Source organism: Parasphingomonas frigoris (assembly GCF_036663815.1).
In the GTDB taxonomy this organism is placed as follows: domain Bacteria; phylum Pseudomonadota; class Alphaproteobacteria; order Sphingomonadales; family Sphingomonadaceae; genus Sphingomonas.
In genome coordinates this window covers 785,096-842,053 of the sequence record NZ_JAXOJQ010000002.1, presented here as the reverse complement: position 1 = coordinate 842,053, position 56,958 = coordinate 785,096, and the positions used below count along the sequence as shown (strand labels likewise).

Sequence of the window (56,958 nt, the reverse complement as noted above, 5' to 3'; positions counted from 1 at the left end):
CGACATCGCAGGCTGGCCGGAAGTCGATATCTTTGCGCACATGTGACGCCCGATCCGCCGCCGGGAGCCATCCCGATGTCTGACGCACGCGCGATCCGCAACGCGCGCCATGTCTGGGCTGCGCCCGGCAGCAGCCATGATCGCGTGGTCGCGCTGCTGCGCGTCGTGCTGCCGGTGCTGATCGGCGTGCTCGCCGCGTTCGTCGTGGTGCTGCCACTCTATGCCGGCGGCGACGTCAGCTTCCTGCTCGACAAGAAGAAGGTCGAAGTCGCCAAGGAGCGGCTGCGCGTCCAGTCGGCGAGCTACAAGGGCGAGGACGACAAGGGCCAGCCGTTCGCGCTGACCGCGGGCTCCGCCGTCCAGAAGAGTTCGGCCGAACCGATCGTCAAGCTCGAGAAGCTGACCGCCGAGATCGGCCTCAAGGATGGCCCGGCAAACATCGTCGCGCAGCACGGCCATTACGACATGGACAAGCAGCAGGTCACCGTCGACGGCCCGGTGCGCGTCGACAGCAGTGGCGGCTATCATCTCGTAACGCAGGATTCGACGCTCGACCTCAAGACCAAGACGCTCAAGAGCGGCGGCGCGGTGACCGGGAGCGTGCCGCAGGGCACTTTCAGCGGAAACCAGCTCAACGCCGATCTGGAAAATCATATCGTGCGGCTCGACGGCAATGCGCGCTTGCGGATCGTTCCGCGAAAGACGAGATAAGCGGCATGCAGCGCCTTCCCGCCTTTCTCGCCCTCTCCTTGGCCTTTTCGGGGCCGGCGGTCGCGCAGACCGCGCACAATTCGACCGCGCCGATCAACTTCAGCGCCGATCACATCGAATTGCAGGACAAGGCCAACCGCGCCTTGCTGTCGGGCAGCGTGGTGGTGAAGCAGACCGAGATGACGCTCAACGCCGCGCGGATGACGGTCGCTTATACCGGCCAGGTCGTCGACGGCAGCCCGCAGGTCTCGCGGCTCGACGCCTCGGGCGGCGTCACCGTGACGCGGCCGGACCAGACCGCGCGCAGCAACTTCGCGGTCTACGATCTCAACAAGCGCGTCGTGACGATGCTCGGCGCGGTGACGCTGATCCAGGCGGGCAATACCGTCAATGGCGGGCGCCTGACGATCAACCTCGACACCGGGCGCGCCGTGATCGACGGGTCGTCGGTCGGCGGCGGTGGCGGCAAGGCGGGCACGACCACGAGCAGCGGCGGACGCGTCAGCGGCACCTTCTCGGTTCCCAAGCGCAACTGACCGGCGGGCGGGGCAGTTGGACGCCCGCGGCTTTCACGACTCGGTCGTTTCGCGTATGGCATGCACAAAGCCTGCCAGATGCCGTGCGGTAACGTTTCGGTAACCCCAAACTGCGAGCACGGACCCGTATGAGCGACACCCTCACCCTCGACAGCGCGCCGCCGATCGCCGAGGCGCCGGTGACCGATGGCCTGTCGGTCATCTCGATCGCCAAGTCGTACGACAAGCGCAGCGTGCTGACCGACGTTTCGGTCTCGGTCGCCAAGGGCGAGGTGGTCGGGCTGCTCGGCCCCAACGGCGCGGGCAAGACGACCTGCTTCTATTCGGTGATGGGGCTGGTGAAGCCCGATTCGGGTCGCATCATGCTCGACGGCGCCGACATTACCGGCCTGCCCATGTATCGCCGCGCGATCCTTGGCCTCGGCTATCTGCCGCAGGAAACCTCGATCTTCCGCGGCATGACGATCGAGCAGAACATCCTCAGCGTGCTCGAACTCGCCGTGCCCGACAAGGCGCAGCGCAAGATCCGGCTCGACACGCTGCTCGAGGAATTCGGCCTGACGCGTCTGCGCGATTCGCCGGCGATGGCGCTGTCGGGCGGCGAGCGTCGCCGCGCCGAGATCGCGCGCGCGCTCGCCGCCGATCCGTCGATCATGCTGCTCGACGAGCCCTTTGCCGGGATCGACCCGCTGTCGATCGCCGACATTCGCGACCTGATCTGCGAGCTCAAGAAGCGCGGCATCGGCGTGCTGATCACCGATCACAACGTCCGCGAGACGCTCGAGATCGTCGACCGTGCGTACATCATCTACGACGGTCGCGTGCTGTTCACCGGCTCGCCCGAGGAACTGGTCGCCGATGCCAATGTGCGGCGGCTGTATCTCGGCGAGGGCTTCTCGCTCTGATCATGGCGGATGCCACCCCCTTCGTCGCCCCGGCGCAGGCCGGGGCCGCTGGATTGTCTGGCGGAGCGGGAGCGTCAAACGTAGCGGCCCCGGCCTGCGCCGGGGCGACGTATTCGTGAGCCTCGCCCCGCGCCTCGACCTGCGCCAGTCGCAATCGCTGGTGATGACCCCGCAGCTCCAGCAGGCGATTCGCTTGCTGGCGCTGTCGAACCTCGAGGTCGAGGGCTTCCTCGCCGAGGAGATCGAGCGCAACCCGCTCCTCGAGGCGAGCGCCGCCGACGATGACGGCCCGACGCAGGAGCGCGAGGCCGACACGCCGATCCGCGACGAGCCCGCGACCGCCGACGAACTGCTCGTCAGCGGCGGCGACGGCGGCGAGGCGTCGCTCGACGTCGATTTCACCGCGGAGAGCTTCCACCACGACAGCCCGGCCGATCAGAGCGGGGCGGTGGGGATGGACGGCTCGCTCGGCCTCAACGGCACCGCGAGCGGCGGTGGCCTCGGCGAGGACGGCCCCGACTTCGATTCGTTCGCCGACACCGCCACCAGCCTGTCGGATCATCTGCTCGCGCAGGCTGGCACCGCGGTCGACGGCGCGGACCTGTTCATCGCCGCGCACCTGATCGATCAGATCGACGAATGCGGCTATCTCACCGCCTCCTTGCTCGACATCGCGACGCGGCTCGGCGTGCCGCTGGTGCGCGTCGAGCAGGTGCTGGCGATCATCCAGACCTTCGAGCCGACCGGCGTCGGCGCACGCGATCTGGCCGAATGCCTCGCGCTGCAGGCGAAGGAGGCCGATCGCTACGATCCGTGCATGGCGCGGCTGATCGACAATCTCGATCTCGTCGCGCGCGGCGACCTGTCGCGGCTGCGTCGGCTATGCGACGTCGACGACGAGGATCTGGCCGACATGATCCGTGAGCTGCGCAATTACGATCCCAAGCCCGGCTGCCGTTTCGGCGGCGAGCCGGCGCAGGCGGTGGTGCCCGATCTGTTCGTCGCGCAACGCAAGGATGGCTGGGGCATCGAGATCAACGCCGCCACGCTGCCGCGCGTGCTGGTCAACCGGAGCTACTATACCGAGCTGTCGAGTGCGCGCGGCGACAAGGCGAGCAAGGCGTGGCTCGGCGAGATGCTCGCCAGCGCGAACTGGCTGGTCAAGGCGCTCGACCAGCGGCAGCGCACGATCATCAAGGTCGCCGCCGAGATCGTGAAGCAGCAGGAAGGCTTCTTCCTCCATGGCGTCGCGCAGCTGAAGCCGATGACGCTGCGCCAGGTCGCCGACGCGATCGAGATGCACGAATCGACGGTGTCGCGTGTCACCAGCAACAAATATCTGTCGTGCGCCCGCGGGCTCTACGAGCTCAAATATTTCTTCACCTCGGCGATCCAGTCGTCCGAAGGCGGCGAGGCGGTGTCGGCACAGGCTGTGAAATCGGCGATCAAGGCGCTGATCGCGGGCGAGGGCGACAAGATCCTGTCGGACGACACGTTGGTCGAACTGCTCAACGCCAAGGGGTTCGACATCGCGCGGCGCACAGTCGCGAAATATCGCGAGGCGCTCGGCATCGGATCGTCGGTGCAGCGCCGGCGGGCGCGGGCGCTCGAGGGCGCCTGAGAGCGTGAACCGGCCCGACCGAAGTCGGGCCGGCACGGGGTCAGCGCGAAGTCAGCGTCACCGTTCCGGCGAGCGCGCGCTTGGCGACCTGGTGCGACCAGACGGCATCGCCGGTCGGCGTTTCGAGCATCGCATTGTCGAGCGTGAGCGCGCGACGCAGTGCGGTATTGGCATCGGCGATGCGGCCCGTGCGCTGATAGGCGCCGGCGAGCTCGATCGCGACGCCGCCATCACGCGGCGAAATCATCGATTCGGTTTCGAGCGAACGCACCGCGGCAGCGGGATCGCGTGCCGGCGTTGCAGCGGCCGGGGCAACGGCCGCAGCCGCGACAAGGATGGTGATAGCGAATTTCAGGGTCATAATCTGTCTCCTAGTTGGTCTGTTACAGAATGATGACACATTTGCGGCATATCTGTGAAGCAATAATTTCACTTACGTGACGACACGGAGGCGCAGCCTGCTCGACTACGAAAATTAGCCTATTCCTAAGGACCTTGGGCGAGGCCGCCGGCAGAGCTTCGCAGGCCGATTTCCTACTGGCACGAGCAAATCGAGAAGGCACAAGGCCATCACTCCGGCGCGTAAGCAACGTTGCAGCTGAGGCCGGCGCTGCCCGCGACCGCGCAGGCCGATCGCGCTATCACGCACCAGGCGCATGACAGCCAGCGCGGGCGGACGCCTGAAGCTCTGATTGTTCACGCGCCGCAGGGTCTTCGCGAGCTCGGCATCGCCCAGAGTCATCACCTTGGGATGTGCCGCTACCCCCCACCACCGTTCGTGCTGAGCTTGTCGAAGCACTGTTCTTCTTGCCACCGTTGCCGAGAAGAGCAGCCCTTCGACGGGCTCAGGGCGAACGGAGGGGGGGATGGACCGGCAGCAACAGTCGTCAGTCGTCCTCATCCTCATAGCCCGACAGCGCGAGCGCGCGGGCCTTGATCTGGCGGGTCTGGCACCAATGGACGAGCGCATCCTCGCGGCCATGCGTCACCCACACTTCCTTGGGCGCGATCTCGGTCAGCGTGTCGGTCAGCTCGTCCCAATCGGCATGGTCGGACAGGATCAGCGGCAGCTCGATCCCGCGCTGCACCGCGCGCTGGCGCACCCGCATCCAGCCCGATGCCATGGCGGTGATCGGATCGGGCAGGCGGCGCGACCAGCGATCGGCCATCGCGCCGGGTGGCGCGATCACGACATGCCCCATCATCTCGGCCTTGTTCGCAACGGTCGCGGGGCGCAATTCGCCGAGATCGACGCCGTGCGCCTGGTACAAGGCGCACAGTTTCTCGAGCGCACCGTGGATATAGATCGGCGCATCATGCCCGCGCGCGCGCAATTCGGCGATCACGCGCTGCGCCTTGCCGAGCGCATAGGCGCCAACGAGGACGCAGCGCTCCGGGTTGGCGTGGAGCGCGGCTGTCAATTTGTCGATCTCGTCGCCGGTTTCAGGATGGCGGAAGACGGGCAGGCCGAAGGTCGCCTCGGTGATGAACACGTCGCATTTGATCGGCTCGAAGCGGGCGCAGGTCGGGTCGGCGCGGCGCTTGTAGTCGCCCGACACGACGACGCGCTCGCCGCGATATTCGAGCAGGATCTGCGCCGAGCCGAGCACATGGCCGGCGGGAACGAAGGTCGCCTTGACGTCGCCGAAGGTGTGGCTGTCGCCATACGCGACGGCGTTGCCGGGTTGCGGCCCATAGCGCGCGTCCATGATTGCGAGCGTCTCGGGCGTCGCCCAAACGGCTTCATGGCCGCCACGCGCATGGTCGGCATGGCCGTGCGTGACGAGCGCGACGGGGGAGGGGCGCGACGGATCGATCCACACGTCGGCGGGCTTCACGTAGATCCCGTGCGGGTGGGGATCGATCCAGTCGCCGAGCTTTGCCATCAGTGACTATATGGGTGGGACGCGTTTGAGTTCCAAATCTCCCTCTCCCACAGGCTGAGGGATTTGGGTGCGCCTTGGATTGGCCCCATTGCTGTAAGAACGATGCAGCATGACCTGCGCATCCTCACCCTCCGCCCCGCCGACCCGCCACGGCAGGATGTTCGGCCTCGCGCTGATCGCGCTGGCGATCGCCGCACCGGGCTCGGCCGCCCATGCCGACGCGCTACAAACCAAGATTGTCACGAGCGCCCGCGCCACGCCGACCGCGCGCCATGCCTTTCGTCGCACGCTGGCGTTCGAGCGGACCGGCGCCCCGCGCACGACCTATGTCGAGCAGTTCGACCCCAGCCGCGCGCCTACCGAGCGCTGGTCCTTGATCAGCATCGACGGCCGCGCGCCTACACCCAAGGAAATCGCCAAGTCGCGCAAGGCCAATCACGGGCCGATCCCGTCCTACGCGGAACTGGCGGAGTGGTTCGGCAGTCCGGCGACCCGCACCGACGCTGGCGGCGGCGTGCTGTACCGCTTTGCCCGGCTGCCCGCGGGCACGTTCAAGATCGGCTCGCACGATGCGTCGGCCGATACGCAGGTCGAGGCTTTGGTGAACACCAGCGGCGCGGTGCCGTTCGTCGAGCGCGTACGGATGACGTCGAACAAGAGCTTCAGCGTCATGCTGGTCGCCTCGCTGCGCAGCATCGTGGCCGACCAGCGCTATCGTCTGCTCGGCGACGGCATCGCCGTGCCGTCGGATGCGACCAGCGCGCTTACAGGCGCGATGATGGGCAAGGCCGGCACGATGCAAACCAGCACGAGCTACAGCGAGTATCGCGCAATTCGCTAAGGTGCGGACGCGAAGGGGTGGTCATTGCCGCTTTGCGCACCCCATATCGGGGGGGTGAGCGTATCCGACCTTCCCGCCCCGATCACCGACTGGTTCGCTGCCAAGGGCTGGGCGCCGCGTGCGCACCAGCTCGATATGCTCGACGTCGCGCGCGCCGGGCATCACGGCCTGCTCGTCGCGAGCACCGGCGCGGGCAAGACGCTGGCGGGGTTTCTCCCGACACTCAGCGAACTGATCGAGCGTCCGACACAAGGCCTTCACACGCTCTACGTCTCGCCGCTCAAGGCGCTCGCGGTCGACGTCCAGCGTAACCTGCTCACCCCGATCGCCGAGATGGGCCTCGACATCCGCGTCGAGACGCGCACCGGTGACACGCCGTCGGACCGCAAGGCGCGCCAGCGGATCAAGCCGCCGCAGATCCTGCTCACCACCCCCGAATCGCTCAGCCTGCTGCTCAGCTACCCCGACAGCGGGCTGATCTTCGAAAACCTCAGGACGATCGTCGTCGACGAAGTCCACGCCTTTGCCACCGGCAAGCGCGGCGACCTGCTGTCCTTGTGCATGGGGCGCCTGCAACGCCTCGCCCCTGATCTGCGCCGCGTTGCACTCTCGGCGACGGTGGCGGACGCCGACGGCTATCGCGCCTGGCTCGCGCCCGATGGCGACATCGACACGGTCGATCTCGTCCAGGGGGAACCCGGCGTTCCCGCCAATATCGCGATCCTGCTGCCGCAGGGCCGCGTCCCCTGGTCGGGCCATTCGGGCCGCTACGCCGCCGAGCAGGTGATGGCCGAGATCGAGACGCACAAGACCTCGATCGTCTTCTGCAACACGCGCAGCCTCGCCGAGCTGATCTTCCAGGATCTGTGGAAGGTCAACGCGATGAGCCTGCCGATCGGCATCCACCACGGCTCGCTCAGTCTCGAAGCGCGGCGAAAAGTCGAAGGCGCGATGGCCGACGGCAAATTGCGCGGGCTCGTCGCCACCGCCAGCCTCGATCTTGGGGTCGACTGGGGCGACGTCGACTGCGTCATCCAGATGGGCGCGCCCAAGGGATCGTCGCGTTTGCTGCAGCGGATCGGCCGCAGCAATCACCGCATGGACGAGGCGTCGGAAGCGGTGCTCGTCCCCGGCAACCGCTTCGAATATCTCGAGGCGCGCGCCGCGCTCGACGCGGTCGAGGCGGGCGAGCTCGACCCCGACATCTTCCGCCAGGGCGGACTCGACGTGCTCGCGCAGCATATCATGGCGTGCGCCTGCGCCGCGCCGTTCGACGAAGCCGAATTGCTTAGCGAAATCCGCTCTGCCTTGCCCTATTCCGCGCTGACTGACACGACCTTCAGCCGCGTGCTCGGCTTCATTCGCGACGGCGGCTACGCGTTGAAAGCCTATGACAAGTTCAAGCGGCTGACGCAGGATGCCGACGGAATGTGGCGCGTCAGCCACCCCAAATTTGTTGCGCAGCATCGCCTCAACGCCGGGATCATCGTCGAGGCGACGATGCTCACCGTCCGCTTCAAGAACGGCCGCAGTCTCGGCAAGGTCGAGGAAGGGTTCGCCGCGACGCTCAGCCCAGGCGATACCTTCTTCTTCGCCGGCATGAGCCTCGAGGTGATGCACCTCGACACCGAGGATCTGCTCGTCCGCGCCACCGCCCGTCCGGCGCGGATCCCGACCTATGGCGGCGCCCGCATGGCGATGTCGACCAACCTCGCACAGCGTGTCCGCGGCTTCCTCGCCACGCCTGCCGAATGGCCGCGCTTCCCCGCCGACGTGCGCGACTGGCTGGAAATGCAGGCGCTCCGCTCGCGGCTGCCCAGCCCCGGGCAGTTGCTCGTGGAGACGTTCCCGCGAGAAGGCCGCCACTATATGGTCGCCTACAGCTTCGAAGGCTGGAATGCGCACCAGTCGCTCGGCATGCTCGTCACGCGCCGGATGGAGACGCTCGGGCTCAAGCCGCTCGGCTTCGTCTCGAACGACTATGCGCTCGCCTGCTACGGGCTCGAACCGATCACCGATCCGCAAGCGCTCTTCTCGCCCGATATCCTCGAAGACGAATTCGTCGACTGGGTGCAGAGCTCGGCGCTGCTCAAGCGTGCCTTCCGCGAAGTCGCGGTGATCGGCGGCCTCGTCGAGCGCCAGCACCCTGGCAAGCGCAAGACCGGCAAGCAGGTCACTTTCTCGACCGACCTGATCTACGACGTGCTGCGCAAGTACGAACCGGGCCATCTGCTGCTCGAGGCGGCGTGGGAAGATGCGCGCGCGCGGATGACCGATGTCGGCCGTCTCGCCGACCTGCTCGATCGCGCGGTCGACACGATGCTGCACGTCACGCTCGACCGGATTTCCCCACTCGCGGTGCCGGTGCTGACGCTGATCGGGCGCGAGCGCGTCGCCACCGGCGGGTCCGACGACGCGCTGCTGGTCGAGGCTGAAGTGCTCGCGGCAGAGGCTATGCGGCTCGATGGCGCACCGCTTGTGGAAAGTCCGCAACGGGCGTAATTTGTACAGATGACCTCGGCGCTTTTCCTGCTCGTGCCGTTCCTCGGGCTGGCGACGCCTGTACAAGCAGGGCCCGTGCCGGGGCCGATCGCAACTCCCGATGTTGCGCAGCATGATCCGCAGCAAACACCGCTCGACCAGCTCGCTTTCACCGACGACGGCACGCGCATGACGGTGCCGGTGACGATCGGTCCGGCCGGTCCCTATCGCTTCGTCGTCGACACCGGCGCCGAGCGCACCGTTATCTCGCACGAACTGGCGACCACGCTTGGTCTCGCGGTCGGCTCGCGCGTCCGCGTGACCGCGATGTCGGGGTCGAGCAATGTCGGCACCTATGTCGTCCCCGAGATCATCGTCGGCTCGCCGCGCGCCGGCGCGCGGCTGACCGGCAGCCGGATCGAGGCGCCCGCGCTGCAGGCCGGCAACCTCGGCGCCGCCGGGCTCGTCGGGATCGACACGTTGCAGGGCCATGCCGTGACGATCGACTTCGCGACCCGCACGATGACCGTCACCCCCTCGGTCAAGCGCACCCGCACCGAGCGCTTCGGCCCCGACGATATCGTGATCCGTGCGCGCAACCTGTTCGGCCAGCTCGTCGTGACCGACGCCGACTATCGCGGGCGCAAGATCCGCGTGGTGATCGACACCGGCGCGGTGATCAGCATGGGCAATCTCGCCTTGTTGCGCCTGGTCCGCAGCGATGCGCAGCAGATGCAGCCGATCAGCCTGCTCAGCGTCACCGGCGGCGTGCTGCAGGCCGATTTCCGGCTGGTCGACCAGATCCACGTCGCCGCGATCGGCTTCAAGGACCTCCCCGTCGCTTTCTCGGACGCGCCGCCCTTCGCCCGGCTCGGGCTGCACGATCGCCCCGCGCTGCTGCTCGGGATGGACGCGATGCGGCTGTTCGGGCGCGTGCGCATCGATTTCGCCAATCGCGAACTGCGACTCGCTCAGCCCACGCCCGACCCGCGCTGACCTCTGTGCGCCCCTCCCCTGCAGGGGAGGGGATGGGGGTGGGGCAGTGTCTCGCAGTGAGCGGCGTCGATGCCGTCCCCACCGCAACCCAGAAGGGGAGGGGCTTGTGGACTGGTTCCCCCGTTGCGTTCCCCCAATACGGCGCTAGCCTCGTGCCAACCACAGGGGGCTGTCCATGTTCGCACGCGTCACAAAGATCCTCGCCACCACCTTGCTCGCCACCACCGCGCTCGCCGGCACCGCCGCCGCGCAGGACCGCCCCGACCAGAAGGCCTATTTCGGCCTCTACAAGGAACTGGTCGAGACCAACACGACGCTGTCTGCGGGCAGCTGCACCATCGCCGCCGCGCAGATCGGCGCACGGCTCAAGGCGGCGGGCTTCGCCGATGCCGATCTCACCGCTTTCGCGGTCCCCGATCGTCCCAAGGAAGGCGGCCTCGTCGCGATCCTCAAAGGAAGCGACGCCGGGCTCAAGCCGATGCTGCTGCTCGCGCATCTCGACGTGGTCGAGGCCAAGCGCGAGGATTGGACGCGCGACCCGTTCACGCTGATCGAGGAGGGCGGTTATTATTACGCGCGCGGCACCACCGACGACAAGGCGATGGCGGCGATCTGGGCCGACAGCCTGATCCGCTTCAAACAAGAGGGGTACAAGCCCAAGCGCACGATCAAGCTCGCGCTCACTTGCGGCGAAGAAACCACCTTCGCCTTCAACGGCGCGCAGTGGCTCGCCAAGAACAAGCCCGAGCTGATCGCCGCCGAATTCGGCCTCAACGAAGGCGGCGGCGGCTTCATGGACGAGCAGGGCAAGCGGCTCGCTCTGTTCATGCAGGTCGGCGAGAAGGCGTCGCAAAACTTCACGCTGCTCGCCACCAACCCGGGCGGCCACAGCTCGCAACCCGTCCCCGACAATGCGATCTACCAGCTCGCCGACGCGGTCGAGGCGATCCGTGCTTACGAATTCCCGATCCGCTTCACCGACACGACGCGCGCTTTCTTCAAGGGCAGCGCGGCGACGCAACCCGCGCCGATGCGCGCCGCGATCACCAAGCTGCTCGCCAACCCGACCGACGCCGCCGCCGACAAGATCGTCAGCACCGACAAGACCTTCCACTCGACGCTGCGCACGACCTGCGTCGCGACCTTGCTGGCCGCCGGCCACGCCGAGAACGCGCTGCCACAGCGCGCGACCGCCAACATCAACTGCCGCATCTTCCCGGGCGAGAGCGTCGACGGCACGCTCGCCAAGCTCCAGGCGCTCGCCGGGCCTGCGGTGAAGGTCAGCGCCAACGCGCCGATCCGCCCGGTCGCGGTCCCGCCGACGCTCGACCCCAAGGTGATGGGCCCGGCGCAGGCGGTGGCTAACAAGCATTTCCCCGGCATGACGATCCTGCCCTTGATGTCGACCGGCGCGACCGACGGCATCTTCCTCGAAAGCATCGGCATCCCGGTCTACGGCGTGCCCGGCATCTTCATGACGAGCGACCTCAACCACGCGCACGGGCTCAACGAGCGGATCAACGTGAAGGCGCTGTACGACGGGCGGGATTATCTGTTCGACCTGGTCAAGGCCTATGCGGGGTAGCGCGGCGGGGACCCGCCGGCGCGCGCCAATCGGCAAGCGCTAGTCGTCCCGCTACAAAACCGCTGTCCTACACGCCGCGCGTTTGCGAGGCTCGCGTGGCCGTGTCGACCGCGTCGCGTTCGCCGGAGGGGATGATGCATATGAGGCTTATTGGTCGTCCACGCGGCAGCGCCCGACCCGCCGATGGTGTGACTTTCGTGTGACCTTCCGCGCCCCGGCGCAGCGCTCGCGCGCTTAAACCGTGACCTGTTCGCCAAGCTCCAGCACCTTGCCCGGCGGGATCTTCAGGAAGTCGGTCGGGTCGCTCGCATTGCGCTGCAGGAACATGAAGATCCGGTCCTGCCACATCGGCATGCCCTGGTCGGCGGCGGGCTTGATCGTGTTGCGCCCGATGAAATAGCTCGTCTTGGCGGGGTTGAGCGTCTTCTTGTGGCTGACCGCCTCGAGCCCGAGGTCGCGCGGCACGTCGGGCGATTCCATGAAGCCATAGGTCAGCACGATGATCGTGAAATTGGCGTCGACCGGGCGGATCTCGGCGCGCTCGTCCTGCTCGACCGAGGGGCGGTCGGCGGTGCGGATGCTGCAGATCAGGTTCTTCTCGTGCAGCACCTTGTTGTGCTTGAGGTTGTGGAGCAGCGCGCCCGGCGCGCTGTCGGGGTTGGCGGTGAGGAACACCGCGGTCCCCTCGACCCGCTCGGGCGGGCGCTTGGCGAGCGCTGCGGCGAGGTCGGCGAGCGGGACGCTCTGGCGCAGCTCGAATGCGCGGACGATCCCGCGCCCTCGGTTCCAGGTGTAGATGACGAGCCCGATCACCGCGGCGACGACCAGCGGCACCCAGCCGCCCTCGATCACCCGGAGAATGTTCGCGCCGAAGAAGATCAGGTCGAGCGTCAGGAACGGCAGGATGACGGCGAGCGCAAGCGGCCGCCCCCAGTTCCAGCGATGCCGCACGACGATGTAGGCGAGCAGCGTCGTTACCACCATCGTCCCCGTCACCGCGATGCCGTACGCCGCGGCCATGGCGGAGGACGTGCGGAACTGGATCACCAGCACCAGCACGCCGACCAGCAGCAGCCAGTTGATCGAGGGGAGGTAGATCTGCCCGGCCTGCGTCGCCGAGGTCTGGCGGATGCGCAGGCGCGGGAGCAGGCCGAGCTGGATCGCCTGCTGCGTCAGCGAGTACGCCCCGGTGATCACCGCCTGGCTGGCGATGACGGTGGCCATCATCGCGAGGCCGATCAGCCATGGGCGGACGCCCTCGGGCGCCATCAGGAAGAACCAGTCCTGGTTGACAAACGGCTTGCCCGCCGCGGCGGCAGCCTCGAGCGCGCTCAGCGCATAGGCGCCTTGCCCCAGATAGTTGAGGATCAGGCACGGGAAGACGAGCACGAACCAGCCGATGCGGATCGGCAGGATCCCGAAATGCCCCATGTCGGCGGTCAGCGCCTCGGCGCCGGTGACGGTCAGGAACACCGCGCCGAGCACGAATAGCCCGGTCACGCCGTGCGTCGCGAGGAAGATCGCGCCGTAATGCGGCGAGATGACGCGCAGGATCGAGGGTTCGTCGGTGATGTGCCACAGCCCGAGCCCGCCGATCGCCAGGAACCAGACGATGCAGACCGGGCCGAACAGCTTCGACACGCTCGCCGTGCCGCGGCTCTGGATGAAGAACAAGCCGACGAGGATGACGATCGTCACCCCGAGAATCACCGAATCGGTGAAGATGTCGCCGAGGCCGGGGATCGTCTTCAACCCCTCGACCGCCGAGAGCACCGACAGCGCCGGCGTGATGATCGCATCGCCATAGAAGAGCGAGGCGCCCGCCGCGCCGAGCACGAGCGCGATCAGCGAGCGCTTGCCGAGTGCGCGCCTGGCGAGCGCGGTCAGCGCGAGCACGCCGCCTTCGCCCTGATTGTCGGCGCGCATCAGGAACAGGACGTATTTGACGGTGACGACGAGGATCAGCGACCAGATGGCAAGGCTCAGCACGCCGAGGATCTCGCCGGGGTCGAGCCCGTCCTTGGCGGTCAGGCTCAGCGCTTCGCGGAACGCGTAGAGCGGGCTGGTGCCGATATCGCCGAACACCACGCCGATCGCGCCGATCGTCAGCGCGACGAGGGCGGGATGTGGCGCGTGGCGCGGGGCAGTGGATACGTCAGTGGCAGAGGTCATAAGCGGGTAATGGCTCGCCGGAGAGGACGGCGCGCTTTACGCTCGTCACACCTTTGCGCAAGCGGTTTAACCGGCGCGCGCTGTCGCTGGGCGGGACAGCGTTGCAAGGCTGCCGCGATTGCGACATAGGCGGGGGCATGGTTCCCTATTCGTTCGCCCCGTTCAGCTTCGGGGGCCACGCCTTGTTGGCCCTGCGCAGCGGCGCGGTCTTCTGGCCGGCGCGCGCGGCGCTGTTGGTCGCCGACCTGCATTTCGAGAAAGCGAGCTGGTTCGCCGGGCGCGGACAGATGCTGCCGCCCTACGATTCGATCGCGACGCTCGCCGATCTGAGCGCGGTGGTCGAGGCGCTCCAGCCGCGCGAGATCTGGTGCCTGGGCGACAGCTTCCACGACCCCAAGGGCTGTGAGAGGTTGCCCGCCGCGGCGCAGGCGACGCTCCGCGAACTGACCGGGGCGGCGCGGTGGACCTGGATCACCGGCAATCACGATGCCGGGCACGAGGCCGGGCTGGTCGACCATTGCGGCGGGATCGTGGTCGACGAGGCCGTCGTCGACGGGCTGGTGCTGCGCCACGAGGCGAGCGCCCGCGAGACGCGGCCCGAACTGTCGGGCCATTTCCACCCCAAATTCCGGCTGCGCGTGCGCGGCCGCAACGTCTCGCGAATCTGCTTCGTCGCGACCGAGACCAAGCTGATCCTGCCCGCGTTCGGCGCGCTGACCGGCGGTCTCGATGTCGATCATCCCGAGATCATCCGCGCCGTCGGCCCGGGGGCGGAGGCGCTGATCCCGGTCGAGGACAAATTGCTCCGCTTCAAGGTCGCGGCCTAGGGTTTGGGATGAGCCCCTCCCCTTCAGGGGAGGGGTTGGGGTGGGGCTGTAACGAGCGCTAGCTCTCTGCGAGGCACGTCCCCACCCCCAAACCCCTCCCCGAAAGGGGAGGGGCTTTAAGAAGAAGGATCAGCTCGCCAGCTGCGGGAACCCGGCGCGGAACGCCGCCACCTTCGGCTTGTCGAAGGTCACGATGTACGGATGGTTCGGGTTCCGATCGAAGAAGTTCTGGTGATACTCCTCGGCCGGGAAGAAGCTGCCGCTCTCGATCTTGGTCACGATCGGCTTGGCGAAGGCATGCGCCTGGCCGAGCTGCGCGATATAGGCCTGCGCAACCCCACGCTGCGCCGCGCTCTGCGGGAAGATCGCCGAGCGATAGCTATAGCCGCTGTCGGGCGTCTGGCGGTTGAGCTGCGTCGGGTCGTGCGCGACCGAGAAATAGACGCGGAGCAGTGTCGCATAGCTGACCTTGGCAGGATCATAGACCACGCGGATCGCTTCGGCGTGCTTGGTCGTCTCGGTCGAGACCTGATCATAGGTTGCGGTCTCGCGCGTTCCGCCGGCATAGCCGGCCGTCACGGTCTTCACGCCCTTCACATGCTCGAACACCGCTTCCATCCCCCAGAAGCAGCCGCCCGCGAAGATCGCGGTCTGCGGGCCGCTCGCCGTGACGTCGGTCTTGGAAACGGGGATCGGCACGGCGCGCTCGGCCTGCGCGGCGCCGCCGCCGAGCGCGTAGAGCGCGATTCCGGCGAGGCCGGCAGTGATCAGTACGGGCTTGAACATCGAAACACCTCTGAGACCAGATACAACGCCATTCGCGTCAACCTCGCGCCAAGTTACGCTCTGGCGGTCCCCAAAGATGTCGTGTCGGTTCAGGGCCGCTTCAAGCCACGCACGCGGTGCCAGATGTAGAAAGCCACCGCGGCGACGAGCACGACCGCAATCACCGCATCCGCGCTGTGGAACGCCGCCTTCATCGCCGGACTCTTGTTCCACTGGTCGCCGAGCTTCATGCCGACCCAGGCGAGCCCGAAGCACCACGGCCACGAGCCGAGGAAGGTGTAGATATGGAACGGCACCAGCGGCATCCGCGCGACCCCCGCCGGGAAGGCGATGAACGAGCGGATCACCGGCAGCAGCCGCCCGATTAGCACCGCCATATTGCCGAACCGCGCGAAGAAGCGATCGGCGGCATCGAGCTCGCCCGGACCGACCAGCACATAGCGGCCCCAGCGCTCGGCGAGTGGCCGGCCGCCGCGCTTGCCGATCTCATACGCGACGATCGACCCGAGATTGCACCCGATCGCGCCGGCGGTCGCGGCGAGGAACAGGTCGAAGCGCCCGGTCGACACGAGATAGCCGGCGAACGGCATGATGATCTCGGACGGCAGCGGGATGCACGCCGACTCGATCGCCATCAGCAGCGCGATGCCGAGATAGCCCCCGCTCGAGATGACGCCGATGGTGAAGGTGGCGAGGATGCCGAGGATTCGTTCGATCATGGGAACGCGCTTTGCCGCGGGGTGCGGGCGAGGGCTAGGGGAAAGTGCGCGGCTCTGGTTCCTCCCCTCCCTGGAAGGGAGGGGATCGAGGGGTGGGGCGGCCCGTTATCGAACGCCGCGCCCGCCCTATGCCGACCCACCCCCAGCCCCTCCCTTCCAGGGAGGGGAGGCTCGAGCGGTGGCGTCTCGCGTTCATCCGGAGAGAAAAGGCGAGAAGCGCCTTCGACAAGCTTGCGACGAACCGGCTAAGGGGTGCCGCCATGACCGACTCCGACAAACGCCTCGCAGCGCTCGCCGCCGTCGCCGAGGTCCGCCCCGGTATGATCGTCGGGCTCGGCACCGGCTCGACCGCCGCCTTCGCGATCGCGGCGCTCGGCGAAAAGGTCCGTGCCGGCCTTCAGGTCACAGCCGTCGCTACCAGCCTCGCCACCGAAGCGAGCGCCCGCAAGGCCGGCATCCAGCTCATCGCGATGCCCGCCCGGATCGACCTCACGATCGACGGCGCGGACGAGATCGATGCCGCGCTGAGCGCCATCAAGGGCGCCGGCGGTGCGATGCTGCGCGAGAAGGTCGTCGCCGCGGCGAGCGACCGGATGATCGTCATCGCCGACGGATCGAAGCGCGTCGCCACGATCGGCGCAGCGAAAATCCCGGTCGAACTGCTGCCCTTCGCGCAAGCCTTCGTCGCCGACCGACTCGCGGCACTCGGCGGCGCGCCGAGCCTGCGCGCCGGTTTCACCAGCGACCAGGGCAACCCGATCCTCGATTGCCGCTTCCCCGCCGACATCGACCACGTCGCGCTCGCCGCGGCGATCGACGCGATTCCGGGCGCGCTCGGGCACGGTCTGTTCCTCGTCGAGGTCGATGCCGCCTATATCGCGACCGACGGAGTCGTTACGCGGCTGGAACGCGGCGGCGCGAGCGACTAAAGCGCGAGCGTTATCTTCAACCCCGGGCAACCCGACCGACGCGAGAGCGTTCAGCGACCACAATAAAAGGCGACCCCCTGCATGGCCGACACCCAGACCCAAGCGAACCCCGCAACCGCGCTCCACGAGGATGGCAGCCCCGAGCGCCTCCAGATCGACACGATCCGCACGCTGTCGATGGATGCGGTGTCGACCGCCAAGTCCGGCCATATCGGCACCCCGATGGCGCTCGCGCCCGTAGGCCACACGCTGTGGACCAAGTTCCTGCGCACCGATCCGACGACCCCCGACTGGCCGAACCGCGACCGCTTCGTGCTGTCGGTCGGCCACGCCTCGATGCTGCTCTATGCGCTGCTGCACCTCGCCGGCGTCGAGGAGATCGACCGCGACGGCAAGAAGTCCGGCGCGCCCGCGGTCAGCCTCGACGACATCAAGGCGTTCCGCCAGCTCGGCTCGAAGACGCCGGGCCATCCCGAATATCGCCACACCACCGGCGTCGAGACGACGACTGGTCCGCTTGGTGCCGGCTGCGGCAATTCGGTCGGCATGGCGATCGCCGAGCGTTGGCTTGCCGCGCGCTACAATCGTGACGGCTTCAAGCTGTTCGACCATGACGTCTACGTCTTCTCGGGCGATGGCGACATGATGGAGGGCGTCGCCAGCGAAGCCGCCAGCCTCGCCGGGCATCTCAAGCTGTCGAACCTGTGCTGGGTCTACGATTCGAACCACGTCTCGATCGAGGGCGGCACCGACCTCGCGTTCGACGAGGACGTCGGCAAGCGCTTCGAGGCCTATGGCTGGCACGTGCTCCACGTAAACGACGCCAATGATTGCGCGGCGATGGCGGCGGCGCTCGACAGCTTCAAGGCGTGCGACGACAAGCCGACCTTCATCGTCGTCCACAGCATCATCGGCTATGGTAGCTCGATCCAGGGCACGGCGAAGGCGCACGGCGAAGCGATGACGCTAGACGACATCGCCAACACCAAGAAGGCTTATGGCTGGGATCCCGAGGCCAAGTTCCTGGTACCGGACGGCGCCAAGGAAGGGTTCCACAAGGCGGTCGCCGATCGCGGCACGCCGCTTCGCGAAGCCTGGGACGAGATGCGCGCGCGCTATGCCGATGCATACCCTGAGCTGTCGAAGGAACTCGACGCCTTGCTCACCAGCCAGCTCCCCGAGGGCTGGGATGCCGACATCCCGACTTTCGATGCCGATGCCAAGGGCATGGCGTCGCGCGATGCCGGCGGCAAGGTGATGAACGCGATCGCCGCCAAGGTGCCGTGGCTGGTCGGCGGCTCGGCCGATCTCGCGCCTTCGACCAAGACGCTGATCGATAACGGCGGTTCGTTCCAGGCCGACAGCTATGGCGCGCGCAACCTGCACTTCGGCGTGCGCGAGCATGGCATGGGCGCGGTCGTCAACGGCATGGCGCTGTCCTATCTGCGCTCCTACTCGGCGACCTTCCTGGTCTTCTCCGATTACATGCGCCCGCCGATCCGCCTCGGCGCGCTGATGGAACTCGGCGCAACCTACGTCTTCACGCACGATTCGATCGGCGTCGGCGAAGACGGCCCGACGCACCAGCCGATCGAGCAGGTCATTTCGCTCCGCGCGATCCCCGGCCTCGACACGATCCGCCCGGCCGATGCCAATGAGACCGCATGGGCGTGGAAGGCGGCGATGCAGTCGGCCAACCACCCGACCGCGCTGATCCTCTCGCGTCAGGCGCTCCCGACGATCGATCGGTCGAAATATGCGAGTGCCGAGGGTCTCATGAAGGGCGGCTATGTCCTCGCCGATAGCGAGAACCCGCAGGTCATCCTGATCGCGACCGGCTCGGAAGTGTCGCTCGCGCTCGAGGCGCACGACAAGCTCGTCGCGCAGGGCGTCGCGTCGCGCGTCGTGTCGCTGCCAAGCTGGCATCGCTACGAGAGCCAGGACGAGGCCTATAAGGAGTCGGTCCTGCCAAAGGCGGTCAACGCGCGGCTCGCGATCGAGATGGGCAGCGAGATTGGCTGGGACCGTTATGTCGGCACGCACGGCAAGACGATCACCATGTCGAGCTTCGGCGCCTCGGCCCCGATTGCGAAGCTGCAGGACAAGTTCGGCTTCACCGTCGACCATGCCGTCAAGCTCGCGACCGAGATGGTCAACGCCGCCAAGTAAGCCGGCCTCGGCCCGTCACCCCGGCATCCGCCGGGGTGACGGGCACTAATCACCCCCTTGGGGTTGTTCGCGTAACCGGCGTGCCCAAATGCAGGGCTACACGGGCGTACGACACAGATTTACGGAGAAGCAGTGATGGGCCGTTTGAACGATCTCGCAAATCTGGGTCAGGCCGTTTGGCTCGACTTCGTCGACCGCAAGTTCCTGGCCGAGGGCGGATTGCAGAAGATGGTCGACGAGGATTCGCTGACCGGCGTCACCTCGAACCCGTCGATTTTCGAAAAGGCGATGGGCCACGGCGACGCCTATGACGCCGAGCTCGCCGCCTACGACAAGACCAACCCCGATGCCCCGACGATGGATCGCTACGAGCATCTCGCGATCCTCGACATCCAGGCTGCCGCCGACACGCTGCGCCCGGTTTACGACCGGCTCGACGCCAAGGACGGCTATGTCAGCCTCGAAGTCTCGCCCTATCTCGCCAACGACACCGATGGCACGATCGCCGAGGCGCAGAAATTGTGGAAGGCGGTCAACCGCCCGAACCTGATGATCAAGATCCCCGGCACCCCTGCCGGTGTCCCCGCGATCGCCGCGACGATCGACGCCGGGATCAACGTCAACGTCACCTTGCTCTTCTCGCAGAACGCCTATCAGGCGGTCGCCGAAGCCTATGTCGAGGGCCTCGAAAAGCGCGCCGCGCGCGGCGAGCCGATCGACAAGATCGCCAGCGTCGCGAGCTTCTTCGTCAGCCGGATCGATTCGAAGATCGACGACAAGATCGATGCCGGTGTCGGTGGTGACGAAGCCAAGGCGCTCAAGGGCAAGGTCGCAATCGCCAACGCCAAGCTCGCTTACGCCTGGTACGAAGAGTTCATCGCCTCGGCCCGCTGGCAGGCGCTCGCCGCCAAGGGCGCGCAGGTCCAGCGGCTGCTGTGGGCGTCGACCGGCACCAAGAACCCTGAGTATCCCGATACGCTGTATCTCGACACGCTGATCGGCAAGGACACCGTCAACACCGTGCCGCCCAAGACGCTCGACGCCTATCGCGAGCGCGGCACCGCGGCATCGACGCTCGGCCAGGACGTCGCCGGTGCGCGCCAGGTCATCTCGGATGCCGAGCGGCTCGGGCTCGACCTCGACGGCGTCACCGACACGCTAGTCGAGGAAGGCGTCGCGTCCTTCTCCAAGGCGTTCGACGATCTGCTCGGCGCGATCGCGGCAAAGCATCCCGCGCACGCCTAAGCGCGTAATCGCAGCCCCCCACCGTTCGGGCTGAGCCTATCGAAGTCCTTTTTGTCCGACGGCGGACAAGGAGGCAGTCCTTCGACAAGCTCAGGGCGAACGGGGTGGAGGGCGGCTACCAATTCCTTTTCCAACCCTACGGCGGAGTACAGCCATGAAGATCGGGATCATCGGCCTTGGCCGCATGGGCGGCAACATCGCGCGGCGGCTGATGCGCGCGGGCCACGAGACCGTCGTTTTCGACCGCAACGCCCCCGCGGTCGAAGCGCTCGTCGCCGACGGCGCGGTCGGCGCGACTTCGCTCGAGGATATGCGCGACAAGCTGGACAAACCCGGCATCTATTGGGTGATGCTCCCGGCCGGCGACCCGACCGAGCAGACGATCGCGAAGATCGGCAGCTTCGACACCAAGGGCGACATCATCATCGATGGCGGCAACAGCTTCTACAAGGACGACATCCGCCGCGCCAAGGCGCTCACCGAGCAGGGCACGATGTACGTCGACGTCGGCACGTCGGGCGGCGTGTGGGGGCTCGAGCGCGGCTATTGCATGATGGTCGGCGGGTCGAAGGAAGCCGTCGACACGATCGACCCGATCCTCGCCGCGCTCGCGCCGGGCATCGGCACGATCCCGCGCACGCCGGGCCGGATCGAGGAGAATGAGGATCCGCGCGCCGAGCAGGGCTATATCCATGCCGGACCCGCAGGCGCCGGGCACTTCGTCAAGATGGTGCACAACGGCATCGAATATGGCCTGATGCAGGCCTATGCCGAGGGCTTCGACATCCTCAAGGGCAAGGCGTCGGACAAGCTGCCCGAGGACGAGCGCTTCGACCTCAACCTGACCGACATCGCCGAAGTGTGGCGCCGCGGCAGCGTGATCTCGTCGTGGTTGCTCGATCTCACCGCGATCGGCCTCGCCAAGGACCAGAACCTCGAACAGTTCACCGGCAGCGTCGCCGATTCGGGCGAGGGCCAGTGGACGATCGACGCCGCGATGGAGGAGAAGGTACCCGCCAACGTGCTGACCGCCGCCTTGTTCGCGCGCTATCGCAGCCGCGTCGACCATACCTTCGGCGACAAGCTTCTCTCGGCGATGCGCTTCGGCTTCGGCGGCCATGTCGAGATGCCGCAATGAGCGTCAAACTCGTCGTCTCCGACGTCGATGGCACGCTGGTCGACAAGAAGAAGCAGCTGACGCCGGGCGTCAAGGCGGCCGTTGCGCGGTTGCGTGAGGCGGGCGTCCAGTTCACGATCGTCAGCGCCCGGCCGCGTTCGGGGATGATGCCGATCGCCGAGGCACTCGGGATCGACGCGCCGATGGGGGCGTTCAACGGCGGCACGGTGTTCACCCGCGACGGCACGGTGACGAGCCAGCATTACGTCCCTCGCGCAGTGGTCGAGGGCGTGTTCGCGGTCGTGAAAGACGCTGCGGTCGACACCTGGGTGTTCGCCGACGACCAATGGTATGCCAGCACCGATCAGGGCGGGCACGTCGGCAGTGAAAAACTCGCCTCGAACCAGGCGCCAATCGTGCGGCAGGACTTCACCGACCTGTTCGACCGAGTCGACAAACTGACCTTCGTCAGCGACGATGCCGACCTGCTCAAGTCGCTCGCCGAACAGGCCAAGGGCTATGGCGACCGCGCGACGATCGCGCAGTCGCAAGTCTATTATCTCGACGTCACCGCGCTCGCCGGCAACAAGGGCGATGGCGTCGCTGCGCTGTCGAAAACGCTCGGCGTCCCGCTCGACGAGATCGCCGTGCTCGGCGACCAGGCCAACGACCTGCCGATGTTCGCGCGCGCGGCGGTATCGTACGCGATGGGGCAGGGTCCCGAGGCGGTCCGCGCCAAGGCAACGCATGTCGTGGCGAGCAACGACCAAGACGGCGTCGCCGAGGCGATCGACGCGATCCTCGCTGGACGCTGAACGCGGCGTGCGCCACCTTTGCCCAAACGGGTAAAAGGGTGGCGTATGCGATACTGGATGGGATTGATCGGGCTGGCCGTCGCCAGCCCGCTGGTGGCCAAGACTCATGACCTGCCCGCCACGCCGCAGACTGTCGCCTGGGGGCATTACGACGCGACCTCGAAGCCCGTCCTGACGATTGAGTCGGGCGACACCGTCGTCGTCCACACCCTGCTGACCAACAGCCCGGCGGGACTCGAGAAAGCCGGCGTAGCGCCCGCCGACGTCGAGTCGGCGCTGCGCGCGGTCTATGCCGGCGTGCCTGCCAGCGAGCGTGGCCCGGGCGGGCATGTGCTCACCGGCCCGATCGCGATCGCCGGCGCCGAGCCCGGCGACACGCTTGAAATCCGCATCCTCAAGATCGATCTGGCGATCCCCTATGCCTACAACGCTTTCCGCTATGGCGCGGGGTTCCTGACCGACGACTTCCCTTATGCACGGATGAAGATCGTTCCGCTCGACCGCAAGGCGATGCTAGGACGCTTCGCGCCGGGCATCGATGTCCCGCTGCGGCCTTTCTTCGGCAGCATGGGCGTCGCGCCGCCGCCTTCCTTCGGTCGCTATGACTCCGCGCCGCCGACGATCAATGGCGGCAATATGGACGACAAGGCGCTCGTCGCGGGGACGACGCTGTTCCTGCCGGTCCATGCCAGCGGGGCGCTGTTCCAGGTCGGCGACGGCCATGCCGCGCAGGGGAATGGCGAAGTCGACATCACCGCGCTCGAAACCTCGCTGACGGGGACGCTGCAGTTCATCCTGCACAAGGGCGACAAGGCCCCCTATCCCCGTGCGGAAACGCCAACGCACTATATCGCGATGGGCTTCGACGACGATCTCAGCAACGCGACGCGCAAGGCACTGCGCAACATGATCGATTTCCTGGTGGCCGCGAAGGGCATGACGCGCGACGACGCCTATATGCTCGTCAGCGTCGCTGGCGATGTCGAGGTGACCGAACTCGTCGATCGCAACAAGGGCGTGCATGTGATGCTGCCCAAGGCGGTCTTTACCAAGCGCTAGCGCCAGGCTGTCCTCCGTCACCCCGGCCTGATGCCAGGGTGACGGTGAGGGAGCCTACCGCCGCCCGAACCACATCCGCTGCAGCTCCTGCGACCGGTCGAGCCACTGATGCTTGATCGCCCCCGCCAGATGCAGCGCGACCAGCGCATAGACAGCGTAAGCGATGATCTCGTGCGCCTCGCCAAAGCCGTCATGCACCGCCTTCTTCGTCGCGGGATCGAGCGCCATGATGAAGCCGAGCCGCGGCCATTCGAACAGGCCGTAGAGGAACATCGGATGGCTCGCCGCATCCTTGTAGGCCGAATCCATGATCCACCCCGTCAGCGGCATCGCGAACAGGATCAGGTACAGCCCCCAATGCACGATATGCGACGCGCCGACTTCCCAGCGCGCATAGCCCTGCGGCAGCGGCGGCGGGCGGTGGCCGAGGCGCCACAGGATGCGCAGCAGCGCGAGCCCGAGGATCGTGATGCCGATCGATTTGTGCAGATCGATTGCCGGGCGCACTTGCGCGTCGGCGAGATTCGGCCACGTCCAGGCGAGCAGGACATTGGCGACGATCAGCGCCGCGATGATCCAGTGGAGCACGATCGCGACATGGGTGTAGCGTTGCAACATCGACCGGCTCCTCGCGATTTTCAGGGCAAAGCCTAGCCGCCCGGCCGCGGTCGCGCTAGGCGCGTCATCATCCGTTCATCCAGTATCGGTAACGCCTCCGCAATGACCTCGCTCGCCGAAACGCTCGTTGCGGAATCCCCGCGCCTCAGCCCGCGGCGCGTGCCGCCCGCAAGCCGGCTGATCGGCGCGGTCGGGCCGCTGCTGTTCCTTGCTTTGTTCGTCCAGGCGTTCCTGCGGCAAAGCCTCGCGGTCTGGTCGATCGGCATCGCCTATATCCTCTACGACACCGCCTTGCTGGCCTTCACCGCGTGGAACATCCGCGACCTGCGCCACGCGCCGCACCCCGCGCCGGTCACCTCGCCCAGCTTCGGCGTGATCGTCGCGGCGCATAACGAGGCGAGCGTCATTGCCGCGGCGATCGACCGGCTCGCCGGGCAGGCCACGCCACCCGATCTCATCCTGATCGCCGACGATGGTTCGAGCGATGCCACCGCCAAAGTGCTCGAACGCCGCTACGGTCTCGCCGTGCCGCCGCTCGGCACGATGACGCCGCCCTCTTCGATCCTGCCGTCGCTGCGCTGGTTGCGGCTACGCCACGCGGGCAAGGCGCGCGCGCTCAATGCCGCGATGGTGCAGGTCGATACCGAGGTCGTGCTGACGGTCGATGCCGACACGTTGCTCGAACCCGGCGCGATCGCCGCGATGCGCGCGGCCTTTGCCGCCGAGCCGACGCTGGTCGCGGCGACCGGCGTGCTCGCGCCGATCTGCGGACGTGACTTGCAGGGCCGTTTCTTCGAGTGGTTCCAGACCTACGAATATGTCCGCAACTTCCTGTCGCGCCATGCCTGGGAGCGGCTCGACAGCCTGTTGCTGATCTCGGGCGCGTTTGCCGCGTTTAGGCGCGAGGCGGTGGTCGAGGTCGGCGGGTTCGACCCCGATTGCATGGTGGAGGATTATGAGCTGATCCACCGGCTCTATCGTCATGCTGCCGATCATGGTCGCGACTGGAAGATCCGCGTCGTCGGTGGCGCGCTCGCGCGGACCGATGCGCCGGCGAGCCCGATGGCGTTCCTGCGCCAGCGGCGGCGCTGGTTCGGCGGCTTCCTGCAGACGCAGCATTGGAACCGCGACATGGTCGGCGCGCGGCGCTTCGGCTGGCTCGGGACGGCGATGCTGCCGGTCAAGGCGCTCGATACGGTGCAGCCGATCTACGGGCTGGCGGCGTTCGCGATCCTCGTCGGCCTGGTGGTCAGCGGGCGCTTCACGCTCGCCTTGCCGATCCTGCTCGTGATGCTCGCCAAGATCGCGATCGACCTGACCTTCCACCTCTGGTCGCTCAGCATGTACAAGCGCTGGACCGGGCAGCGTGAGGGGCTCGCGCTGTTCCCCGCGCTGATCGCCGCGCTCCTCGAACCGTTCAGCTTCCAGCTGCTGCGCCATGCCGGCGCGGTGTGGGGCTGGCACGCGTTCCTGACGGGGCGCGAGAGCTGGGGACGGCAACAGCGCACCGCGATCGTCGCGCCGGCCGAGTGAGCGCCTAAGCCACCAGTCGATAGCCGATTCCGGGCTCGTTGAGCAGCAGCGCGGGCGCGCCCGGATCGAGCTCGAGCTTCAACCGCAGCGCGCGCACCGCGACTCGCAGATATTCGACATCGTCGAGATGCCCGTCGCCCCACACCACGCGCAGCAGATGGGCGTGCGTCAGGAGCTTGCCGGCATGCCGCGCGAGCTCGGCGAGCAGCGCGAATTCCTTGCGCGTCAGCTTCACCGCGGCGCCGTCGCGCCACACCTGGTGCGCCGACAGGTCGATCTCGACCGGCCCGACCTTCAATCGGTCCTGCCCCGCCGGCGTCGCATTGTGCCGCCGCAGCACGACGCGCATCCGCGCGAGCAACTCCTCGGTATCGAACGGCTTCACGACATAATCGTCCGCGCCGAGATCGAGCGCGGCGACCTTCTCCGCAGTCGCGTCGCGCGCGGTGAGCACGATCACCGCGCGGTCCATCGCCTTGAGCAGCGGCACGAGCTCGATCCCGTCGCGGTCGGGCAGGCCGAGGTCGAGCAGCACCAGCTCGCATCCCGGGCGATGCGCGAGCGTTAGCGCATCGGCGGCGGTGGCGGCGTCGTCGGCGGTCATCCCGGCCCGCTCGACCGCGCCGCGCACGAGGCGGCGGATTGCGGATTCATCGTCGACGATGAGAATTTGCGCGGTCATTGGCTGCCCCCTGCCGTCACCCCGGCCTCGTGCCGGGGCCCACCGCGCCGCGAGCGGTGCGGCCGGCAGCTCGACGGGTACGCGTGCGGCGTGGTGGGCCCCGGCACAAGGCCGGGGTGACGAAGGTTGGTCATTCGCCCCCCGTACGCCGGATCAACGCGTTGGGCCACGCCACGACGAAGGCCGAGCCGCCCTGCTCGCGATTGGCAGCTGACACCTGAAGTCCCATCGCCTGCGCAAAGCCCTGAACGATCGCGAGCCCGAGCCCGGTCCCGCCGCTGCGGTCGTCGCCGTCGACGCGCGTGAAGCGGTCGAACAGATGCGCCTCACCGCCGATCGGCAGGCCCGGCCCCTGGTCGAGCACGCCAAGCGTCAGCCCGTCGGGCGTGCGGCGACCCTCGATCACGATGTCGGTGTCTGCGGGTGCAAACTTGGCGGCGTTGCCGAGCAGGTTGATCAGCACGTGATGCAGCATCCGCGGGTCGGCCTCGACCAAGGGCAGCGTCGGCGGCACGTCGAGCACCAGCCGGTGCCGCGCCAACTCGGCGCGCAGGTCGCGCGCGGCGGCGGCGACGGCATCGGTCAGGTCGGTCGCTTCGCGCTTGACGACCAGCGCACCCGCCTCGATCCGCGTCATCTCGACCAGATCGTCGAACACGCGCCGCAACCGCCGCGCCTCGCTCTTGAGCGTCGCGCTGGCCGGCGAGGCGCCGTGCGTAACGGCGAGTTCGTCGGCGGCGGCGACGACCGCGGTGAGCGGGGTCTTGAGATCGTGCCCGATCGACGAGAGCAAGGTCGCGCGCAGATCGTCGCGCTGCTTGAGCGCATTGACCTCGCGCGCCTGCGCCTCGAGCTGCAGCCGCTCATGCGCCAGCGCCGCCTGGCCGACGAGCGTCGCGAAGAGTACGCGCTTGTCGGCCGGGATAGGATCGCCGCCTTCGCGCGCCACGCCGAGCACGCCGAGCACGCCCAAGGCGGTCTTGAGTGGGTGGAACTGCCACTCGCTCGCGGTCAGCGTGCTGCTGTCGCGCCCGGTGACTTCGCCGCGGTCGAATGCCCATTCGGCAGCCGCGGTGTCGATCGGGCTGAGATCGACCATCGCCGGCGCGGCGGCGATCGCGACATGGCGGCCGTCGCGATTGGCGAGCAGGATCGTCGAGACCCCGAGCAACGCAGCGATTTCCTCGCACGTCGCGGTCGCGGTGCCATTCTCGTCGGAGACGCCGGCGAGGCGCTGGCCGAACGCGGCGAGCGCGGCATTCTCGGTCGCGGTTCGCGCGCCGACATTGGCCTCGCGCCGCACTTGGCCGGCGAGTTGGCTCGCCACCACGGCGACGATCACGAACACCGTCAGCGTGACGACATTGTGCGGATCGGTGATCGTCAGCGTGTAGAGCGGCGGCAGGAAGAAGAAATTGTAGGCGAGTGCCGCGCCGACGCTCGCGATCAGCGACGAGCGCAGGCCGTAGAGCGTCGCGGTCGCGATCACCGGGAGCAGATAGAGCAGGTCGATCGCATCGGCGCCAACCAAGGGCAGCAGCAACTGCGAAAGCGCGGTGCTGGCGGCGACGAAGGCGAGGCCGATCGCGCTGCCGCGCGCCAGGATCGGGCGCGTCGTCGGCGTTTCGCGGCGCGTCTCGCTGGCTTCGGCCACCGGGACGACATGGATCGCCACGCCGTCGAGCGCGCGCACCAGCCGGTCGACCACCGAGCCATGGCGCAGCTCGAACCACCACGACCGCCGCGACTTGCCGATCACCACCGCGGTCGCGCGTGCCTCGCGGATATGCGCGCACAGCCCCTCGAGCACGTTGCCCGCGGGAACCGTCGCGATCGTCGCGCCGAGCCCGGTCGCGAGGTCGAGCGCCGCGGCCATCCGCGCGCGGGCGGGCGCCGAGAGCGTGGCGGAGCGCGGCGTCTCGACCACCACTGCGGTCCAGCTCGCATGCAGCGCGTCGGCAAGGCGCTTGGCCGAGCGGATCAGCACGTCGCTCCCCGGCTGGTCGCCGACCGCGACGACGAGCCGCTCGCCGCCCGCCCAGGTGCCGCTCTCGCCGAGGCTTGCGACATGGTCGAGCAGATGCCGGTCGACGGTCTGCGCGGCGCGGCGCAGCGCGAGTTCGCGCAACGCCGACAGGTTCGACTTGGAAAAGAAATGGCCGAGCGCGCGCGTCGCCTCGGCCGGGATATAGACCTTGCCCTCCTGCAACCGCGCGATCAGCTCGTCGGGGGGAACGTCGACGACTTCGATCTCGGCATCGTCGAGCACCGCATCGGGCACCGTCTCGCGCACGCGGACGCGGGTGAAGCCGGCGACGACATCGTTGAGGCTCTCGACATGCTGGATGTTGAGCGTGCTGAGCACGTCGATGCCGGCCTCGCGCAGCTCCTCGATATCCTGCCAGCGTTTTGGGTGGCGGCTGCCCGGCGCATTGGTGTGCGCGAACTCGTCGATCAGCGCGACCTTGGGGTGCCGCGCGAGCATCGCGTCGAGGTCGAACTCTTCGAGCGTATGCGCGCCGTGCTCGATCTTCGCGCGCGGGAGGATCTCGAACGGGGCGGTGAGCCGGTCGGTGTCGGCGCGGCCGTGCGTCTCGATCACGCCGGCAACGACATCGGTGCCGCCGCGCAGCAATTCGGCGCCCTCGCGCAGCATCTCGAAGGTCTTGCCGACCCCAGGTGCTGCGCCGAGGAAGATTTTCAACCGACCGCGCCCCTCGCGCCGGGCCGCTTTCAGCAGCGCATCGGGGGAGGGGCGCGTGTCGTTCATTGCGCGGCCCCCTCCGTCACCCCGGACGTGTTCCGGGGCCCACCGTGCCGCGCGTGCAGCAGGTGCCGCAGGTGCAGCATTTGCGGCACGGTGGACCCCGGGACGAGCCCGGGGTGACGGTTGGAGGAGCGCTGCGGGGTCATTTCCCCGACGTGGTAGCGGAAAGCGTATCGAGCTGTCGATTGAGCAGCAGGACATTGACGTGACGCTCGCCGATGATGCCGAGCAACGGCGCCTCGATCTGTGTTTCAATCAGCGACTTTACCTTGGCAACATCGAGGTTCCGCGCCTTGGCGACACGCGGAGCCTGCAAAAAAGCCGCCTCGGGGCTCAGATCGGGATCGAGCCCCGAGGCGCTAGTGGTGACCAGGTCGGCGGGTAGATCCCCGGTCATCCCTTCCGCCCGCGCGCTCGAAACGCGCTTGGCGATGGCATCGCGCAGGTCCTTCGAACCCGGCGCTAGGTTGGTCGCGGCCGACGAACTCGCATCATAGCCATCCTTGCCGGCGGCAGAGGGACGTGGATGGAAGTAGGTCGGGCCGATGAAATTTTGTCCGATCAGCGCGGAGCCGATCGGCTGCCCCTTGGCATCGCTCAGCAGGCTGCCGTTGGCCTGCACCGGCAGCGCGACCTGCGCGATGCCGGTGATCGCGGCGGGGTAGAGCAGGCCGGTCACGATCGTGATCAGCAGGAGCAGGACGACGGTCGGGCGCAGCGCGCGGAGGGTTTCGGTCAACATCTGGAGATCCTCAAGCAAGGTGCAAAGCGGCGACGACGAGGTCGATCGCCTTGATGCCGATGAACGGTGCGATCAGCCCGCCGACGCCGTAAATGGCGAGGTTGCGCGCGAGCAGCGTGCCGGCCGGGGCAGGGCGATACTTCACGCCCTTCAGCGCGAGCGGTACCAGGGCCGGGATGATCAGCGCGTTGAAGATGATCGCCGACAGGATCGCGCTTTCGGGGCTGGCAAGCCGCATCACGTTCAACCCGCCCAATCCCGGATAGAGCGCGACGAAGATCGCCGGCAGGATCGCGAAATATTTGGCGACGTCGTTCGAGATCGAGAAGGTGGTCAGCGCGCCGCGCGTCATGAGGAGCTGCTTGCCGAGCCCGACGATCTCGATCAGCTTGGTCGGATCGCTGTCGAGATCGACCATGTTGCCCGCCTCGCGTGCGGCCTGCGTGCCGGTGTTCATCGCAACACCCACGTCGCTCTGCGCGAGCGCAGGCGCGTCGTTGGTGCCGTCGCCGCACATCGCGACGAGCTTGCCGCCCTCCTGCTCCTTGCGGATGAGCGCGAGCTTGTCCTCAGGGGTGGCCTCGGCGAGGAAGTCGTCGACCCCGCTCTCGGCGGCGATGCTCGCGGCGGTGAGCGGGTTGTCGCCGGTGATCATCACCGTGCGGATGCCCATCCGGCGCAGCTCACCAAAACGCTCGCGGATGCCCGCCTTGACGATGTCCTTGAGCTGGACGACGCCGAGCAGACGGTTGCCGTCGGCGACCGCGAGCGGGGTGGCACCGCCACGCGCGATCTCGTCGGCGATCTTCCGAAGCGCTTCGGCATTGGGCGCATCGGGGAGCCGCTTGAGGATCGCGTCGACCGCGCCCTTGACGAGCGCACGGTCGCCGATCTGGAGACCCGAGACGCGCGTCTGCGAGGTGAATTTGATCTCCTCGGCACCCGCCGGCATCGCGACGGCTGCGCTGCCGTCCTGGTTGGCGAGCACGACGATCGAGCGGCCCTCTGGCGTCTCGTCCGACAGGCTGGCGAGGCGGGCGGCTGCGGTGAGTTCGGCGACCGTGACGCCGGGGACGGGAAGGAAGGCGGTCGCCTGGCGATCGCCGATCGTGATCGTGCCGGTCTTGTCGAGCAGCAGCGTGTCGATGTCGCCGGCCGCCTCGACCGCACGGCCCGACTTGGCGAGCACGTTGAAGCGGACCAGGCGGTCCATGCCCGCAATGCCGATCGCCGAGAGCAAGGCCGAGATCGTCGTCGGGATCAGCGTGACGAACAGGGCGACGAGCACCGGAATGGCGAGCATCCCGCCGGCGTAGGAGGCGAACGCCGGCAGCGTGCCGACCGCGATCAGGAAGATCAGCGTCAGGCCGGCGAGCAGGATCGTCAGCGCGATCTCGTTCGGCGTCTTCTGGCGCTGTGCACCCTCGACCAGCGCAATCATGCGATCGAGAAAGCCCTGGCCAGCCCCTGCGGTCACGCGAACCGTGATCGCATCGGCGATGACGCGCGTGCCCGCGGTGACGGCGGAACGGTCGCCGCCGCCCTCGCGAATGACGGGCGCGCTCTCGCCGGTGATCGCGGCTTCGTTGACCGAAGCGACACCCGCGACGACCTCGCCGTCGGCCGGGATAAGGTCACCGGTCTCGACGAGTACCTCGTCGCCAATCACGAGGCTGGTTGCGTCTACCATCTCCCAGGCGCCCGCCACGCCGATCAGCTTCTTGGCGCGGAGTTCGGCCTTGGTGGCGCGCAGCGACGCGGCCTGCGCCTTGCCGCGCCCCTCGGCGAGCGCCTCGGCGACATTGCCGAACAGTACCGTCAGCCACAGCCAGAAGACCAACTGGCCCTCGAACATCGGATGGCCGGTGCCGGTGACCAGGCCCTTGACGAGCAGGACGGTGGAGAGGCTCGCGACGATTGCCGTCACGAACATCACCGGGGTCTTGATCAGCTTGCGCGGATCGAGCTTGAGGACGGCATCCCGGGCCGCTGCAGCAAGCAGCGGGCCGGTGAAGAGCGAAGCGTTCTGGTTTGCCATGGGGCTATGACCTTTTAGAGCAAGGTGCCGGCGGCGACCTGCGCCTGGTCCGCAATCGGACCGAGCGCGAGCGCGGGCAGGAAGGTGAGGCCACCGACGATCACGATGATCGCGGCGAGCAGGCCGATCCACAGCAGCCCGGTGGTCGGGAACGACCCCGCGCCCTCGGGCACGCGACGCTTGGCGGCGAGGCCCCCGGCGATCGCGAGAACGGGCAGGATCACCCCGAAGCGGCCGACGAACATGTCGAGCGCGAGCAGCAGATTGTAGAACGGCGTGTTGCCGCTGAGGCCACCGAACGCCGAACCGTTATTCGCGGCACCCGAGGTGAAGGCGTAGAGGATCTCGCTGAACCCGTGCGCGCCCTTGGCGGCCGGGCCGGCAAGCCCGGCGCCGGTGATGCACGCCACCGCGGTCAGCCCGAGGATCGCGAGCGGCGGGATGGCGATGGCGATCACCGCCAGCTTCATCTCGCGCGATTCGATCTTCTTGCCGACATATTCGGGCGTGCGGCCGACCATCAGCCCGGCGATGAACACCGCGAGGATGCAGTAGATCAGCACCGCATAGAGCCCGGAGCCGACGCCACCGATGACGAGCTCGCCGAGCTGCATGTTGAACAGCGGAACCAGCCCGCCGATCGCGGTGAAGCTGTCGTGCATCCCGATCACCGCGCCGCACGACGTGGCAGTCGTGACGACCGCGAACAAGGCGGTCGCGGCGATGCCGAAGCGGACTTCCTTGCCCTCCATATTGCCCCCGGCGACGCCGAGTGCGTGATGGATCGGGTTGCCAGCGGCTTCCGCGCCGTAAGCGACCGCGACACCGGCGACGAACAGCAGCATCATCGCCGCGAGGATCGCCCAGCCCTGGCGGACATTGCCGACCGCCTTGCCGAAGGTGAGCGTGAGGCCAGCGCCGAGCACGAAGATCGACAGCATCTGGACGAAGTTGCTGAGCGCGGTCGGGTTCTCGAAGGGATGCGCCGAATTGGCGTTGAAGAAGCCACCGCCATTGGTGCCGAGCATCTTGATCGCAAGCTGCGAGGCGACCGGGCCGACCGCGATGGTCTGCTTGGCGCCTTCGATCGTCGTCGCGACGACCGACGGCCCGAAGGTCTGGGGAACGCCCATCACGACATAGATCAGCGCGAGGACGATCGAGATCGGCAGCAGCAGGTACAGCGTGGCACGCGTCACATCGACCCAGAAATTGCCGATGCCGCTCGCCTGCTTGCGCGCAAAGCCGCGGATGAAGGCGAAGGCGACGGCGATGCCGACCGCGGCCGACAGGAAGTTCTGCACCGTCAGGCCCGCCATCTGGCTGAGGTTCGACAGCGCGGATTCACCGCCGTAATTCTGCCAGTTGGTGTTGGTGACGAAGCTGACCGCGGTGTTGAACGCGAGCAGCGTCTCCATGCCGCCAAACCCTTGCGGGTTCATCGGCAACACGCCCTGCAGCTTGAGGATCGCGAACAGCAGCGCAATGCCGCCGAGGTTGAACACCATCAGCGAAGCGGCATAGCCGACCCAGCTTTGCTCGGCCTTGGGATCAATCCCGGCGAGCTTGTAGAAACCGCGTTCGACAAAGCCCAGAGGCATCGTCTCGCGCGCATAAAGCGCGTGCATCCAATCGCCCGCTGGCTTGGCCAGCGCGACAATCAGCACAATGAAGAGGAGGATCATGCTCCAGCCGGCAAAGGTCATGGTGCCGCGCTCCTCAATACCGCTCGGGCTGTGCGAGCACAGCGAGCAGGTAGATGAGGACTAAGACGGCGACGATGCCGCCAAGTATGAGGTCGAAGGACATGGAGAGCCCGCCTGTTATGGTTTCAGGCGGCCCGCTTGGACCCGAGGCGCGTTAGCGCGCGCGAGGGATAAGAGGCGCGGGGCGTAAAGTTCGCGTAAAGTGCCCTTGCATCTCGGTCATGGCGCTTTGCGCGATTCCTGCCTAATCCGTCCGAAAGCAGCGGAGTGGAGCGTAATGGCGGGATTGTGGTTCGAGCAATTGCAGGTCGGGCAGACCTTCGCCCATGCGATCCGTCGGACGGTGACCGAGACCGACAATCTGCTCTTCTCGACGCTGACGCATAACCCAGCGCAACTCCATCTCGATGCCGAATATATGAAGGACAGCGACTATGGCCGCATCCTCGTTAACTCGACCTTCACGCTAGGGCTGATGGTCGGCGTGTCGGTCGGCGACACCACGCTCGGCACCGCGATCGCCAATCTCGGCTGGGACGAGGTGCGCTTTCCCGCGCCGGTGTTCATCGGCGATACGCTGCGGATCGAGACCGAGGTCGCCGACCTGCGCGAGTCGCGCTCGCGGCCCGATGCCGGCATCGTGACCTTCATCCACCGCGCCTACAATCAGCGCGACGAGTTGGTGGCCTCGTGCAAGCGCAGCGGCCTGCAACGCAAGGCGCCGACGTGAGCGCGCCGCTCTCGGCGCGTTAGCGCGCGGCGACCGCGACGGGGGCCCGGAAGCGCCGGCGCTTGGCGTCGACGTCGGCGCGGGCGCGCTCGATCGCCTCGACTTCGGTCACCTCGAGCAGGGCGTCAATGACCCGGCCGAGATGGTCCCACATGGCATTATGCGCACGGCCTGCATCGCCCGAGGCAAGCGCCTCGACGATGCGAAGATGTTCGGACTGTCGCGGTGCCACGCCGGCCGCGCGGACCTTTTCGGTCAGCAACTTATATTGCGGTGAGCGCGTGCGCGTGTCCCACAGCATCGCGACGGTGATCTCGAGCGCGCTGTTGCCAGTCGCGCGCGCGATCTCGAGATGGAACTCGCGGTCGGCCGCCTCGGCGGTCACCAGGTCGACATGCTCCATCGCGTCGACCAGCGTGCGCAACCGTGCGATCCGCTCGGCGTCGATCTGCGACGCGGCGAGCCCGGCGACCTGGGACTCGATCAGACGGCGCGCCTCGAGCAGTTCGAACCCGCCGACGTCCGTTTCGCTGAGCACGCCGCCGGCCGGCAGCAGCGCCGCGACATAGACGCCCGAATTGGTGCGCACCTCGACCATCCCGTCGACCTCGAGCGCGATGATCGCCTCGCGCACCGTCGGGCGCGACACTTTATATTGCAGCGCCAGGTCGCGTTCCGAGGGCAAGCGATCGCCGATCGCATAGCGCCCGCTGGCAAGAGCAGCGCGTACATCCGACGCAACACGTTCATATAGCCGGGCAACGCGGCGCGGATTGTCCGTCATCCGATGATCGTGACCGAGCTTTGCGCCAAGCGCAACATCCGCAACACGCTCTTCCTTCATTTCGACACTATCCAATCTGGCCTGACCAGCATGGACAGAAAGGCGCGACCTGTCTAGCATCGTGCGCATAATATCGGGAGGGCAAGGCGTGGATATCCTGGGCGCGCGCGTCATCGTAACAGCGACGCGCCCTACGTGAGGCGGATCGCACATCTGCGCTGGTGGATCGTCGCTTTGATCTGCGTGGGCACCATCGCCAATTACCTCGCGCGCAATTCGCTCGGCGTTCTCGCGCCCCAGCTGAAGACCGCGTTCGCGATGTCGACTCAGCAATATAGCTATGTCGTTGGCGCCTTCCAGCTTGCCTACACCGTGATGCAGCCGGTTGCCGGCTACGTCGTCGACCATTTCGGGCTGCGCGCGGGCTTCGCTGTGTTCGGCGTCGCCTGGTCCGCCGCCAACATGCTGAGCGCGCTGGCGGGCGGCTGGCTGAGCCTCGCTTTCTTCCGCGCGTTGCTCGGCGCCACCGAGGCAGCGGCGATCCCGTCGGGGATGAAGGCGATCGCCGAATGGTTTCCGGCGCGCGAACGCTCGGTCGCGACGGGCTGGTTCAACGCCGGCACCTCGCTCGGCGCGCTGATCGCGCCGCCGATCGTCGTCGCGGTGACGCTGTGGGGCGACTGGCGGCTCGCCTTCGTCGTCACCGGCGCAGTCGGGCTGGTGTGGGCGGGCGCGTGGTACGTTTTCTATCGCTCGCCGAACGACCACCCATCGATCACCCCCGAGGAACGCGCGATGATCGCGCAGGATCGCCCGCTCGTCCCGGCGCGTCGCGCGAGCGCCAAGGAGATCCTGGGCAGCGCGAAATTCTGGGTGATCGCCGTCCCGCGCTTCCTCGCCGAGCCGGCGTGGCAGACCTTCAGCTTCTGGATCCCGCTCTATCTCGCGACCGAGCGCGGGATGGACTTGAAGCAGATCGCCTTGTTCGCGTGGCTGCCCTTCCTCGCCGCCGATCTCGGCGGGGTGCTCGGCGGCTATCTCTCGCCCTTCTTCATGAAGCATTTCCGGATGCGGCTGATCCCGTCGCGCGTGCTCGGCATCAGCCTGGCGGCGGTGCTGATGATTGCGCCTGGCTGCATCGGCCTCGCCGCAAGTCCGTACACCGCCATCGCGCTGTTCTGCATCGGCGGCTTTGCGCACCAGATGATCTCGGTGCTGATCAACACGCTGTCGGCCGACGTGTTCACGCCCGAGGAGGTCGGCACCGCCAACGGCTTCGTCGGGCAGGCCGGCTGGATCGGCGGGTTGCTCTTCTCGCTGCTGATCGGCCAGCTCGCCGATACGGTGGGCTATGCCCCCTTGTTCGGTGCGCTCGCGGTGTTCGACCTGATCGGCGCGGCGGTGTTGATCGTCTTCGTCAGCCGCCTGACGCTACCCGAAGCCCATAAATCGAGGGAGTTGGCATGAGACGCGCCACGATCGCCAATCCGCCTGTCTTCGCTTTGACCGAGCAGGCGCGCGGACGGATCACGCTGACCGCCGATACCGGCGCGGTCGCGCATCTGTTCGTGCTCGAGGACGACATCGTCCGGCTGCTGCTGCTCGCCGACGGTAGCGTGACGAGCCCGCCCTCCTGGGCGATCGCCGCCGGGGCCGAGGATATCGCCGAGCCCGGCCGTGACAGGATGGACGTCGCGGGCTTCACCTGCCCCGCGCCGTCGGTCGAGGAAGCCGATGGCACGCTGATCGTCACCACCGCGCAGATCCGCGTGACGATCGCGCTGCACGGTCTGCGCTGCGTGTGGGAACAGCATGACGGCGCCGCGTGGCGGCCGATGGCCGCCGATCGGGCGACCCAGGCGTATGATTTCGGCTGGTGGGACGGCCGCGCGCACCAGTATCTCGAACGCCGCGCCGGCGATCGGCACTTCGCGCTCGGCGAGCGCGCGGGGGCGATGGACCGCACCGGGCGTCGCTTCCGCCTGACCAGCCTCGACCCAATGGGCTATGACGCCGAGCAGAGCGACCCGCTCTACAAGTCGATCCCCTATGTGCTCGTCGCCGATGCCGCGGGCCGTTGTCACGGCGAATTCCACGATACGCTGGCGCGCGTGACCTATGATTTCGGGCAGGAGCTCGACAATTATCACGGCGCGTATCGCCACGTCGTCGCCGATCATGGCGATGTCGATCTGTGGATGATCGCCGGGCCCGATCCGCTTGGCGTGACCAAGCGCTTCACCTGGCTGACCGGGCGCCCCGCGCTGATGCCGGCCTGGTCGCTCGGCTATTCGGGGTCGACGATGACCTATACCGACGCGCCCGACGCTGCGGTGCAGATGCAGAGCTTCACCGCCAAGCTCGCCGAGCATGACATCGGCTGCACGTCGTTCCATCTGTCGTCGGGCTACACGTCGATCGGCGACAAGCGCTACGTGTTCCACTGGAACCGCGACAAGTTTCCCGATCCCGCGGCGTTCGTGAAAAGCTATACCGATGTCGGCGTGCGGCTGGTGCCCAACATCAAGCCGGCGATGCTGCTCGATCATCCGCTGATCGACGAGGTCCGCGCCGCCGGGCTGCTGATCGCGGACGAGAATGGCCAGGAATCCCAAGCGCAATTCTGGGATGCCCCCGGCGTCTATCTCGACTTCACCAACCCGGCGACCGCGGCGTGGTGGAAGGGCCAGGTGACGACCGCCTTGCTCGAAAATGGCATCGAAGCGACATGGAACGACAATAACGAATATGAAGTGTGGGACGCGCGCGCGCGGATCCATGGCTTCGGGACGGCGCGCGCGGCGGCCGAGGCGTTGCCGTTGCAGGCGCTGCTGATGATGCGCGCCTCGCGCGCGGCGCAAAGCGCTTTTGCGCCCGAGCAGCGGCCTTATGTCGTTACGCGCTCGGGCATGGCGGGGCTGCAGCGCTATGCCCAGACCTGGTCGGGCGATAATCGCACCGACTGGAAGACGCTGCGCTACAATCTCAAGATGGGCCTAGGGCTCGCACTGTCGGGCATTTCGAACAGCGGGCATGACGTCGGCGGTTTTGCCGGGCCACCGCCCGATGCCGAGCTGCTGGTGCGCTGGGTTCAGGCCGGCGTGCTGATGCCGCGCTTCAGCATCCACAGTTGGAACGACGACCGCAGCGTCAACGAACCGTGGATGTACCCCGAAGCCTTACCGGCGATCCAGCGGCTGATGGCGCTGCGGCAGACCTTGCTGCCGTTCTTCGGCGATCTGCTGCTGCGCTACAGCCGCGACTTTGAGCCGATCGTGCGACCGCTGTGGCTCGACCATCCCGGCGATGCCGCGGCGTGGGTCGACGGCGACGACCATCTGCTCGGGCGCGACCTGCTCGCGGCGATCGTCGTTGTGCAAGGGGCGGTGACCCGCAGCGTGACGCTGCCTGGACGCGATGATTGGTACGAGGTGGCGAGCGGGGCGCGCCATGCCGGCGGCACGAAGATCACGGTTGCCGCGCCGCTCGATGGTGCGCCGCCCTTGTTCGCGCGCGCGGGATCCGGGGTGTTCGTCGATTTGGCAAAGGGCGGTTTCGCGCCTGAGCCGCTCGATAGGGGGGTATGGCTGTTTCCGCCGGCGATCGGCGACTTCGCGTGGGACGCGGGCGAGGATGACCCGACTGCGTCGGCACCGCTCGAATTTAAGGTGGTCGGCGTCTGCGCCGAAGACAGCATTCGCTGCACTGTGGTCACGGTGCCGTCGCTGACGATCGTGCTTCCGCGCGGCGAGACGCGCGACTTCTCGGTCGATGGAGCCCGTGTCGAGGAGCGCCACGATCAGCCCGGGCAACGCGCGTATCGCGTGCTGCCCGGATGATCGCGGGCCGGCAGCCGCTGGCTGCCGGCCGGATTGGCCTTACTTGAAGTGGAGGCCGACGCCGCCCATCACGCGCTGACGCGAGGTGTGGTCGTTATACTGCGAATAGACATACTGTGCCGAGACGTAGAGGCCCGCGAGCGGACCCGAGAAACGGCTGCCCATGCCATACTGCACGCCGCCGCCGACCTGATAGCCGGTGGTGTTGTAGTGATCGTAGTAGCTTCCGCCGGCAACCGTCGAGTTGACGAACTTGCGCTGCTCGTTGGTGACGTAGCCGCCCTTACCGAAAATCAGCAGCTGCGGGGTGGCGAGCACGCCGGCGCGGACGCCAACGCCATATTCCTCGAACGACTTGGTGCAAGCAACGCCGCTGGTGACGCCGGCGCAGTTCTCGTTCCAGTCATTGGCCTTCCAGAAGGTTGCTTCCGGCCCGATCACGATCCGCTCGCCGATCTGGCCGTCGAAGCCGATCGACGCACCGTAGCCGAACTTGTCATTGTGACGGCCGAGCGCCTGGAAGCGATCGCCGCCGGCATTGCCTTCAATGCGGAAGCCGAGGAACGCACCGTTGCGGTCGGCGGCTTCACGCTCGGGGCTGGCAGACGTGGTCGACATCTCGGGGCCCGAGGTCGGTGCGTCCTGCGCGAGCGCGGGCACGGCGACGAGTGCGGAAGCAGCGACCAGCGATGCGGCGAACAGTTTAAACATTACTCTACCCTTTGGTTGGCTCAGTTAAGGCCTGTCAAACTCTGGCGTTTCGCAGGAGTTCCGCGCGCCAAAAGCGATGACTCGGAACTGTGGTATTGGTGCCACACCGTAACGGCTCGCCGCAGCAGGAGCACGCCCCAACAAAAAGCGGCGCTCCCTTTCGGAAGCGCCGCCCGTTTGCCGTAGCGATACGGCCGAAAAACGCAGCAATCAGTAGCGTACGGTACCGCGGACGCCGAAGTAGCGCTGCGCATCGCGCGGCACCTGCAGGCGTTGATAGGAGGTCGCGGTGACGCCGTTGCCGGCGGGTGTGATGAAGCTGACATAATATTTGTCGGTCAGATTCTTCCCGATCAGGCTCAGTTCATATTTGCCGTCCTTCGACCCGAGCGTGATGTTCGCATCGACCAGCGCATAGGGCGCCTGCTGAGCGAGCGGGGTCTGGTCGAGATCGAAGTTGATCCGGCTCGAATAGCTGAGCTGCGAGCCGAGCCGCACCGTGAAGGGCAATGCGTCCTCGACCGGCAGGCGCCAGTCGGCGCCGAGGTTGAACTTGTGCTTCGGCGCGAACGGCAGGGGCTTGCCATTGTGCGCAAGGCAGGTGGCGAGATTGGCCGCCGACAGCGTCGGCGCACACGAGAAGGCGCGGATCGTGCCCTCATTGTAGGTGTAGCCGCCGGTGAGCGTGAAGTGATCGGTCGCGCGCAGGCTAAAATCCGCCTCGAACCCGCGCGAGCGGACGCGACCGGCATTGGTCAGCGTGACGAAGGTCTGGCCGCCCTGCGTGACGAAGCTGTTCGCCTGGAAATTCTCGAGCACCTGGCTGTACAGCGCGGCATTGAGCGTCAGGCGGCGATCGAAGAATTTCGACTTGATGCCGAGTTCGAAAGCATTGCTCGTCTCCGGGCTGATCGGCGCGGTGTTGTTCGCCGTCATCGAATAGAAGACGTTGAGCGCCGGGCCCTTATAGCCGCGCGAATAGGTGCCGTAGGCCATCAGGTCGGGCGTCGCCTGATATTGCAGCCCGGCCTTGCCCGAGACGCCGTCGGCGCTGGTGCGCTGCGCCGAGGTGAAGGCGCCCTGGATACCGGGACGCAGGCTCGCATCGGCGACCGACACGCTGCGCGCGAAGCTGTAGGATACGGTGTCGTGCGTGTAGCGGATCCCGCCGATCAGCTTGAGCTTGTCGACCACTTCCCATGTCGCCTGCGCAAAGCCCGCCTGGCTGCGGAACTTGGTGTTCCACGCCGCCGGACCCGACGACGTGACGAAATTGCTTACCGTCGGCGCGGTGCTGCACGGGCGGAAGCCGGTCGCGTCGATCGCCAGCACCGACGAGGCGCAGAAGCTGTCCGAGCGGGTGAAGGTGTCCTGTTCGTCGGTCCACCAGAAGAAGCCGCCCGCGACATATTCGAAGCGCCGACCGCTCGGCGATGCCAAGCGGATTTCCTGGCTATATTGCTTGAAGTTCAGGCGGCCGTCGTCACGCTGGTCGATATTCTGCGTCGCGCCGGGCGTGTCGGGTGTCGTCACCGCGACATATTGCCCCGACTGCGAGCCGAAATCGCCGTCGCGCAGCTGGCGGTTCTTCCAGTTGCGATAGGCGGTGATCGAGGTCAGCGTGTACTCGCCAAGCTTGTAATCGAGCGTCGCCGAGACGCCGGTATTGGTGTCGGTCGTGCCGGGCGTGAAATTGTTGTTGAGGCTGCGATTGCCGTAGCGCGGCACGACCGGACGCTGCTGCGGCAGGAAGATGTTGCTGAACTGCGCGCCGGGGATGAAGGTGCCGAGGATGTCGCCGCAGCAATCGTCCTTCTCATGGCTGTAGTCGGCGGCGATATTGACGCTCAGCGCGCCGAATTCGCCCTTGAGCTTGCCCTTGATGCCGAACTTCTCATAGCCGTTGACCCACGTGTTGTTGAACACGTTCTTGGCGTTGCCGTCGTAATTACCGTAATAGCCGCTGATCAGCGCCCCTACGGTATCGCTGATCGGACCTGACACGGTGCCGCTCGCGCGATATTCGGCGCGGTCGTAATAGGCGGCCGAGGCTTCGGCCTTGAAGGTCTTGGTCGGGCTGCGCGTGACGATGTTGAGCGCGCCGGCGCTGGCATTCTTGCCGAACAGCGTGCCCTGCGGCCCGCGCAGCACTTCGATCCGGTCGAGATCGGCGAATTCCTGCGTCGCCATCCCTGAGCGGCCGTAGACCACGCCGTCGATGATCGTCGACACGCTCGGCTCGGCGCCGGATGCGAAGGATTGCGTGCCAAGGCCGCGGATCGCGATCGTCGAATTGACGTTGGCGGTGCCGCGCTTGAAGGTCAGCGAGGGGACGACCTTGTCGAGCGTCTCGGTGCTGTTGATGTTCTGCGCACGCAGCGAATCGCCACTGACGACGGTGATCGCGACCGGCACGGTCTGGAGGTTCTCCGACCGGCGCTGGGCCGTGACGACGATATCGCCGGTATCGGCGGCAGCCGGTGCCTCGGTCGCTGCTGGCGCCGGGGCGACCTGCGCGAGCGCCAGGGTGGGCGCTGCGGATAGCGCTGTCGCAAAGGCTAGGCGGCTCGCGCCGGAGTAGAACTTGATCATGAAAATCCTCCCGGCGCGCTCTGCGGCTGTGCCGCCCCGCGTTCACCATGGGGCGCCCCGTCCGTCAAGTGGTCAGGCCATTTGTCAGAATGAGATGCGATCGTGGTTGCCGGACGCCGACCCTGTGGAGGTCAAGTCAAAATGAAGTAGAACCCCTAGTTGCGTCATGATCGATCGACGAGCGTTCGGTGCGGGATGCGTTACACTACGACGGTATAATACCTTAAGCAGCGTCACTATAGACCGAAAATCGCCCTAAGCTTTTTCGCGATTGGGATTTTGACTGGGTAAATCTACGATATTTTATAAGTCTATCGAACCGTTAACCATATTTTCAACAAGCATGGGATCGGATTGATGGAAGAACTCTTTATTGGCAGTGCGATTTGCGACGTGGAAGCGGACGGTGAGATTCTGCTTCCGAAGCGTTTTTTCGAGACGGTGTGCCAGCGTACGATCGATCCGGTCCTGTTCGTCGGGCTGCACGAGGAATCGCCGTGCCTGGTGGTGTTCGATCGCCGCTACGCGATGCAGCATCAGTTCGAAGTGGCCGAGCGCCTCGCCCGCTCGCCCGGCGGCTTTCAGGACCATCACCGCATGCGGCGAACCTACGGTTTCGTCGCCGAGACTCCGATCGCCCGCGACGGCACGATCGTGCTGCCCCCGGTGATGCGCGCGCGCGGCGCGATCGGTGAGCGCGCCTTGCTCGTCGCGGCGGGTGATCGCTTCGAACTGTGGGATCTCGACGGCGTGCTCGACGACGGTCCGTCGGACCTGATCACCCTCGCGCGCCTGCTGCTCGATCAAAACCAAAAGGACGAATTCGATGTCACTTCTTTGCCGACTGCTCGGTCACGCACCCGGGCCAACCATTCAACGCAATCAAGGGTTCGCCTTCAGCCACTGCCTGCGGTGTCGCCGCGACGTGATCCGGTCGGAGGATTGCGGCCCGCTTCGTGACGCCGCGCGCCCATGGCGTCGGGTGCCGCGCGGCTTTCGCGTCGCTCGCGCCACCGTCGCTACTCCGCGCTCGCGCGCGCAATCGGGCGCGGGCGACATGCTGCGGGTCGCGGCGGCGACGCTTTTCTGGCACGCGCGCGACACGTTGCAGGCGCCGCGCCGCGCGCCGCGCATACTCCGGCTCGCCGGCCCTCAGCCCTTGGCGCGATCGACCTCGGGATAATCTTCGGGCGTCACCGGTGTGATCTCGGGCCGGTCCTCGACATCCTCCTGGGGAAGGCCGCCCGGGGTCGAGGTCTCGTCGTCGCCGCGGTCGATATCGTGTGGGTCAATCATGTGGAGGCACCTCCGGTATAGCATCGGGTCTCCCTGGCCATCGTCGGAAACGCGGCCGTAAGACGCTGTGATACGGAACATATGGACGGGTGATCCTGTTCCCGTGGGTCGTGCGCAAGACGCTGGAAAGGCTGGCAACTTGATCGGTGTTAAGTCGCCGGTGGGCTGACGTTTTTCCTGGAGCGAATCTGCAAGTCCGACCGTTGGGCGCTCTCGATACGCAGAGAGGCATGCCCCCACGATGACCGAGCGATCATGACCGTGAGCGACCTTGCCGGCTGGATCGGCCCTGCCGCGACGATGATCGCGGCGCTGATGACTGCGGCAAATCTCGGCGCGCGGGTGACCGGCTGGGGCTTCGTCGTGTTCGCGATCGGGTCGGTCGCCTGGTCGATCGTCGCGATCGGCAGCGGGCAGCAAAATCTGCTGTGGACCAATGGCTTCCTCAGTTTAGTCAACTTGCTTGGAATCTGGCGCTGGCTCGGACGGCAGGCGCGCTATGACGATGGCAGCAAGGCGGCGAGCGTCCATAGCGCGCGCGCGGAAGTGCCGACGCTGTTCTCGGTCGGGTCGATCGTCGGTGCGCCGCTGCGCGGAAAGGGCGGGGTGACGCTCGGCACCGTGGTCGATGCGATGACGCGCTGCGCCGACTCGACGCTCGCTTATGTCGTGGTGAGCGAAGGCGGGGTCGCCGGGGTGGGCGAGCGCCTGCGCGCGCTGCGGCCCGAAGACCTGCATTTTTCGGCCGATGGCCCGCGCTGCGACCTCGATGCCGCGGCGCTCGCGCAGCGCCCCGAGCTGCGCCAGGGCGAATGGCCGATCGACCTTCCACACCTGGAGACGCCCCATGCTGCTCGCTGACGCTGGTCCGGCGACCGCCACCAAGACCGTGGCGCAGGAAGATGCGGCGGCCGCCATCGTCGCGACCCGCCTCGCCGAAGCGCTCGAGACGGGCGACGTGCTCTTCGTCGCGAGCGACGAACAACGCGCCGACGCAGTGGCGGAAGCGCTGCGCTGCGCCGCACCGGCCGCCGCGGTGATCCACAGCCCGTCGAGCGATGCGCTGCCCGGCGACACCGCGCCCGCCTCGCCGACCAATGTCGGGCGGCGCGTCGCCGCGCTGCGCAGCCTGCGGCTCGCGCTGCAGGAGGGCAGCCGCCTGGCGTTCATCACCACCGCGGAAGCCGCCGCATCGGCCTATCCGCCACCGGCCGCGTTCGACGAAGCGCCACCGACGCTGACGCAGGGCGATGCGATCGACATGGCCGCGCTCGCCGCGACGCTCGCCGAGATCGGCTATGTGCCCGACGACCGGGTGGACGAGCCCGGCGAGATGGCGTTGCGCGGGCATGTCATCGATCTCTTCCCGGCCGATGCGCTCGGCCCGGTGCGGATCGAGATCGTCGACGACGCGATTGGCGCGATCCGGCTGTACGATCCCGTCTCGCAGCTCGGCACCGAGGCGATCGACCATGTTCAGATCGGACGCGTGACCGAACCCAAGATCGGCAACGATTGGGTGCCGTTGTTTGCGCATCTCCCCGATGCAGCGGTCGCGGTCGATCCGGGCGCGGCGGTGCGGCGCGATCGCTTTGTCGGGCTCGCGCGCGCGGCGGCCAAGGCGCGCGGGCAGGATGGCTTGCCGATCGTCGATGCCAAGGCCTGGGATGTGGCGATCAAGCCGCGCACCCGCGTCTCGGTCGCGGCGGGCGACGAGCAGAGCGTGCCGCGCTTCGTCGAGCGCAAGGCGCCCGCGCGGGCCTATGCGCGCATCGCCAAGGCGGCGATCGCGCAGCGCGACCGGATCGTTCTGCTTGGTGCGGCGCGCGACCTGCGCTTCCTCGCGCCGCGGCTGGCCAAGGCGCAGGGGCTCGCATTTACCGCGATCGACGGCTGGGCCGATGTTGCAAGCCAGCCGGCGGGGAGCGCGGTAATGCTCGCCATGCCGGCCGAGCATGGCTGGCAGGCGCCGGGGCTGACCGTCATCGCGGCGGCGGATCTGCTCGGCAGCCGGGTCCAGGCGGTCGCCGCGACCTCCGATGCGGCGGCGGCACTGCGCGGCGACATGGGCGACATCCGCTGCGGCGATGTCGTGGTGCATGAGGATTTCGGGATCGGGATCGTCGCCGGAATCGAACCGCTCGGGCTCGAAGCGGGCGCGGGCGACGCGATCGTCCTGGAATATGCCGGCGGCGGGCGTCGGCTGGTGCCGGTCGCCGATGCCGACCGGATCTGGCGCTACGGCGCCGACCAGGACGCGGTGACGCTCGACAAGCTCGACGGGTCGAGCTGGGAGAAGCGGCGCGGCGCGATCGACGCGGCGATCGCCGAGAGCGCGCGCGGGCTGACCGCGCTCGCCGCCGAGCGGGCGCGCAAGACCGCCGACGTGATCGATCCCGACGTCGCCGCCTATGAGCGCTTCGCCGCCGGCTTCGCCTTCACCGAGACGCCCGACCAGGCGCGCGCGATCGCCGCGTCGCGCGACGACCTCGCCGCGGGCAAGCCGATGGACCGGCTCGTCGTCGGCGACGTCGGCTATGGCAAGACCGAGGTCGCGTTGCGCGCGGCGGCACTCGTAGCGCTCGCCGGCAAGCAGGTCGCGATCGCCGCGCCGACGACGGTGCTGGTGCGCCAGCATCTCGATCTGTTCGGCAAGCGCTTCGCCGACAGCGGGCTGCAGGTCGCCGGCCTGTCGCGGCTGTCGAGCGCGGCCGAGAAGAAGGCGGTCAAGGCCGGCCTCGTCGACGGGTCGATCGCGATCGTGATCGGCACCGGCGCAGTCGCCGCCAAGGACGTCGCCTACAAGGATCTCGGCCTGGTCGTGATCGACGAGGAGCAGCGCTTCGGTGCCGCCGACAAGGCCAAGCTGCGCGGGCTCAATGCCGAGGGGCATGTGCTGACGCTAACCGCGACGCCGATCCCGCGCACGTTGCAGACCGCACTGATCGGGTTGCAACAGGTCTCGGTGATCGCGACGCCGCCGGCGCGGCGCCAGCCGATCCGTACCAGCGTCGGCACCTTCGATCCCGTGCTCGTCCGCACCGCCTTGCTGCGCGAACGCGAACGCGGCGGGCAGAGCTTCCTCGTCGTGTCGCGGATCGAGGACATGGCGCCAATGGCCGAGCGGCTCGCCAAGCTGGTGCCCGATCTCGTCGTGCGCCAGGCGCATGGCAAGATGCCCGCCGCGGAGATCGACGCGGCGATGGTCGGCTTCGCCAATGGCGATGGCGACGTGTTGCTCGCCACCAACATCGTCGAGGCGGGGCTCGACGTGCCGCGCGCCAATACGATGATCGTGTGGCGCGCCGACCGCTTCGGGCTGTCGCAGCTTCACCAGTTGCGCGGGCGCGTCGGGCGCGGCGGGCGGCGTGGGCAGATCCTGCTGCTGACCGATCCCGACTCGCCGGTCGCCGAGGCGACGCTCAAGCGGCTGCGCACGCTCGAAGCGCTCGACCGGCTCGGCGCGGGCTTTGCGATCAGCGCGCGCGATCTCGACATGCGCGGGGCGGGCGATCTGCTCGGCGATGCGCAGGCCGGGCACATGAAGCTGATCGGCGTCGACCTGTACCATTATCTGCTCGAGGCCGCGCTGCGCACCGCGCGCGGCGAGACGGTCGAGCGCTGGACCCCCGAGCTCCATCTCGGCGTCGCCGGGAGCCTGCCCGAGGATTGGATCCCCGAGGCCGACGTTCGCGTCGCGCTTTATGGCCGGCTGTCGCGGCTGACCGAGATGCGCGCGCTCGACGCGTTCGAGGCCGAGTTGCAGGATCGCTTCGGCGCATTGCCCGATGCGGCGCAGGCGCTGCTCGCGGTCGCCCGGCTGCGGATGCTGGCGCGGGCGGCCCGGATCGCGCGGATCGATGCCGGACCCGCGGCGATCGCGCTGACCCCGCGCCCCGATTTCGACGGTGACGCCGACGCGGCCGGGCTCGAGGCGAAGGGCGATCGGTTGCTGTTGCGCGAGGCGAGCGACGATGCCGGCGCGCAGCTGGGGCGGATCGAGGCGCTGCTCGAGATGCTCGCCGGCGAGGGATGACGGCTTAGTGCGGAACTTCGCGCGTTGCCGCCGATTGGATCAGACAGGATAGAGGAGAGCGATGTGACGATGAGCCTTGAGGATCTGGCCGCAGCGATGCGCAAGATCGATTTCACGATGCTGACGACGGTCGCCTCCGATGGCGGGCTGGCGGCGCGGCCGATGAGCAACAATGCCGATGTCGATTATGACGGCGACAGCTGGTTCTTCGCGCTCGAGGATACGCTGACGGTGCAGGAGATCGCGGCCAACCCCAAGGTCGGCATGACGCTCCACGGCAATTCGAGCCTGCTCGGCAAGCCGCCCTTGTTCATCGCAGCGGCAGGCGAGGCCGAACTGATCCGCGACAAGGCGGTGTTCGAGGCGCACTGGAACCCCGATCTCGAGCGCTGGTTCGAACAGGGTGTCGACACGCCCGGGCTGGTGCTGATCAAGGTCCATGCTCACCGCGTCCATTACTGGAACGGCGAGGATCAGGGAGAAGTTCGCCCCTGACCCTAGCGGCGCGGGCGCGTCTCGGCGGCGAGCTGATCGTGCGCGACGCGTTGCAGTGCGCTCGCCTGCGCGGGGGATAGCCCCAGTTCGTCGGCGGCGTGCTCGTCCTTGCCGAGCGTCAGCGGGTCGACTCCGGTGATCCGCCCGAACACGATCAGCGCCTCGAGATAATAGCCGTAGATGCTGGCGTGATACTGGTCGTAGCTCCACAGATCGAGCCGGCCGAACGGCACGCCGTCATACGGGTTGGCGTCGGCCACCCCGGTCGCGATCGCGCGGTTCCACGCTTCGCCGACCGGCAGGATGCCGACCGGGCCACGCGTCGCCGCGCGCGCGCGATCGGCGGCGACGCGCAGATCGAGCGCCATCGCGGTGACGGGCTTGCCGTACCAGTGGCCGCGCGGGCGATAGGTCTCGTCGGCGCGCGACCAGGTCGCCATCAGCTCGAGCTGTACCGCGGGATTGTAGCCGCGGAACAGCGCCGCCAGCCGCGGCACGTCGCGGACATAGCCGCGCGGGTCGCCGGGGCGCTCGCGGTCGAGCGTGCTATATTCCTGCAACACGACGACGTCCCACGCGCGCTCGAACAGCTGGCGCCGCTCGTCATAATGGAAGCCGAGCGTCTGGCCGCCCTGCGTTTCGAGGCTGACGGCGTAGTTGAGCCCGACCTCCTCGGTGAAAAACTTGAAGAGCGCGGGGACGCCGCCATAGCCGTCGCGATTGAGGTCGATCACGCTGTTCGCGCGCCAGTTGCGCAGCGCCGAATGCGCGCCCTGCGTGAAGCTGTTGCCGATGAACAGGATGGTGCGCGGCCGCGGCTGTGCCAGCGCCGGGGCGACCGAGGCCAAGGCCAGCGCTGCTGCCGCGAGCAGTTTAAGCGAACGATACAATGCCATGAATCCCTCAGCGTGCCGTCACGTCGGCGGTCTTGCCGGCATTGCGCAGCGTGGCGTCGAGCGTGGCGTGGTCGAGCTTGCCCTCCCAGCGCGCGACGACGATCGAGGCGACCGCATTGCCGATGAAATTGGTGAGGCTGCGGCACTCGCTCATGAAGCGATCGACCCCGAGGATCAGCGCCATCCCCGCGACGGGCACCGACGGCACGATCGACAGCGTCGCGGCGAGCGTGATGAAGCCCGCGCCGGTCACGCCCGCTGCCCCCTTCGAACTCAGCATCGCCACGCCGACGAGCAGCAACTGGTCGCCGATCGAGAGGTGCACGCCGCACGCCTGCGCGATGAACAACGCCGCCAGCGTCATGTAGATGTTGGTGCCGTCGAGGTTGAACGAATAGCCGGTCGGCACGACCAGCCCGACCACGCCGCGATCGCACCCCGCCGCCTCGAGCTTGGTGATGAGGTTGGGCAGCGCCGCCTCGGACGACGAGGTGCCGAGCACGAGCAGCAACTCGGCCTTGAGATAGACGATCAACCGGACGATCGAGAAACCGTGCAACCGCGCGACGGTGCCGAGGATCACCAGCACGAACAGGATCGACGTCAGATAGAAGGTCGCGACCAGACCGCCGAGATTGACCAGCGTCCCCGCGCCATATTTGCCAACGGTGAAGGCGATCGCGCCGAACGCGCCGATCGGCGCGGCGCGCATCAGGATGCCGACCAGCCGGAACACGATCAGCCCGAGCCGCTCGATCAGGTCGAGCACCGGTTCGGCGGGCTTGCCGACCAGGCTCAGCGCGATGCCGAACAGGATCGCGACGAACAGCGTCTGCAGGATCGACCCCTCGGTCAGCGCCGAAACCATCGTGTTGGGGATGATCGCCATCAGGAAGCCGACGACGGTCGTCTCGTGCGCCTGATGCGCATAATCGGCGACCGCGCCGGCATCGAGCGTCGCGGGATCGACGTTCATCCCGGCGCCTGGCTGGATGACGTTGCCGACGATCAGCCCGAGGATCAGAGCGAGCGTCGAGAAGAACAGGAAATAGCCGAACGCCTTGGCGGCGACGCGGCCGACCGTGCGCAGCTCGCGCATGCCCGCGATGCCGCTGACGAGTGTCAGGAAGATCACCGGCGCGATCACCATCTTGACCAGCTTGATGAAGCCGTCGCCGAGCGGCTTCAGCGCCTCGCCGGTGGCGGGCCAGAGATGCCCAACCAGCGCGCCGAGCACGATCGCGGTCAGCACCTGGACATAGAGGTGACGATAGAAAGGGGTGTGGCCGACGGCGGCGACCGGTGCGGGTGGGATCGTCATGGTCTCTTTCGACGCCAGGGCAGCTGCCAGCCCCTATCGGGACTCTCGCGCCCGACTGCAAACGCCGTTTGCCCTGCCGACGCTATCGCAGCTGGCTGTCCTTGCTGCCACGACGGTTGATCCCGACGCTGCGCTGCTTGGCGTCGCGCGAGGCCTGGCAGCCGATGCAGGTGCGCGCGCCGGGCAGCGCCTGGCGCCGCGCCTCGGGAATCGGCTCGCCGCATTCGTCGCAATAGAGCGCCGCCTCGCCGGCCAGCAGCCGCGCGCGCGCCGCAAGCACCGCATCCGCCACGGTATCGTCGATCTGATCCTGTACCGCGCCGTCCTGCGCCCAGCCGTTTGCCATGCTCGCTTCCAATCTGTTGGAGTCGAGATAGGAAGCGGCGTTCTTTTTCCAATAGTTGTGCTTGCCAGCTGCCACCTTCTGCTCGACACGATCGTTGAGATCGCATCCGGCGCAAGACTGGCGACGCGACAAGGAGGCACGACGTGACGAGCATGACTGCACACCCCAGGGTTGCGGCCCGGCCGGAGGAACGCCGGCATGGGTGAGATCGACCGGCTGGTGCCCTCAGGCTTGATCGAACAATGGGCGATGCATCTGCGCCGCGAGCGATCGCGCGCTGCGGATTCGATCTGGCTGATCGACAATGGCTTCACCGTGCATGACGGTCGCGACGGTATGCCGACCGAGGACGCGACTGCGCGCCGCCGCGCTGAACTCGAAGCGACTGTCGCCGAAGTCACTGCGTTGCTGGCGCAATATGACGCGATTAACCTGCGACGGCCGCAAGATATGGCGGCCTGATCGACGCGATTATTGTGCGCTGCAGCATAATCCCTATCTTGAGCGTTACAGCCTGCAAGGGCAGCATTGAGATACGAGGTTTGTCATGCGCAGCATTTCCGACACGCTCGCGCGAATGGCGGCGTACCAGCACCCGATCGGCCTCGCGTCCGCCACCCCGAGCCGGCTCGCGCCGTTTGAGGATTTCGGCGCCAATCCGGGGGCGCTCGCCGCGCACGTCTACATCCCGCCGCAGCTCGCGCCCGGCGCACCGCTGGTCGTCGCACTCCACGGCTGCACGCAGACGGCGGCCGACTATGATCTCGGAACCGGCTGGTCGACGCTCGCCGACGCGGCGGGGTTCGCGCTGCTGCTTCCCGAGCAGCGGCGCGCCAACAACGCCAATCTGTGCTTCGGCTGGTTCGAGCCGGGCGACATCGCGCGCCACGGCGGCGAGGCCGAGTCGATCGCGCAGATGGTGACCGCGCTGGTCGCCAGGCACGGTCTCGACCCGCGCCGCATCTTCGTCACCGGCCTGTCGGCGGGCGGGGCGATGACCGCGGTGATGCTCGCCACCTATCCCGAGCTGTTCGCCGCCGGAGCGATCATCGGCGGGCTGCCCTATGGCGGCGCGAGCGGAGTCGCGCAGGCGCTCGACCGGATGCGCGGGCATGGCGCGGCGTCCGACGCCGAGGCTGCCGACGCCGTCCGCGCCGCGGCACCCGGCGCTACGCGGTCCTATCCTGCGGTCTCGATCTGGCAGGGCGGCAGCGATACGACGGTTGTGGCCGCCAATGCCGACCGGCTCGTCGGCCAGTGGCGCACGGTGCACGGCCTTCCCGCCGTCCCGAGCGAGACCAAGCGCGGCACCGGCTGGGAGCACAAGGTCTGGCGCGATCGCGCCGGGGGCGCCGCAGTCGAGCAGTGGAGCATCGCCGCGATGGGGCATGGCGTGCCGATCGACCCGACCGGCGCGGCGGCGCTCGGCGAGGCCGGGCCGTATATGCTCGACGTCGGGCTATCGAGCACGCAGGCGATCGCCGCGTCGTGGGGGCTGGTCGCGGTCGATCGGCGCGCCCGCACCGCGCATGCCCCGCCGCCGTCGGGCAAGGCCCCGTCGGTGCAGGTGCGCGAGTCGATCGAGCGGGCGATGCGCTCGGCCGGGCTGCTGCGCTGAGCGCGCTTATCCGCCGTTGAGCCGCGCGAACACGGCCGCGTAGCTTCCGTCGCGCTCGGCGTGGCGCAGGAAACCGACGCGCTCGACGAGATTTTCGGGACCGTGCGGCTGCGCCTTAAGGTTGGCGATCGTCTCGGCGATATAGGCGTCGAGCGGCATCGAATGCGGGTTAGCGGCGTGCCCCGGCATCAGGTCGGTGGCGACCGCGGGCGGGGCGATCTCGATCACGTCTACCGTGGTGGCGCGCAACTGCTGGCGCAGCGACTGGCTGTAGGAATGGATTGCCGCCTTGGTCGCCGAATAGGTCGGTGTCGCGGTGAGCGGGACGAACGCCAGCCCCGAAGACACCGTCATGATCGTCGCCGCCGGCTGCGCCTTGAGGTGCGGGAGCAATGCGGCGATCAGCCGGATCGGGCCGAGCAGGTTGGTCGCGATCGTCGCCTCGGCGTCCGTCAGGTCGACCGGTTCGGCGGTCAGATCCTCGGCGATCATGATCCCGGCGTTGTTGATGACGACGTTGAGATCGGGGAAGCGCGCGGTGATAGCGGCGGCGAAAGGCGCGATTGCCGCGGCGTCGGCAATATCGAGCACGGCGGTCTCGAGTCCGGGAGTGGCCGCCGCCGCTGCGTCGAGCGTGCTCGCGCGGCGCCCCGCGATGATCACGCGGTTCCCTTCCGCCTGCAGCGCGACGGCGAGCGCGTGACCGATCCCTGAGCCGCCGCCGGTGATCAGGATGGTGTTGCCGGAAATGTTCATTGCAGGGGCCTCTCGGGGTTTCGCTGGCGTTGACCGGGCTTTACGGCCGACACGTACCAACGGAAAGAAGGCACCGAAAAGTGCGGTACTAACCCCGAGGAAACCATGGCCACCGCCCCGCATCCGCACACCGCAGCCCACGCCTATCCCGACAATCTCGATCCGCGCGTCGAGGCGCTGGTGACCGAGGTGATCGGGCGCGTCGCCGACAAATGGACGATGATCGTTCTCGAGGTGCTGACCGAACATGGCGAACTGCGCTTCTCGCGCGTCGCCGCGCTGGCCGAAGGAATCAGCCAGAAGATGCTGACGCAGACGCTGCGCCACATGGAGCGCGACGGGCTGGTGATCCGCACCGTCCATCCGGTCGTGCCGCCCAAGGTCGAATATCGGCTGACCGATCTCGGCTTAAGCTTGAGCGAAGCGTTTTGCGGGGTGTGGAGCTGGGCGGCGACCAACCTTGCGCGGATCGATGCGGCGCGTGCCGCGTTTGATTCGCGGTGACCTTTCTCGAAAGCCTGCTGGCGCTCCTCTTCGCGGCGATAGCCTCGCTGCAAGTGTCGCGACGGCTGCGGTTGCCCTATCCCGCGATGCTCGCACTCGGCGGCGTGGTCGTCGCGTTCATTCCGGGAGCGCCGACGATCGCGATCGATCCCGGCACCGCGCTCGCGCTGTTCATCGCGCCCGTCCTGCTCGACGCCGCCTTCGACTTTCCGCTGGGGGCAGCGCAAAAGCTGTGGCGCCCGCTGGCGATCCTCGCGGTCGGCGCGATTCTGGTGACGACCGCGGCTGTGACGTGGATCGGCGTCGCCTTCGTCGGGCTGCCGCTCGCCGCCGCGGTCGCGCTCGGGGCGATCGTCGCGCCGCCCGATGCAGCGGCGGCGACCGCGGTGCTCGGCACCGTCTCGCTGCCAAAACGAACGATCGCGGTGCTGAAGGGCGAGAGCCTGTTCAACGATGCTACCGCGCTGTTGCTGTTCGGCGCCGCGCTGGCGGTGCAGGCGAGCGGCGGCTTCGGCACTGGGGTCGCGCTCCAGCTCGCGCTGGCCGCACCGGGCGGGCTCGTCTTCGGCATCGCCGCGGCGCTGGTGACGCGCTGGCTCGGGCGCTTCGTCGCGGAGACGCTCGGCGGCAATATCTTGCAGTTCGTCAACGCCTTCGCGGTGTGGATCATCGCCGAGCGGCTCCACCTGTCGCCGGTGCTCGCGGTGGTCGGCTGCGCGATGACGCTGGCGCGCTCGGGCGACGGCGGCTCGCCGCGGATGCGCGTCCACAGCTTCGCGGCGTGGGCGACCGTGGTGTTCCTGCTCAACGTGCTCGCCTTCCTGCTGATGGGGATGCAGGCGCGGCTGATCGTCGGGCGTATGACGACGGTGCATCTGTGGGATTCGCTCGCCGTCGCCGGATGGGTGATCGTCGCCGTGATCGTTTCGCGGATCGCGCTGGTGATGACGTGGAACCTGCTCGCGGCGCGCTTCGCGCCGGTGCGCGGCGATCTCGCGCCGCCGAGCGTCGGGCAGGGCGTGTTCGTTGCCTGGTGCGGGATGCGCGGCCTGCTCACGCTAGCCACCGCATTCGCGCTGCCGGCCACCTTCCCGCAGCGCGACACCGTGGTGCTGACCGCCTTCGCCGTCGTGCTGGCGACCCTGATCCTGCAGGGCATGACGCTGCGCCCGCTGATCCACTGGCTCGGGCTCGACCGGATCGACGATCCCGAGCAGGAGGTGGCCGAGGCGCGCGACGAGCTGGCCCAGGCCGCGACCGCCGCGCTCGCGCAGATCGACGGCGAGGAAGCCGCGCATATCCGCTATGCCTATGCGTTGCAGGACAGCCCGGCCGGCGCGCGGTACCGCGATGCCGGGCTCGCTGCGGTCGCCGCCGAACGCGCCGAGCTCGAGGCGTTGCGCGACGCGCACCGGCTGAGCGACGAGAGCTATTACCGGCTGCAGGAAGAGATCGACTGGCGCGAGCTCGCGCTGCTGCCCGAGGGCGAGCGGCGGATCGAGGAAAGTTGACCCGTTTGACCCGGCCGGCGTGGCATGGGACGATGCGCCTTCCTTTTTACGAAGGGGATTGCCGCATGATCGCTCCCGCCTTGGTCCTGTCGATCGTCGCGCGACTCCGCCGGCTGGCGGGCGCGCTGTGACACGGCGGTTCGATGCGATCGTCGTCGGCGCCGGGCAGGCAGGCCCGCCGCTCGCCGCGCGGCTGACCGGGGCGGGCCTGTCGGTCGCGCTGATCGAGCGCAAGCTGATCGGCGGCACCTGCGTCAACACCGGCTGCATGCCGACCAAGACGCTCGTCGCCAGCGCCGAGATCGCACAGCGCGTGCGCCGCGCCGTCGACTATGGCGTCCGCGCCGGCCCGGTCGCGATCGACATGCCCGTCGTCGCGGCGCGCGCGCGCAAGGTGATCCTCGACGCGCGCGGTGGCAACGAGCGCTGGCTGGCGAAGATGGAGCGGCTGACCCTTCTGCGCGGCCATGCCCGCCTCACCGGTCCCGACACGCTGACGGTCGATGGCGAGACGCTTTCGGCACCGCGCATCTTTCTCAACGTCGGGGCGCGGGCGAGCGTCCCCGACATGCCGGGCGTGCGAGACGTTCCGCACCTCGACAATACCGATATGGTCGCGCTGACGCGGGTGCCCGAGCATCTCGTCGTCGTCGGCGGCAGTTATATCGGGCTCGAGTTCGCGCAGATGTATCGGCGTTTCGGTGCGGCGGTGACGGTGGTCGAGCGCGCCGAGCGGTTGATCGCGCGCGAGGATCCCGAAATTTCCGATGCGATCCGCCAGATCCTCGAGGATGAGGGTATCACCGTGCGCGCCGGCGCGACGTGCATTGGCTTTGCGCCGCATCCGGCGGGAGTCGCGGTGCGCGTCGACTGTCACGACGGTGCGCCGGTGGTGGTCGGCAGCGACGTCTTGCTCGCGGTCGGGCGGCGGCCCAATACCGACGATCTCGGGCTCGCCGCGGCGGGCGTGGCGACCGACGACCGGGGCTACATCACCGTCGATGACGGGCTGCAGACCAACGTCCCGGGGATCTGGGCGCTCGGGGACTGCAACGGGCGTGGCGCCTTCACGCATACCGCCTACAACGATTTCGAGATCGTTGCCGCCAATCTGCTCGACGGCGAAGCGCGCAAGGTGAGTGCGCGGATTCCGGGCTACGCGCTCTATATCGATCCGCCGCTTGGCCGAGTCGGGATGACTCAGGCGCAGGCAGCCGAATCGGGTCGCCCGCTCCTCGTCGCGACGCGCCCAATGACGCGCGTCGGCCGCGCGATCGAGAAAGGCGAGACCAAGGGCTTGATCAAGATCGTCGCCGATGCCGCAACGCGGCGCATCCTAGGCGCTGCGATCCTTGGGACCGGCGGCGACGAGGCGATCCACGGCGTGCTCGACATGATGAACGCCGACCAGCCGATCGACGTGCTGCGCTGGGCGGTGCCGATCCACCCGACCGTGTCCGAGCTGATCCCGACCGTGCTCGGCAACCTTGCGCCGCCGGCGGCCGAGCAGACGAGCGGCTAGCGGTCGATCGGGCGGGACGGCGTTGATCCTGGCGGGCTGGAGCTTGTCGCGCTGACCTAAGCCGCGGTTCCCCGCCTGGCTCCGGGCCCCCGCATTCGGATCTCGCGAATCAACCACGGCGTGCCTTGCGCACGCTCCTCGAAGCGTCGGACGTTCCCCGTCGGCGCGGTGCGGCTTCGCGTCCACGCCGCGGCGACGATATTACGAAGGATAAAGACAAGTCCATGCAAAGATCGATCAATAAATCGATATGTTAAGACTAAAGTAGCGGATTGAAGCTCAGATAAAGGAGGGCGTAGAGGAGAAATTACATGTTTTGTGTAAAAACTACCAAGAGCGCTAATAGTTCGTCGAACGATCCTATGGTATTCTCCTCATACGAGATGCCAACGGCATCGCAATCGAATAGCGCAAAATCTGTACTTTGCCCACAAAGTCGCATCCGACGGCGCGGCGCCTTCGGAGTGCGCACCTTGCGGCACATCGTTTCGACCGGCGCGATCGCGCTGGCGACG

At 67.5% G+C, this 56,958-nt stretch carries 50 protein-coding genes (2 of these 50 only partly in view); 30 read left to right on the top strand and 20 right to left on the bottom strand.

The genetic code is table 11. The features are described 5' to 3' along the window. The 5 genes from U1872_RS09410 to rpoN all read left to right on the top strand — a co-directional run. Positions 1-46, top strand: the final stretch of a protein-coding gene (locus tag U1872_RS09410) for a ribonuclease D (RefSeq protein WP_332792616.1). Its footprint begins 575 nt before the window's first position; 46 of the gene's 621 nt are visible here — the last part of the coding sequence; the start codon falls outside the window, past its left edge; the stop codon is at positions 44-46. Between the two features lie 29 nt (positions 47-75). Then, complete coding sequence (lptC, locus tag U1872_RS09405; RefSeq protein ID WP_332792615.1) at positions 76-711, top strand: LPS export ABC transporter periplasmic protein LptC; 636 nt, start codon at positions 76-78, stop codon at positions 709-711. A gap of 5 nt (positions 712-716) precedes the next feature. Continuing rightward, on the top strand, positions 717-1,247 hold the full coding sequence (locus U1872_RS09400) for an LptA/OstA family protein (protein ID WP_332792614.1): 531 nt from the start codon (positions 717-719) through the stop codon (positions 1,245-1,247). Positions 1,248-1,375: 128 nt separating this feature from the next. Continuing rightward, positions 1,376-2,152, top strand: a complete 777-nt coding sequence (lptB, locus tag U1872_RS09395) for an LPS export ABC transporter ATP-binding protein (protein WP_332792613.1) — start codon at positions 1,376-1,378, stop codon at positions 2,150-2,152. Between the two features lie 115 nt (positions 2,153-2,267). Further along, complete coding sequence (rpoN, locus tag U1872_RS09390; RefSeq protein ID WP_332792612.1) at positions 2,268-3,773, top strand: RNA polymerase factor sigma-54; 1,506 nt, start codon at positions 2,268-2,270, stop codon at positions 3,771-3,773. A 40-nt stretch (positions 3,774-3,813) separates the two neighbouring features. On the opposite strand, the gene U1872_RS09385 is transcribed toward rpoN, so the two are convergent. Further along, positions 3,814-4,134 (bottom strand): hypothetical protein, encoded by a 321-nt coding sequence (locus U1872_RS09385; RefSeq protein ID WP_332792611.1) that lies wholly within the window; start codon positions 4,132-4,134, stop codon positions 3,814-3,816. 526 nt (positions 4,135-4,660) lie between these two features. Beyond that, positions 4,661-5,659: a ligase-associated DNA damage response exonuclease gene (locus U1872_RS09380; RefSeq protein WP_332792610.1), complete on the bottom strand. Its 999-nt coding sequence runs from the start codon at positions 5,657-5,659 to the stop codon at positions 4,661-4,663. Between the two features lie 109 nt (positions 5,660-5,768). Here U1872_RS09380 and U1872_RS09375 point away from each other — a divergent pair, with 109 nt between their 5' ends. The 4 genes from U1872_RS09375 to U1872_RS09360 all read left to right on the top strand — a co-directional run bounded on the left by U1872_RS09375 (position 5,769) and on the right by U1872_RS09360 (position 11,562). Beyond that, positions 5,769-6,500, top strand: a complete 732-nt coding sequence (locus tag U1872_RS09375) for a hypothetical protein (protein ID WP_332792609.1) — start codon at positions 5,769-5,771, stop codon at positions 6,498-6,500. Positions 6,501-6,554: 54 nt separating this feature from the next. Beyond that, on the top strand, positions 6,555-9,002 hold the full coding sequence (locus U1872_RS09370; protein WP_332792608.1) for a ligase-associated DNA damage response DEXH box helicase: 2,448 nt from the start codon (positions 6,555-6,557) through the stop codon (positions 9,000-9,002). 9 nt (positions 9,003-9,011) lie between these two features. Further along, positions 9,012-9,977, top strand: coding sequence for a retropepsin-like aspartic protease (locus tag U1872_RS09365; RefSeq protein WP_332792607.1), 966 nt, complete (start codon positions 9,012-9,014; stop codon positions 9,975-9,977). 175 nt (positions 9,978-10,152) lie between these two features. Then, the gene (locus U1872_RS09360; protein WP_332792606.1) at positions 10,153-11,562 is read left to right on the top strand and encodes a M20/M25/M40 family metallo-hydrolase; all 1,410 of its coding nucleotides are present in this window, start codon (positions 10,153-10,155) and stop codon (positions 11,560-11,562) included. Positions 11,563-11,796: 234 nt separating this feature from the next. Here U1872_RS09360 and U1872_RS09355 read toward each other — a convergent pair whose 3' ends face one another. After that, complete coding sequence (locus tag U1872_RS09355; RefSeq protein WP_332792605.1) at positions 11,797-13,734, bottom strand: potassium transporter Kup; 1,938 nt, start codon at positions 13,732-13,734, stop codon at positions 11,797-11,799. Between the two features lie 137 nt (positions 13,735-13,871). Between U1872_RS09355 and pdeM the strand changes: the two genes are divergently transcribed. Continuing rightward, positions 13,872-14,561, top strand: a complete 690-nt coding sequence (gene pdeM / locus U1872_RS09350) for a ligase-associated DNA damage response endonuclease PdeM (RefSeq protein WP_332792604.1) — start codon at positions 13,872-13,874, stop codon at positions 14,559-14,561. Positions 14,562-14,690: 129 nt separating this feature from the next. Here pdeM and msrA read toward each other — a convergent pair whose 3' ends face one another. Both msrA and U1872_RS09340 read right to left on the bottom strand, forming a co-directional pair. Further along, entirely contained in the window at positions 14,691-15,347 is a 657-nt protein-coding gene (gene msrA, locus U1872_RS09345; RefSeq protein ID WP_332792603.1) for a peptide-methionine (S)-S-oxide reductase MsrA, read from the bottom strand. 89 nt (positions 15,348-15,436) lie between these two features. Further along, positions 15,437-16,066 carry a DedA family protein gene (locus U1872_RS09340; RefSeq protein ID WP_322160773.1) on the bottom strand — a complete coding sequence of 210 codons (630 nt, stop codon included), beginning with the start codon at positions 16,064-16,066 and terminating at the stop codon, positions 15,437-15,439. Between the two features lie 260 nt (positions 16,067-16,326). Between U1872_RS09340 and rpiA the strand changes: the two genes are divergently transcribed. The 6 genes from rpiA (at position 16,327) to U1872_RS09310 (ending at position 23,400) form a co-directional block, all read left to right on the top strand. Further along, entirely contained in the window at positions 16,327-16,995 is a 669-nt protein-coding gene (gene rpiA / locus U1872_RS09335) for a ribose-5-phosphate isomerase RpiA (RefSeq protein WP_332792602.1), read from the top strand. Between the two features lie 81 nt (positions 16,996-17,076). Further along, positions 17,077-19,164, top strand: a complete 2,088-nt coding sequence (gene tkt, locus U1872_RS09330; RefSeq protein WP_332792601.1) for a transketolase — start codon at positions 17,077-17,079, stop codon at positions 19,162-19,164. 135 nt (positions 19,165-19,299) lie between these two features. Next, positions 19,300-20,409 (top strand): transaldolase, encoded by a 1,110-nt coding sequence (gene tal, locus U1872_RS09325; RefSeq protein WP_332792600.1) that lies wholly within the window; start codon positions 19,300-19,302, stop codon positions 20,407-20,409. 154 nt (positions 20,410-20,563) lie between these two features. Further along, on the top strand, positions 20,564-21,547 hold the full coding sequence (gnd, locus tag U1872_RS09320; RefSeq protein WP_332792599.1) for a phosphogluconate dehydrogenase (NAD(+)-dependent, decarboxylating): 984 nt from the start codon (positions 20,564-20,566) through the stop codon (positions 21,545-21,547). Then, a complete protein-coding gene (locus U1872_RS09315) occupies positions 21,544-22,341 on the top strand; it encodes a Cof-type HAD-IIB family hydrolase (RefSeq protein ID WP_332792598.1) in 798 nt (265 codons plus the stop codon). Before gnd ends, U1872_RS09315 begins: the two co-directional genes overlap by 4 nt. Before the next feature lie 45 nt (positions 22,342-22,386). Further along, entirely contained in the window at positions 22,387-23,400 is a 1,014-nt protein-coding gene (locus U1872_RS09310) for an acetamidase/formamidase family protein (protein ID WP_332792597.1), read from the top strand. Between the two features lie 54 nt (positions 23,401-23,454). On the opposite strand, the gene U1872_RS09305 is transcribed toward U1872_RS09310, so the two are convergent. Next, positions 23,455-24,018, bottom strand: a complete 564-nt coding sequence (locus tag U1872_RS09305; RefSeq protein ID WP_332792596.1) for a cytochrome b — start codon at positions 24,016-24,018, stop codon at positions 23,455-23,457. A 102-nt stretch (positions 24,019-24,120) separates the two neighbouring features. On the opposite strand from U1872_RS09305, the gene U1872_RS09300 reads away from it, so the two are divergent. Then, positions 24,121-25,551, top strand: coding sequence for a glycosyltransferase family 2 protein (locus tag U1872_RS09300; RefSeq protein ID WP_332792595.1), 1,431 nt, complete (start codon positions 24,121-24,123; stop codon positions 25,549-25,551). Between the two features lie 4 nt (positions 25,552-25,555). Here U1872_RS09300 and U1872_RS09295 read toward each other — a convergent pair whose 3' ends face one another. From U1872_RS09295 to U1872_RS09270, 6 genes are all read right to left on the bottom strand, one after another. After that, complete coding sequence (locus U1872_RS09295) at positions 25,556-26,233, bottom strand: response regulator (protein ID WP_332792594.1); 678 nt, start codon at positions 26,231-26,233, stop codon at positions 25,556-25,558. 130 nt (positions 26,234-26,363) lie between these two features. Further along, a complete protein-coding gene (locus U1872_RS09290) occupies positions 26,364-29,003 on the bottom strand; it encodes a DUF4118 domain-containing protein (RefSeq protein WP_332792593.1) in 2,640 nt (879 codons plus the stop codon). A 139-nt stretch (positions 29,004-29,142) separates the two neighbouring features. Further along, positions 29,143-29,742 carry a potassium-transporting ATPase subunit KdpC gene (gene kdpC, locus U1872_RS09285; protein WP_332792592.1) on the bottom strand — a complete coding sequence of 200 codons (600 nt, stop codon included), beginning with the start codon at positions 29,740-29,742 and terminating at the stop codon, positions 29,143-29,145. 10 nt (positions 29,743-29,752) lie between these two features. Next, the gene (kdpB, locus tag U1872_RS09280) at positions 29,753-31,780 is read right to left on the bottom strand and encodes a potassium-transporting ATPase subunit KdpB (protein ID WP_332792591.1); all 2,028 of its coding nucleotides are present in this window, start codon (positions 31,778-31,780) and stop codon (positions 29,753-29,755) included. Between the two features lie 14 nt (positions 31,781-31,794). Further along, entirely contained in the window at positions 31,795-33,486 is a 1,692-nt protein-coding gene (gene kdpA / locus U1872_RS09275; RefSeq protein ID WP_332792590.1) for a potassium-transporting ATPase subunit KdpA, read from the bottom strand. A 13-nt stretch (positions 33,487-33,499) separates the two neighbouring features. Then, a complete protein-coding gene (locus U1872_RS09270) occupies positions 33,500-33,589 on the bottom strand; it encodes a potassium-transporting ATPase subunit F (RefSeq protein WP_081476845.1) in 90 nt (29 codons plus the stop codon). A gap of 174 nt (positions 33,590-33,763) precedes the next feature. Between U1872_RS09270 and U1872_RS09265 the strand changes: the two genes are divergently transcribed. Next, a complete protein-coding gene (locus U1872_RS09265) occupies positions 33,764-34,216 on the top strand; it encodes a MaoC family dehydratase (protein ID WP_332792589.1) in 453 nt (150 codons plus the stop codon). A 19-nt stretch (positions 34,217-34,235) separates the two neighbouring features. Here the strand turns inward: U1872_RS09265 and U1872_RS09260 are convergent, their stop codons facing one another. Beyond that, positions 34,236-35,000, bottom strand: a complete 765-nt coding sequence (locus tag U1872_RS09260) for a FadR/GntR family transcriptional regulator (RefSeq protein WP_332792588.1) — start codon at positions 34,998-35,000, stop codon at positions 34,236-34,238. A gap of 195 nt (positions 35,001-35,195) precedes the next feature. Here U1872_RS09260 and U1872_RS09255 point away from each other — a divergent pair, with 195 nt between their 5' ends. Both U1872_RS09255 and U1872_RS09250 read left to right on the top strand, forming a co-directional pair. Beyond that, the gene (locus U1872_RS09255) at positions 35,196-36,467 is read left to right on the top strand and encodes an MFS transporter (RefSeq protein ID WP_332792587.1); all 1,272 of its coding nucleotides are present in this window, start codon (positions 35,196-35,198) and stop codon (positions 36,465-36,467) included. Continuing rightward, positions 36,464-38,839 carry a glycoside hydrolase family 31 protein gene (locus U1872_RS09250; RefSeq protein ID WP_332792586.1) on the top strand — a complete coding sequence of 792 codons (2,376 nt, stop codon included), beginning with the start codon at positions 36,464-36,466 and terminating at the stop codon, positions 38,837-38,839. Before U1872_RS09255 ends, U1872_RS09250 begins: the two co-directional genes overlap by 4 nt. A 39-nt stretch (positions 38,840-38,878) precedes the next feature. Here U1872_RS09250 and U1872_RS09245 read toward each other — a convergent pair whose 3' ends face one another. Both U1872_RS09245 and U1872_RS09240 read right to left on the bottom strand, forming a co-directional pair. Continuing rightward, positions 38,879-39,550, bottom strand: a complete 672-nt coding sequence (locus U1872_RS09245; RefSeq protein WP_332792585.1) for an outer membrane protein — start codon at positions 39,548-39,550, stop codon at positions 38,879-38,881. Between the two features lie 210 nt (positions 39,551-39,760). Then, entirely contained in the window at positions 39,761-42,142 is a 2,382-nt protein-coding gene (locus tag U1872_RS09240) for a TonB-dependent receptor (RefSeq protein ID WP_332792584.1), read from the bottom strand. 357 nt (positions 42,143-42,499) lie between these two features. Between U1872_RS09240 and U1872_RS09235 the strand changes: the two genes are divergently transcribed. Further along, on the top strand, positions 42,500-43,102 hold the full coding sequence (locus U1872_RS09235; protein WP_332792583.1) for a division/cell wall cluster transcriptional repressor MraZ: 603 nt from the start codon (positions 42,500-42,502) through the stop codon (positions 43,100-43,102). 192 nt (positions 43,103-43,294) lie between these two features. Here the strand turns inward: U1872_RS09235 and U1872_RS09230 are convergent, their stop codons facing one another. Then, positions 43,295-43,438, bottom strand: a complete 144-nt coding sequence (locus tag U1872_RS09230; RefSeq protein ID WP_332792582.1) for a hypothetical protein — start codon at positions 43,436-43,438, stop codon at positions 43,295-43,297. 255 nt (positions 43,439-43,693) lie between these two features. On the opposite strand from U1872_RS09230, the gene U1872_RS09225 reads away from it, so the two are divergent. From U1872_RS09225 to U1872_RS09215, 3 genes are all read left to right on the top strand, one after another. Continuing rightward, on the top strand, positions 43,694-44,299 hold the full coding sequence (locus tag U1872_RS09225; protein WP_332792581.1) for a PRC-barrel domain containing protein: 606 nt from the start codon (positions 43,694-43,696) through the stop codon (positions 44,297-44,299). Further along, entirely contained in the window at positions 44,286-47,474 is a 3,189-nt protein-coding gene (locus U1872_RS09220) for a TRCF domain-containing protein (protein ID WP_332792580.1), read from the top strand. Before U1872_RS09225 ends, U1872_RS09220 begins: the two co-directional genes overlap by 14 nt. A gap of 69 nt (positions 47,475-47,543) precedes the next feature. After that, the gene (locus U1872_RS09215; protein WP_332792788.1) at positions 47,544-47,969 is read left to right on the top strand and encodes a pyridoxamine 5'-phosphate oxidase family protein; all 426 of its coding nucleotides are present in this window, start codon (positions 47,544-47,546) and stop codon (positions 47,967-47,969) included. A 2-nt stretch (positions 47,970-47,971) separates the two neighbouring features. On the opposite strand, the gene U1872_RS09210 is transcribed toward U1872_RS09215, so the two are convergent. From U1872_RS09210 to U1872_RS09200, 3 genes are all read right to left on the bottom strand, one after another. Continuing rightward, positions 47,972-48,865, bottom strand: coding sequence for a DUF4886 domain-containing protein (locus U1872_RS09210; protein ID WP_332792579.1), 894 nt, complete (start codon positions 48,863-48,865; stop codon positions 47,972-47,974). A 7-nt stretch (positions 48,866-48,872) separates the two neighbouring features. Further along, positions 48,873-50,186 carry a dicarboxylate/amino acid:cation symporter gene (locus tag U1872_RS09205; protein WP_332792578.1) on the bottom strand — a complete coding sequence of 438 codons (1,314 nt, stop codon included), beginning with the start codon at positions 50,184-50,186 and terminating at the stop codon, positions 48,873-48,875. Between the two features lie 82 nt (positions 50,187-50,268). After that, complete coding sequence (locus U1872_RS09200; protein ID WP_332792577.1) at positions 50,269-50,532, bottom strand: DksA/TraR family C4-type zinc finger protein; 264 nt, start codon at positions 50,530-50,532, stop codon at positions 50,269-50,271. A 198-nt stretch (positions 50,533-50,730) separates the two neighbouring features. Between U1872_RS09200 and U1872_RS09195 the strand changes: the two genes are divergently transcribed. Together U1872_RS09195 and U1872_RS09190 are read left to right on the top strand one after the other, a co-directional pair. Continuing rightward, complete coding sequence (locus U1872_RS09195; RefSeq protein ID WP_332792576.1) at positions 50,731-50,994, top strand: hypothetical protein; 264 nt, start codon at positions 50,731-50,733, stop codon at positions 50,992-50,994. 85 nt (positions 50,995-51,079) lie between these two features. Next, entirely contained in the window at positions 51,080-52,150 is a 1,071-nt protein-coding gene (locus U1872_RS09190) for an extracellular catalytic domain type 1 short-chain-length polyhydroxyalkanoate depolymerase (protein WP_332792575.1), read from the top strand. A gap of 6 nt (positions 52,151-52,156) precedes the next feature. Here U1872_RS09190 and U1872_RS09185 read toward each other — a convergent pair whose 3' ends face one another. Then, positions 52,157-52,906, bottom strand: coding sequence for an SDR family oxidoreductase (locus U1872_RS09185; protein WP_332792574.1), 750 nt, complete (start codon positions 52,904-52,906; stop codon positions 52,157-52,159). A gap of 105 nt (positions 52,907-53,011) precedes the next feature. On the opposite strand from U1872_RS09185, the gene U1872_RS09180 reads away from it, so the two are divergent. From U1872_RS09180 to U1872_RS09165, 4 genes are all read left to right on the top strand, one after another. After that, entirely contained in the window at positions 53,012-53,410 is a 399-nt protein-coding gene (locus U1872_RS09180) for a winged helix-turn-helix transcriptional regulator (RefSeq protein ID WP_332792573.1), read from the top strand. After that, complete coding sequence (locus U1872_RS09175) at positions 53,407-54,921, top strand: cation:proton antiporter (protein ID WP_332792572.1); 1,515 nt, start codon at positions 53,407-53,409, stop codon at positions 54,919-54,921. The genes U1872_RS09180 and U1872_RS09175 overlap by 4 nt, the downstream gene beginning before the upstream one ends. A gap of 127 nt (positions 54,922-55,048) precedes the next feature. Then, a complete protein-coding gene (locus U1872_RS09170) occupies positions 55,049-56,443 on the top strand; it encodes an FAD-containing oxidoreductase (protein ID WP_332792571.1) in 1,395 nt (464 codons plus the stop codon). Positions 56,444-56,916: 473 nt separating this feature from the next. Then, a protein-coding gene (locus U1872_RS09165; protein WP_332792570.1) for a YadA-like family protein crosses the window boundary here: on the top strand, positions 56,917-56,958 show its start. Its footprint extends 3,108 nt past the window's final position; only the first 42 of its 3,150 coding nucleotides appear in the window; its start codon is at positions 56,917-56,919; its stop codon lies beyond the right edge, outside the window.

Bases quoted from the DNA above. Each gene is read 5' to 3' on its own strand.
- U1872_RS09190 (WP_332792575.1), top strand. From the start codon at position 51,080: ATGCGCAGCATTTCCGACACGCTCGCGCGAATGGCGGCGTACCAGCAC.
- U1872_RS09220 (WP_332792580.1), top strand. From the start codon at position 44,286: ATGCTGCTCGCTGACGCTGGTCCGGCGACCGCCACCAAGACCGTGGCG.
- U1872_RS09270 (WP_081476845.1), bottom strand. From the start codon at position 33,589: ATGTCCTTCGACCTCATACTTGGCGGCATCGTCGCCGTCTTAGTCCTC.
- U1872_RS09195 (WP_332792576.1), top strand. From the start codon at position 50,731: ATGGGTGAGATCGACCGGCTGGTGCCCTCAGGCTTGATCGAACAATGG.
- U1872_RS09360 (WP_332792606.1), top strand. From the start codon at position 10,153: ATGTTCGCACGCGTCACAAAGATCCTCGCCACCACCTTGCTCGCCACC.
- tkt (WP_332792601.1), top strand. From the start codon at position 17,077: ATGGCCGACACCCAGACCCAAGCGAACCCCGCAACCGCGCTCCACGAG.
- U1872_RS09235 (WP_332792583.1), top strand. From the start codon at position 42,500: ATGGAAGAACTCTTTATTGGCAGTGCGATTTGCGACGTGGAAGCGGAC.
- U1872_RS09225 (WP_332792581.1), top strand. From the start codon at position 43,694: ATGACCGTGAGCGACCTTGCCGGCTGGATCGGCCCTGCCGCGACGATG.
- U1872_RS09400 (WP_332792614.1), top strand. From the start codon at position 717: ATGCAGCGCCTTCCCGCCTTTCTCGCCCTCTCCTTGGCCTTTTCGGGG.
- U1872_RS09340 (WP_322160773.1), bottom strand. From the start codon at position 16,066: ATGATCGAACGAATCCTCGGCATCCTCGCCACCTTCACCATCGGCGTC.
- U1872_RS09295 (WP_332792594.1), bottom strand. From the start codon at position 26,233: ATGACCGCGCAAATTCTCATCGTCGACGATGAATCCGCAATCCGCCGC.
- U1872_RS09300 (WP_332792595.1), top strand. From the start codon at position 24,121: ATGACCTCGCTCGCCGAAACGCTCGTTGCGGAATCCCCGCGCCTCAGC.
- lptB (WP_332792613.1), top strand. From the start codon at position 1,376: ATGAGCGACACCCTCACCCTCGACAGCGCGCCGCCGATCGCCGAGGCG.
- U1872_RS09290 (WP_332792593.1), bottom strand. From the start codon at position 29,003: ATGAACGACACGCGCCCCTCCCCCGATGCGCTGCTGAAAGCGGCCCGG.
- U1872_RS09215 (WP_332792788.1), top strand. From the start codon at position 47,544: ATGAGCCTTGAGGATCTGGCCGCAGCGATGCGCAAGATCGATTTCACG.
- U1872_RS09250 (WP_332792586.1), top strand. From the start codon at position 36,464: ATGAGACGCGCCACGATCGCCAATCCGCCTGTCTTCGCTTTGACCGAG.
- U1872_RS09200 (WP_332792577.1), bottom strand. From the start codon at position 50,532: ATGGCAAACGGCTGGGCGCAGGACGGCGCGGTACAGGATCAGATCGAC.
- U1872_RS09380 (WP_332792610.1), bottom strand. From the start codon at position 5,659: ATGGCAAAGCTCGGCGACTGGATCGATCCCCACCCGCACGGGATCTAC.
- U1872_RS09240 (WP_332792584.1), bottom strand. From the start codon at position 42,142: ATGATCAAGTTCTACTCCGGCGCGAGCCGCCTAGCCTTTGCGACAGCG.
- U1872_RS09185 (WP_332792574.1), bottom strand. From the start codon at position 52,906: ATGAACATTTCCGGCAACACCATCCTGATCACCGGCGGCGGCTCAGGG.
- U1872_RS09305 (WP_332792596.1), bottom strand. From the start codon at position 24,018: ATGTTGCAACGCTACACCCATGTCGCGATCGTGCTCCACTGGATCATC.
- U1872_RS09230 (WP_332792582.1), bottom strand. From the start codon at position 43,438: ATGATTGACCCACACGATATCGACCGCGGCGACGACGAGACCTCGACC.
- kdpC (WP_332792592.1), bottom strand. From the start codon at position 29,742: ATGTTGACCGAAACCCTCCGCGCGCTGCGCCCGACCGTCGTCCTGCTC.
- U1872_RS09385 (WP_332792611.1), bottom strand. From the start codon at position 4,134: ATGACCCTGAAATTCGCTATCACCATCCTTGTCGCGGCTGCGGCCGTT.
- lptC (WP_332792615.1), top strand. From the start codon at position 76: ATGTCTGACGCACGCGCGATCCGCAACGCGCGCCATGTCTGGGCTGCG.
- U1872_RS09310 (WP_332792597.1), top strand. From the start codon at position 22,387: ATGCGATACTGGATGGGATTGATCGGGCTGGCCGTCGCCAGCCCGCTG.
- rpiA (WP_332792602.1), top strand. From the start codon at position 16,327: ATGACCGACTCCGACAAACGCCTCGCAGCGCTCGCCGCCGTCGCCGAG.
- kdpA (WP_332792590.1), bottom strand. From the start codon at position 33,486: ATGACCTTTGCCGGCTGGAGCATGATCCTCCTCTTCATTGTGCTGATT.
- U1872_RS09180 (WP_332792573.1), top strand. From the start codon at position 53,012: ATGGCCACCGCCCCGCATCCGCACACCGCAGCCCACGCCTATCCCGAC.
- kdpB (WP_332792591.1), bottom strand. From the start codon at position 31,780: ATGGCAAACCAGAACGCTTCGCTCTTCACCGGCCCGCTGCTTGCTGCA.
- U1872_RS09210 (WP_332792579.1), bottom strand. From the start codon at position 48,865: ATGGCATTGTATCGTTCGCTTAAACTGCTCGCGGCAGCAGCGCTGGCC.
- pdeM (WP_332792604.1), top strand. From the start codon at position 13,872: ATGGTTCCCTATTCGTTCGCCCCGTTCAGCTTCGGGGGCCACGCCTTG.
- U1872_RS09315 (WP_332792598.1), top strand. From the start codon at position 21,544: ATGAGCGTCAAACTCGTCGTCTCCGACGTCGATGGCACGCTGGTCGAC.
- U1872_RS09265 (WP_332792589.1), top strand. From the start codon at position 33,764: ATGGCGGGATTGTGGTTCGAGCAATTGCAGGTCGGGCAGACCTTCGCC.
- U1872_RS09260 (WP_332792588.1), bottom strand. From the start codon at position 35,000: ATGACGGACAATCCGCGCCGCGTTGCCCGGCTATATGAACGTGTTGCG.
- gnd (WP_332792599.1), top strand. From the start codon at position 20,564: ATGAAGATCGGGATCATCGGCCTTGGCCGCATGGGCGGCAACATCGCG.
- U1872_RS09355 (WP_332792605.1), bottom strand. From the start codon at position 13,734: ATGACCTCTGCCACTGACGTATCCACTGCCCCGCGCCACGCGCCACAT.
- U1872_RS09365 (WP_332792607.1), top strand. From the start codon at position 9,012: ATGACCTCGGCGCTTTTCCTGCTCGTGCCGTTCCTCGGGCTGGCGACG.
- U1872_RS09375 (WP_332792609.1), top strand. From the start codon at position 5,769: ATGACCTGCGCATCCTCACCCTCCGCCCCGCCGACCCGCCACGGCAGG.
- msrA (WP_332792603.1), bottom strand. From the start codon at position 15,347: ATGTTCAAGCCCGTACTGATCACTGCCGGCCTCGCCGGAATCGCGCTC.
- U1872_RS09205 (WP_332792578.1), bottom strand. From the start codon at position 50,186: ATGACGATCCCACCCGCACCGGTCGCCGCCGTCGGCCACACCCCTTTC.
- tal (WP_332792600.1), top strand. From the start codon at position 19,300: ATGGGCCGTTTGAACGATCTCGCAAATCTGGGTCAGGCCGTTTGGCTC.
- U1872_RS09245 (WP_332792585.1), bottom strand. From the start codon at position 39,550: ATGTTTAAACTGTTCGCCGCATCGCTGGTCGCTGCTTCCGCACTCGTC.